Annotated in this window: 51 protein-coding genes and 16 tRNA genes (2 of these 67 running past the window's edge); 20 read left to right on the forward strand and 47 right to left on the reverse strand. The window is 48.8% G+C overall.

Going from position 1 to position 57,671, the window contains the following annotated elements; all coding sequences use genetic code 11:
• Positions 1-277, forward strand: partial view of a dihydrolipoyl dehydrogenase gene (lpdA, locus tag C9I89_RS12605; RefSeq protein WP_107283707.1) — the 3' end only. 1,166 nt of this gene lie to the left of the window's left edge; 277 of the gene's 1,443 nt are visible here — the last part of the coding sequence; the start codon falls outside the window, past its left edge; its stop codon occupies positions 275-277.
• A 96-nt stretch (positions 278-373) separates the two neighbouring features.
• On the opposite strand, the gene C9I89_RS12610 is transcribed toward lpdA, so the two are convergent.
• Entirely contained in the window at positions 374-2,290 is a 1,917-nt protein-coding gene (locus C9I89_RS12610; protein ID WP_107283708.1) for a methyl-accepting chemotaxis protein, read from the reverse strand.
• A 177-nt stretch (positions 2,291-2,467) separates the two neighbouring features.
• On the opposite strand from C9I89_RS12610, the gene C9I89_RS12615 reads away from it, so the two are divergent.
• Complete coding sequence (locus C9I89_RS12615) at positions 2,468-4,774, forward strand: patatin-like phospholipase family protein (protein ID WP_107283709.1); 2,307 nt, start codon at positions 2,468-2,470, stop codon at positions 4,772-4,774.
• A 237-nt stretch (positions 4,775-5,011) separates the two neighbouring features.
• A complete protein-coding gene (gene acnB, locus C9I89_RS12620) occupies positions 5,012-7,609 on the forward strand; it encodes a bifunctional aconitate hydratase 2/2-methylisocitrate dehydratase (protein ID WP_107283710.1) in 2,598 nt (865 codons plus the stop codon).
• Between the two features lie 186 nt (positions 7,610-7,795).
• Here the strand turns inward: acnB and C9I89_RS12625 are convergent, their stop codons facing one another.
• Positions 7,796-8,950: a glycerate kinase gene (locus C9I89_RS12625; RefSeq protein WP_107283711.1), complete on the reverse strand. Its 1,155-nt coding sequence runs from the start codon at positions 8,948-8,950 to the stop codon at positions 7,796-7,798.
• A 145-nt stretch (positions 8,951-9,095) separates the two neighbouring features.
• On the opposite strand from C9I89_RS12625, the gene C9I89_RS12630 reads away from it, so the two are divergent.
• The 6 genes from C9I89_RS12630 to C9I89_RS12655 all read left to right on the forward strand — a co-directional run bounded on the left by C9I89_RS12630 (position 9,096) and on the right by C9I89_RS12655 (position 15,376).
• Positions 9,096-9,464 carry a YacL family protein gene (locus C9I89_RS12630; RefSeq protein WP_107283712.1) on the forward strand — a complete coding sequence of 123 codons (369 nt, stop codon included), beginning with the start codon at positions 9,096-9,098 and terminating at the stop codon, positions 9,462-9,464.
• Positions 9,465-9,653: 189 nt separating this feature from the next.
• Complete coding sequence (locus tag C9I89_RS12635; RefSeq protein WP_107283713.1) at positions 9,654-9,992, forward strand: P-II family nitrogen regulator; 339 nt, start codon at positions 9,654-9,656, stop codon at positions 9,990-9,992.
• Positions 9,993-10,050: 58 nt separating this feature from the next.
• Complete coding sequence (locus tag C9I89_RS12640) at positions 10,051-11,280, forward strand: ammonium transporter (protein ID WP_107283714.1); 1,230 nt, start codon at positions 10,051-10,053, stop codon at positions 11,278-11,280.
• 199 nt (positions 11,281-11,479) lie between these two features.
• Positions 11,480-12,493, forward strand: coding sequence for a Fe(3+) ABC transporter substrate-binding protein (locus C9I89_RS12645; protein ID WP_107283715.1), 1,014 nt, complete (start codon positions 11,480-11,482; stop codon positions 12,491-12,493).
• A gap of 214 nt (positions 12,494-12,707) precedes the next feature.
• A complete protein-coding gene (locus tag C9I89_RS12650) occupies positions 12,708-14,336 on the forward strand; it encodes an ABC transporter permease (RefSeq protein ID WP_107283716.1) in 1,629 nt (542 codons plus the stop codon).
• Complete coding sequence (locus C9I89_RS12655) at positions 14,336-15,376, forward strand: ABC transporter ATP-binding protein (RefSeq protein WP_107283717.1); 1,041 nt, start codon at positions 14,336-14,338, stop codon at positions 15,374-15,376. The genes C9I89_RS12650 and C9I89_RS12655 overlap by 1 nt, the downstream gene beginning before the upstream one ends.
• Before the next feature lie 73 nt (positions 15,377-15,449).
• Here C9I89_RS12655 and C9I89_RS12660 read toward each other — a convergent pair whose 3' ends face one another.
• The gene (locus C9I89_RS12660; RefSeq protein WP_107283718.1) at positions 15,450-16,055 is read right to left on the reverse strand and encodes a TetR/AcrR family transcriptional regulator; all 606 of its coding nucleotides are present in this window, start codon (positions 16,053-16,055) and stop codon (positions 15,450-15,452) included.
• Between the two features lie 226 nt (positions 16,056-16,281).
• Here C9I89_RS12660 and hpt point away from each other — a divergent pair, with 226 nt between their 5' ends.
• Positions 16,282-16,815, forward strand: coding sequence for a hypoxanthine phosphoribosyltransferase (hpt, locus tag C9I89_RS12665; protein WP_107283719.1), 534 nt, complete (start codon positions 16,282-16,284; stop codon positions 16,813-16,815).
• 60 nt (positions 16,816-16,875) lie between these two features.
• On the opposite strand, the gene can is transcribed toward hpt, so the two are convergent.
• Entirely contained in the window at positions 16,876-17,532 is a 657-nt protein-coding gene (gene can, locus C9I89_RS12670) for a carbonate dehydratase (RefSeq protein ID WP_107283720.1), read from the reverse strand.
• Positions 17,533-17,629: 97 nt separating this feature from the next.
• Here can and C9I89_RS12675 point away from each other — a divergent pair, with 97 nt between their 5' ends.
• Both C9I89_RS12675 and C9I89_RS12680 read left to right on the forward strand, forming a co-directional pair.
• Positions 17,630-18,553 (forward strand): ABC transporter ATP-binding protein, encoded by a 924-nt coding sequence (locus C9I89_RS12675; RefSeq protein ID WP_107283814.1) that lies wholly within the window; start codon positions 17,630-17,632, stop codon positions 18,551-18,553.
• Positions 18,550-19,320, forward strand: coding sequence for an ABC transporter permease (locus C9I89_RS12680; RefSeq protein WP_107283721.1), 771 nt, complete (start codon positions 18,550-18,552; stop codon positions 19,318-19,320). The genes C9I89_RS12675 and C9I89_RS12680 overlap by 4 nt, the downstream gene beginning before the upstream one ends.
• 217 nt (positions 19,321-19,537) lie before the next feature.
• Here C9I89_RS12680 and panC read toward each other — a convergent pair whose 3' ends face one another.
• From panC to thpR, 8 genes are all read right to left on the reverse strand, one after another.
• Complete coding sequence (gene panC / locus C9I89_RS12685) at positions 19,538-20,413, reverse strand: pantoate--beta-alanine ligase (protein ID WP_107283722.1); 876 nt, start codon at positions 20,411-20,413, stop codon at positions 19,538-19,540.
• 10 nt (positions 20,414-20,423) lie between these two features.
• Complete coding sequence (gene panB, locus C9I89_RS12690) at positions 20,424-21,218, reverse strand: 3-methyl-2-oxobutanoate hydroxymethyltransferase (protein ID WP_107283723.1); 795 nt, start codon at positions 21,216-21,218, stop codon at positions 20,424-20,426.
• A gap of 27 nt (positions 21,219-21,245) precedes the next feature.
• Positions 21,246-21,731 (reverse strand): 2-amino-4-hydroxy-6-hydroxymethyldihydropteridine diphosphokinase, encoded by a 486-nt coding sequence (gene folK / locus C9I89_RS12695; protein ID WP_107283724.1) that lies wholly within the window; start codon positions 21,729-21,731, stop codon positions 21,246-21,248.
• Positions 21,728-23,140, reverse strand: coding sequence for a polynucleotide adenylyltransferase PcnB (pcnB, locus tag C9I89_RS12700; RefSeq protein WP_245905486.1), 1,413 nt, complete (start codon positions 23,138-23,140; stop codon positions 21,728-21,730). The genes folK and pcnB overlap by 4 nt, the downstream gene beginning before the upstream one ends.
• Before the next feature lie 103 nt (positions 23,141-23,243).
• A complete protein-coding gene (gluQRS, locus tag C9I89_RS12705) occupies positions 23,244-24,116 on the reverse strand; it encodes a tRNA glutamyl-Q(34) synthetase GluQRS (protein ID WP_170107697.1) in 873 nt (290 codons plus the stop codon).
• Positions 24,117-24,356: 240 nt separating this feature from the next.
• Positions 24,357-24,806: an RNA polymerase-binding protein DksA gene (dksA, locus tag C9I89_RS12710; protein ID WP_107283727.1), complete on the reverse strand. Its 450-nt coding sequence runs from the start codon at positions 24,804-24,806 to the stop codon at positions 24,357-24,359.
• A 129-nt stretch (positions 24,807-24,935) separates the two neighbouring features.
• A complete protein-coding gene (gene sfsA, locus C9I89_RS12715; RefSeq protein ID WP_107283728.1) occupies positions 24,936-25,646 on the reverse strand; it encodes a DNA/RNA nuclease SfsA in 711 nt (236 codons plus the stop codon).
• Positions 25,643-26,218, reverse strand: coding sequence for an RNA 2',3'-cyclic phosphodiesterase (gene thpR / locus C9I89_RS12720; protein ID WP_107283729.1), 576 nt, complete (start codon positions 26,216-26,218; stop codon positions 25,643-25,645). Before thpR ends, sfsA begins: the two co-directional genes overlap by 4 nt.
• Before the next feature lie 62 nt (positions 26,219-26,280).
• Between thpR and hrpB the strand changes: the two genes are divergently transcribed.
• Together hrpB and mrcB are read left to right on the forward strand one after the other, a co-directional pair.
• Positions 26,281-28,785 (forward strand): ATP-dependent helicase HrpB, encoded by a 2,505-nt coding sequence (gene hrpB, locus C9I89_RS12725; protein WP_107283730.1) that lies wholly within the window; start codon positions 26,281-26,283, stop codon positions 28,783-28,785.
• Between the two features lie 42 nt (positions 28,786-28,827).
• Positions 28,828-31,272: a penicillin-binding protein 1B gene (gene mrcB / locus C9I89_RS12730; RefSeq protein WP_107283731.1), complete on the forward strand. Its 2,445-nt coding sequence runs from the start codon at positions 28,828-28,830 to the stop codon at positions 31,270-31,272.
• Positions 31,273-31,319: 47 nt separating this feature from the next.
• Here mrcB and C9I89_RS12735 read toward each other — a convergent pair whose 3' ends face one another.
• The 21 genes from C9I89_RS12735 to mutY all read right to left on the reverse strand — a co-directional run bounded on the left by C9I89_RS12735 (position 31,320) and on the right by mutY (position 38,864).
• Positions 31,320-32,576 (reverse strand): cyclic di-GMP phosphodiesterase, encoded by a 1,257-nt coding sequence (locus C9I89_RS12735; protein ID WP_107283732.1) that lies wholly within the window; start codon positions 32,574-32,576, stop codon positions 31,320-31,322.
• Positions 32,577-32,958: 382 nt separating this feature from the next.
• Positions 32,959-33,034: transfer RNA gene (locus tag C9I89_RS12740), tRNA-Thr, on the reverse strand.
• Positions 33,035-33,076: 42 nt separating this feature from the next.
• Positions 33,077-33,152 (reverse strand) — tRNA-Asn (locus tag C9I89_RS12745).
• 72 nt (positions 33,153-33,224) lie between these two features.
• Positions 33,225-33,300 (reverse strand) — tRNA-Phe (locus C9I89_RS12750).
• 66 nt (positions 33,301-33,366) lie between these two features.
• Positions 33,367-33,442 (reverse strand) — tRNA-Thr (locus C9I89_RS12755).
• A gap of 41 nt (positions 33,443-33,483) precedes the next feature.
• Positions 33,484-33,559 (reverse strand) — tRNA-Asn (locus C9I89_RS12760).
• Positions 33,560-33,631: 72 nt separating this feature from the next.
• Positions 33,632-33,707 (reverse strand) — tRNA-Phe (locus C9I89_RS12765).
• 66 nt (positions 33,708-33,773) lie between these two features.
• Positions 33,774-33,849 (reverse strand) — tRNA-Thr (locus tag C9I89_RS12770).
• Between the two features lie 98 nt (positions 33,850-33,947).
• A tRNA-Phe gene (locus tag C9I89_RS12775) sits at positions 33,948-34,023 on the reverse strand.
• 148 nt (positions 34,024-34,171) lie between these two features.
• Positions 34,172-34,798, reverse strand: coding sequence for a glutathione S-transferase family protein (locus C9I89_RS12780; protein WP_107283733.1), 627 nt, complete (start codon positions 34,796-34,798; stop codon positions 34,172-34,174).
• A gap of 163 nt (positions 34,799-34,961) precedes the next feature.
• Positions 34,962-35,037, reverse strand: a tRNA-Asn gene (locus tag C9I89_RS12785).
• 79 nt (positions 35,038-35,116) lie between these two features.
• Positions 35,117-35,192 (reverse strand) — tRNA-Phe (locus tag C9I89_RS12790).
• 66 nt (positions 35,193-35,258) lie between these two features.
• Positions 35,259-35,334, reverse strand: a tRNA-Thr gene (locus C9I89_RS12795).
• A 42-nt stretch (positions 35,335-35,376) separates the two neighbouring features.
• A tRNA-Asn gene (locus C9I89_RS12800) sits at positions 35,377-35,452 on the reverse strand.
• A 6-nt stretch (positions 35,453-35,458) separates the two neighbouring features.
• Positions 35,459-35,534 (reverse strand) — tRNA-Phe (locus tag C9I89_RS12805).
• A gap of 66 nt (positions 35,535-35,600) precedes the next feature.
• Positions 35,601-35,676: transfer RNA gene (locus tag C9I89_RS12810), tRNA-Thr, on the reverse strand.
• Between the two features lie 46 nt (positions 35,677-35,722).
• Positions 35,723-35,798 (reverse strand) — tRNA-Asn (locus C9I89_RS12815).
• A 64-nt stretch (positions 35,799-35,862) separates the two neighbouring features.
• Positions 35,863-35,938 (reverse strand) — tRNA-Phe (locus C9I89_RS12820).
• 205 nt (positions 35,939-36,143) lie between these two features.
• Positions 36,144-37,280 carry a membrane-bound lytic murein transglycosylase MltC gene (mltC, locus tag C9I89_RS12825; protein WP_107283734.1) on the reverse strand — a complete coding sequence of 379 codons (1,137 nt, stop codon included), beginning with the start codon at positions 37,278-37,280 and terminating at the stop codon, positions 36,144-36,146.
• A 173-nt stretch (positions 37,281-37,453) separates the two neighbouring features.
• Positions 37,454-37,726 (reverse strand): oxidative damage protection protein, encoded by a 273-nt coding sequence (locus C9I89_RS12830; protein ID WP_107283735.1) that lies wholly within the window; start codon positions 37,724-37,726, stop codon positions 37,454-37,456.
• 67 nt (positions 37,727-37,793) lie between these two features.
• Positions 37,794-38,864 carry an A/G-specific adenine glycosylase gene (mutY, locus tag C9I89_RS12835; protein ID WP_107283736.1) on the reverse strand — a complete coding sequence of 357 codons (1,071 nt, stop codon included), beginning with the start codon at positions 38,862-38,864 and terminating at the stop codon, positions 37,794-37,796.
• Positions 38,865-39,105: 241 nt separating this feature from the next.
• Between mutY and trmB the strand changes: the two genes are divergently transcribed.
• Both trmB and glsB read left to right on the forward strand, forming a co-directional pair.
• Positions 39,106-39,843, forward strand: a complete 738-nt coding sequence (gene trmB / locus C9I89_RS12840) for a tRNA (guanosine(46)-N7)-methyltransferase TrmB (protein ID WP_107283737.1) — start codon at positions 39,106-39,108, stop codon at positions 39,841-39,843.
• 134 nt (positions 39,844-39,977) lie between these two features.
• Positions 39,978-40,898 carry a glutaminase B gene (gene glsB, locus C9I89_RS12845; RefSeq protein ID WP_107283738.1) on the forward strand — a complete coding sequence of 307 codons (921 nt, stop codon included), beginning with the start codon at positions 39,978-39,980 and terminating at the stop codon, positions 40,896-40,898.
• Positions 40,899-41,003: 105 nt separating this feature from the next.
• Here glsB and hemW read toward each other — a convergent pair whose 3' ends face one another.
• From hemW to C9I89_RS12880, 7 genes are all read right to left on the reverse strand, one after another.
• Positions 41,004-42,161, reverse strand: coding sequence for a radical SAM family heme chaperone HemW (gene hemW, locus C9I89_RS12850; RefSeq protein WP_107283739.1), 1,158 nt, complete (start codon positions 42,159-42,161; stop codon positions 41,004-41,006).
• Positions 42,161-42,754, reverse strand: a complete 594-nt coding sequence (locus tag C9I89_RS12855; protein WP_107283740.1) for an XTP/dITP diphosphatase — start codon at positions 42,752-42,754, stop codon at positions 42,161-42,163. The genes hemW and C9I89_RS12855 overlap by 1 nt, the downstream gene beginning before the upstream one ends.
• A 135-nt stretch (positions 42,755-42,889) precedes the next feature.
• Entirely contained in the window at positions 42,890-43,318 is a 429-nt protein-coding gene (locus tag C9I89_RS12860; RefSeq protein ID WP_107283741.1) for a DUF4426 domain-containing protein, read from the reverse strand.
• Positions 43,319-43,465: 147 nt separating this feature from the next.
• Positions 43,466-43,762 (reverse strand): DUF167 family protein YggU, encoded by a 297-nt coding sequence (yggU, locus tag C9I89_RS12865; protein WP_107283742.1) that lies wholly within the window; start codon positions 43,760-43,762, stop codon positions 43,466-43,468.
• Positions 43,759-44,313, reverse strand: coding sequence for a YggT family protein (locus C9I89_RS12870; protein ID WP_107283743.1), 555 nt, complete (start codon positions 44,311-44,313; stop codon positions 43,759-43,761). The genes yggU and C9I89_RS12870 overlap by 4 nt, the downstream gene beginning before the upstream one ends.
• A 9-nt stretch (positions 44,314-44,322) precedes the next feature.
• The gene (gene proC, locus C9I89_RS12875; protein ID WP_107283744.1) at positions 44,323-45,141 is read right to left on the reverse strand and encodes a pyrroline-5-carboxylate reductase; all 819 of its coding nucleotides are present in this window, start codon (positions 45,139-45,141) and stop codon (positions 44,323-44,325) included.
• Between the two features lie 68 nt (positions 45,142-45,209).
• A complete protein-coding gene (locus C9I89_RS12880) occupies positions 45,210-45,911 on the reverse strand; it encodes a YggS family pyridoxal phosphate-dependent enzyme (protein ID WP_107283745.1) in 702 nt (233 codons plus the stop codon).
• Positions 45,912-45,934: 23 nt separating this feature from the next.
• On the opposite strand from C9I89_RS12880, the gene C9I89_RS12885 reads away from it, so the two are divergent.
• Both C9I89_RS12885 and C9I89_RS12890 read left to right on the forward strand, forming a co-directional pair.
• On the forward strand, positions 45,935-46,972 hold the full coding sequence (locus C9I89_RS12885; RefSeq protein ID WP_107283746.1) for a type IV pilus twitching motility protein PilT: 1,038 nt from the start codon (positions 45,935-45,937) through the stop codon (positions 46,970-46,972).
• Between the two features lie 53 nt (positions 46,973-47,025).
• Positions 47,026-48,132, forward strand: coding sequence for a PilT/PilU family type 4a pilus ATPase (locus C9I89_RS12890; protein WP_107283747.1), 1,107 nt, complete (start codon positions 47,026-47,028; stop codon positions 48,130-48,132).
• Positions 48,133-48,455: 323 nt separating this feature from the next.
• Here the strand turns inward: C9I89_RS12890 and ruvX are convergent, their stop codons facing one another.
• The 7 genes from ruvX to metK all read right to left on the reverse strand — a co-directional run bounded on the left by ruvX (position 48,456) and on the right by metK (position 54,214).
• Entirely contained in the window at positions 48,456-48,884 is a 429-nt protein-coding gene (gene ruvX, locus C9I89_RS12895) for a Holliday junction resolvase RuvX (protein ID WP_107283748.1), read from the reverse strand.
• Positions 48,881-49,444, reverse strand: a complete 564-nt coding sequence (locus tag C9I89_RS12900) for a YqgE/AlgH family protein (protein ID WP_107283749.1) — start codon at positions 49,442-49,444, stop codon at positions 48,881-48,883. The genes ruvX and C9I89_RS12900 overlap by 4 nt, the downstream gene beginning before the upstream one ends.
• A 169-nt stretch (positions 49,445-49,613) precedes the next feature.
• Positions 49,614-50,567 (reverse strand): glutathione synthase, encoded by a 954-nt coding sequence (gshB, locus tag C9I89_RS12905; RefSeq protein ID WP_107283750.1) that lies wholly within the window; start codon positions 50,565-50,567, stop codon positions 49,614-49,616.
• A 28-nt stretch (positions 50,568-50,595) separates the two neighbouring features.
• Positions 50,596-51,327: a 16S rRNA (uracil(1498)-N(3))-methyltransferase gene (rsmE, locus tag C9I89_RS12910; protein WP_107283815.1), complete on the reverse strand. Its 732-nt coding sequence runs from the start codon at positions 51,325-51,327 to the stop codon at positions 50,596-50,598.
• 203 nt (positions 51,328-51,530) lie between these two features.
• The gene (gene endA, locus C9I89_RS12915) at positions 51,531-52,253 is read right to left on the reverse strand and encodes a deoxyribonuclease I (RefSeq protein WP_107283751.1); all 723 of its coding nucleotides are present in this window, start codon (positions 52,251-52,253) and stop codon (positions 51,531-51,533) included.
• 113 nt (positions 52,254-52,366) lie between these two features.
• A complete protein-coding gene (locus C9I89_RS12920; RefSeq protein WP_170107693.1) occupies positions 52,367-52,849 on the reverse strand; it encodes a SprT family zinc-dependent metalloprotease in 483 nt (160 codons plus the stop codon).
• 210 nt (positions 52,850-53,059) lie between these two features.
• Positions 53,060-54,214, reverse strand: coding sequence for a methionine adenosyltransferase (metK, locus tag C9I89_RS12925; protein WP_107283753.1), 1,155 nt, complete (start codon positions 54,212-54,214; stop codon positions 53,060-53,062).
• Positions 54,215-54,609: 395 nt separating this feature from the next.
• On the opposite strand from metK, the gene tkt reads away from it, so the two are divergent.
• Positions 54,610-56,622 carry a transketolase gene (gene tkt, locus C9I89_RS12930; RefSeq protein ID WP_107283754.1) on the forward strand — a complete coding sequence of 671 codons (2,013 nt, stop codon included), beginning with the start codon at positions 54,610-54,612 and terminating at the stop codon, positions 56,620-56,622.
• A gap of 231 nt (positions 56,623-56,853) precedes the next feature.
• Positions 56,854-57,671, forward strand: the 5' portion of a protein-coding gene (gene epd, locus C9I89_RS12935) for an erythrose-4-phosphate dehydrogenase (protein ID WP_107283755.1). It continues 253 nt past the right edge of the window; the window shows 818 of its 1,071 coding nt (coding positions 1-818); its start codon is at positions 56,854-56,856; the stop codon falls past the right edge of the window.

Here is a 57,671-nt window from a genome sequence, read left to right on the forward strand (position 1 = left end):
TCGTGCAATCGCATCTGACTGTGCTGACGGTATGACGAAGCTTATCTTCGACAAAGACACTAACCGCGTTATCGGTGGTGCTATTGTCGGTACCAATGCCGGTGAGCTGCTTGGTGAAATCGGCCTGGCGATCGAGATGGGTTGTGATGCAGAAGATATTGCTCTGACGGTTCACGCTCACCCAACGCTTCACGAGTCAATCGGTATGGCGGCGGAGATCTACGAAGGTAGCATCACTGACTTACCGAATGCGAAAGCGAAGAAAAAGAAGAAGTAATTTTCTCGTATTCTGAAAAAGGAGCCATAAGGCTCCTTTTTTTTGTCGGAAAAACAGAGACGAGGGACGAGTTTCTAGAAAACTCGCCCCTGCTTTTTAAAGCTTAAACGTCCCCACCATTTCATCCAGACGCTTAGACAGTTCGCGTAGAGACTGGCTTGAGTGAGCCAGTTCAGTCGCGGTATCTGCCGTGCGCTGGGTGGTTTCATTGATCTCTTCAATGTTGCGGTTAATATCGTTCACCACGGTCGATTGTTCTTCAGTTGCCGTTGCCACTTGGGTGTTCATATCTGAAATCAGCGTAATGCGATCGGCAATCGAGACCAGAGCCCCGGATGCCTCATCTGTCGCTGAAACCCCGTCAGAGGTCAGCTGGCGGCTCTGCTGCATCGCCGTTACCGCATTGCTCGCTTCTTCCTGAAGGCGGTTGATCATGGCTTGAATTTCATCGGTAGAATCTGCCGTGCGGCTGGCCAGGCTGCGAACTTCATCGGCAACCACGGCAAAACCACGTCCCTGCTCGCCGGCGCGTGCGGCTTCAATCGCAGCATTAAGCGCAAGCAGGTTGGTTTGATCTGAAATGCCACGGATCACATCTAAGATACTGCCGATAGCCTGGGTGTTGTTCGCCAGGGAGCCAATGACTTCGCTGACCTGCTCGACGTCGCCCGATAATTGATTAATGGTGTTTCGGGCCTGAGTCACGATGGCCTGGCCATTGTTGGTTTCTTCTTCAGCACCATGAGCGGCCTCGGCGGCTTGGGCCGCATTACCGGCTATTTCGTTAACGGTCGCCCCCATCTCATTAATGGCTGTAACAACCTGAATGGTGCGGTCGCGCTGGCTGTGGCTATTATCAAGCGTCATTTGTGATTGAGTCGCAACCGACTCGGCGGCATCCCGCAGGGCATTACCCGTTTCAGCGACTTCCTTGACCGAGTAATGGATTTTGCCAATGAAGCCGTTAAAGCCTTCTGCGAGCTGAGCAATTTCATCTTTACCATGAATCTCAATGCGGTGACGCAAATCACCTTCGCCTTCACCCAGATCTTTGAACACAGAGGCTAAGCGTTCGATTGGACGGGTAATATTACTGGCCAGCCAGATAGCGAGCAGAACAAAAATTACCGCGATAGCAGCCGTCCACATCATGATCTGGTTTCGGGCCTGGTTAAGGCCGGCAAAGGCTTCTTCTTTGGGCAGCTCAGCAACGACATACCAACCCATTGAGGGGATATAGCTGGTCGCCAGCAAGATCTCTCGTCCGCCAGCCTGAGATTCTGCAAAGTTAAAGCTGTCTTTGTTTAGCAGCTGGCGGGCAATATCCGAACCGTAGAGTTGGTTCAGGTTTGCCTTACCCATTTTTCCGCTGTCTTTATGCAGGCGGATCATGCCTTCGGCATCAGTCAGATAGACAAAACCGCTTTGTTCCAGTTGAAACTGATTAATGAACGTGACCATTTCATTTAATGATTTAGACAAGCCTGACATGCCTTGGCCATTAAGCTGCTGGAAGTTCACAAAGAGTTTTACGTCACCGTTGGCTTCACGAAAGACATTTAGCATCTTGGCATCACCACTGTTCTTGTAATCAAAGAACCAACCATCCTGTTGCTGATTCAGCTGGCGCAGAAATCCATCCTGGTTCCAGTAATGATTACTGCTCCGATCAGCAACAGAGGAGTCGACTAAGTTATATTGAATTCTGATATCATTCAGAATCTGAACTAGTTGCGCTTCTTGTTGAGGTGAACGGGCACCATTATAGAACTCGATAATAAAGCGGTTAGTGGCCAATTGCTCCGCAGCAGATTGTATAACCGCTATTTCTTTGTCGATAGTTTCTCTTATCTGGATCAAAGTGGCTGGAAGTTCCGATTCTAATAATCGTTCTTCGACCACATTACGGGCTTGGTTCTGGCTGATAAATCCTACCAGGGCCGTCGAAGCCAGCACGGCAAGAACTATCGCGAAGATCAGCTTTTGTTTTATGGTTAGTTGGTTGAACGTCATAATGATTAGTTACTTGTCTGTTGTAATATTAATAAGTAGCAATTCGCATCAGGGCGATTTGAACAGCGAAAGAAGTATTTGAAAATGTTCCAATCTTAATATTGTTATCATTAAGTAACCAATTGATATTACTTAATGTGATTGGTGTAAGTATTCAGCTCATGGATTTTAAAGAGAATGATATTTGTGAAGCCATCCCTGAAAAATCGGCGCTACGATGTATATCGGCCTAGTTGTTACATTACTTTAGTGGTTATTGTCACTTTTTGTGCATTGTTATCATTCCAGTCGTTAGCCGCAGATAGACCTAAAATAGGCGTGGCGCTTGGCGGTGGCGGCTCGAAAGGAGCTGCCCATATCGGGGTATTGAAAGCATTGGAAGAGATGCATATCCCGGTGGATTTTATTGCCGGAACCAGCATGGGCGCTTATGTCGGAGGTTTGTATGCCGCCGGGATGAGTGCTGATGAAATTGAGGCATTTATTGAAACCGTGGACTGGAGCTCTGGCTATCAGGATCGCGTGGTGCGCAGTGACCGGCGGGTAAGGGAAAAGCAGCAGGAAGATCGTTTTCAAATTAAGACGGATATCGGCTTTGAGTTTTGGGAACTGAAAGTGCCCAAAGGCTTTGTTCAAGGACAAAAAATGGGCGAGATTTTGCGCTCGACCTCTGGGGGACTACCCAAGTTTGAGAGCTTTGACCAGCTGGCGATCCCGTTCCGGGCGGTAGCCAGTGATATTGAGTCTTTGCAACCGGTGATACTGGCCAAGGGGGATTTAGCAGAGGCAATGCAAGCCAGCATGTCTATTCCCGGCGTTTTACCGCCGATGGAGTTAGACGACATGTTACTGGTCGATGGCGGTATTACCAATAACTTACCAATCTCGGTGGTAAAAGAAATGGGGGCTGACATTATTATTGCGGTTGATATTAGTAATGATTTTAAACGTCGTGATGAGTTGAATAATTACTTTGCCGTGATGGATCAGCTGACTGATTTTATGGTTCGCAATAATGCAATGCAACAAATCGCATTGCTGGGTGAGCGAGATGTCTTGATCCGACCTGATACCCAGGGTATTAAAACCATCGATTTTCAGCGTATGCCAGAAGCCTATGAGAGCGGCTATAAGACGACGATGGCAATGAAAGATCAGTTGGCTCATCTTGGTAGTTCGGTAACCTATCAAACCTACATCGAGAGCAAACAGCACCGCCGCCGCCAGTTGGAACATTTTGAGCAACTGCAGGTTGATGAAATTCGCCTTGCCAACCATAGCCAATATTCAGATGAGGCGCTGCTTAAGCGCCTGGAACTCGAATCAGGAGCAACTATCAGCTCGGAAGAGCTGGCTGGCAGCGTCCGTAATCTTTATGCGTTGGATCGTTTCGAGCGGATTGATTACAGCATTGAAAAAGAGCACGGTAAAAATGTCGTGGTACTTGATGTGCAGGAAAAAAGCTGGGGGCCTAACTTTGTTGATTTACGCTTTGCCCTCGAAGACGACTTTAAAAACACCACGGATTATTCCCTTGGTGTGGCGTTTAATGTCACTGGCTTAAGTGAGGCCGGGGCCGAGTGGCGAACCGAGCTGGAATTCGGAACGGATAAAAGGGTGGCAACGGAGATGTATCTGCCCTTTATCAGCGATCAGAAATGGTTTGGTTTGCTCGGTGCCGAGTATGAGATCAGCCATAAAAACCTGGCGTCAAATGAGGATGAGCCGTTGTTGCCTGATATTGATAATTTTATATCCGCGGAATATACCAATACAACGCTGGATGCGTCATTAGGCTGGCAGCCAGAATTGTGGCAGGAGGTACGCTTAGGCTACCGCTATATTGTAGGCGGTGTCGTTTTTCCGGGTTTTTTGGATGAGATACTGGGAACCCTGTCGCGTAACAGCCGGGTGGGGTACATCAACTATAATCTCGATACGCTGGATGACTATAGTCTGCCTAGTCATGGTAATTTACTGAAAGTAGAATTTGCCGTTTCAGATGATAAAATTGACTATTATGGCGAGTCAATCAGTGATATTGCCTTCCATGTCGATGTGGCATGGAAAGGGGCTTATACCTATCAGCGCCATACTATCATGGGAAAAGCGGAGTATGGTCGGGTCAAATCGGATGAAGATCTTCAGCTGGAACCGGCAGAGCTGGGGGGATTCTTGCACCTTTCTGGCATTCCGAAAAACAGTCTTTCTGGTAATAACAAAATATTTTCTGCCGCGATCTACCGCTATCGTCTGATGGATAATGACTTTGGCCTGTTTAAATCGCCGGTCTATATTGGCGGCTCGCTCGAATGGGGCGGGGTGTTCAATGATAATTCGTTGCCTTTTTATGAGGTGCCAAAATACTGGGCGGGTAGTATTTTTAGCGGCATTAAAACCCCTGCAGGGCCGTTAATTCTGGCCTATGGCCGAACCGAACAAAATTTCAGTTCTTTCTATCTGTTTTTTGGCGGAGCATTCTGAACATCGGAGTTGTGGCGGCTAATTAGCTGAAAATATGAATAATGTGAATGTTGTAAAAAGAGAGTGGATTTTAATTTTAAGTTAAAACTGGTAAGGTGGGCGAACGGTTTTGATTTCTTCTGCACGCATTTGGATCTGAGTTTGAGAAACAATACAGCGCGCATGATGAGAGGAGATCAATCACTTCCAAGGATGTTTGACCAATTAAGGTTAAACCGTAAATAAGAGGAATATGTCGTGCTTGAAGCCTACCGTAAACACGTCGAAGAGCGTGCAGCAGAAGGGATTGTCCCTCAGCCATTACATGCTGAGCAGGTTGCCGCTCTGGTCGAGTTGTTAAAAAATCCGCCAGCGGGTGAAGAATCTGCACTGCTTGATCTGCTGGAAAATCGTATTCCCCCGGGCGTAGATGAAGCTGCTTATGTTAAAGCGGGCTTCTTAGCCGCCATCACTCAAGGCGAAGCGGTCTCTCCTATTGTTAGCAAAGAAAAAGCCGCAGCGCTTCTTGGCACCATGCAGGGTGGTTATAACATTGAACCACTTATCTCTCTGCTTGATGATGCCGAGCTTGCTCCTATTGCTGTTAAGGCGCTTTCTCACACCCTGCTGATGTTTGATTCTTTCTATGATGTCGAAGAGAAAGCCAAAGCGGGTAATGACTTCGCTAAGCAAGTTATTCAGTCATGGGCTAATGCTGAGTGGTTCCTGTCTAAGCCGGAACTGGCAGAAAAAATCACGCTGACAGTCTTCAAAGTGACGGGCGAAACCAATACCGATGATCTCTCACCCGCACCGGATGCCTGGTCTCGTCCGGATATCCCACTTCATGCCTTAGCCATGCTAAAAAATGCCCGTGAAGGAATTGAACCGGATCAACACGGCTCAATTGGGCCAATTAAACAAATTGAAGCTTTGCAGGAAAAAGGCCACCAGTTAGTTTACGTGGGTGACGTTGTGGGTACCGGCTCATCGCGTAAATCGGCGACTAACTCCGTGCTTTGGTTTATGGGCGATGACATTCCATATGTACCGAACAAGCGCGCCGGTGGTTATGTGCTGGGCGGCAAGATTGCCCCCATCTTCTTTAATACCATGGAAGATGCGGGCGCATTGCCTATCGAAGTCGATGTCACCGCACTGAATATGGGTGACGTGATTGATGTTTATCCATTTAAAGGTGAAGTTCGCCATCACGGCAGCGATGAAGTGGTTTCGACGTTTGGGCTGAAAACCGATGTACTGATTGATGAAGTCCGTGCTGGTGGCCGTATTCCGCTGATCATCGGGCGTGGGTTGACAGATCGTGCACGCCAGTCACTTTCTCTTCCTGCTTCTGATGTGTTCCGCCGTCCTGGCGAGGTAGCAGATACCGGCAAAGGTTATAGTTTAGCGCAGAAAATGGTGGGTAAAGCCTGCGGTGTTGAAGGCGTTCGTCCGGGCACCTACTGTGAGCCTAAGATGACAACGGTTGGTTCGCAAGATACCACCGGGCCAATGACCCGCGATGAACTGAAAGACTTGGCGTGTCTCGGTTTCTCTGCCGAACTAACCATGCAGTCATTCTGCCATACCTCGGCTTATCCCAAACCCATTGATGTAAAGACCCACCATACGTTACCTGATTTCATCATGAACCGTGGCGGCGTATCACTTCGTCCGGGGGACGGTGTTATCCACTCCTGGCTAAACCGTATGCTACTGCCTGATACCGTCGGTACCGGTGGTGACTCGCATACCCGTTTCCCGTTAGGTATTTCATTCCCTGCCGGTTCTGGTCTGGTGGCATTTGCTGCAGCAACCGGTGTGATGCCGCTTGATATGCCTGAATCGATCTTGGTTCGCTTTAAAGGTGAAATGCAAGAAGGTATTACCCTGCGTGATTTAGTGCATTCCATTCCTTATTACGCGATTCAGCAAGGGCTGTTGACCGTAGAGAAAGCGGGTAAGATCAATGAATTTTCTGGTCGGGTACTGGAAATTGAAGGTGTCGAACACCTGACGGTTGAACAGGCCTTTGAGCTGTCTGATGCATCCGCTGAGCGTAGTGCGGCAGGTTGTACCGTGAAGCTCTCCGAAGAATCTATTACGGAATACCTAAACTCTAACATCGTGATGTTGAAGTGGATGATCGCTGAAGGTTACGGCGATCGTCGTACCATCGAGCGTCGCGTTACGGCGATGGAAGAGTGGTTGGCTAATCCTGAGCTAATGGAAGCTGACAAAGACGCGGAATATGCACACGTTATCGACATTGATTTGGCTGAGATCAAAGAGCCGATTCTTTGTGCGCCAAACGATCCGGATGATGCGCGTCTGCTGTCTGATGTTCAGGGAACACAGATTGATGAAGTGTTCATCGGCTCCTGCATGACCAACATCGGCCACTTCCGTGCCGCAGGTAAACTGCTTGAGAAATTCGGCGGCCAGTTAGAAACCCGCCTATGGGTGGCTCCGCCAACCAAGATGGATAGAGATCAGCTCACCGAAGAAGGTTACTACGGTATCTTTGGCCGCGCCGGGGTGCGCATTGAAACCCCGGGTTGTTCGTTATGCATGGGTAATCAGGCGCGTGTTGCCGATAACGCGACCGTGATGTCGACATCAACGCGCAACTTCCCGAACCGGTTGGGTACGGGGGCCAATGTGTATCTTTCTTCTGCTGAACTGGCAGCTGTGGGGGCGATCCTTGGCCGTATTCCAACGATGGAAGAGTACCTGGAGTATGCGAAGCAGATTGATGCAACAGCCGCTGATACCTACCGTTACTTGAATTTCCATCGTATGGAAAGCTACACCAAGAAAGCGGATGATGTGATTATCCAGACGGCAGTGTAGAGGTAACAGAGGCGAGGGACGAGTTGCTAGATCCGAGACATTACTTGTTTCGTAATCATATTGGTCCGTTCCGAGGCCATTTAATAAGAAAGAGCAAGCGATGAGCTTGCTCTTTTTCTTGATGTGGTGGCTTACCCTTTTTTCTCGAATCTCGAATCTCGAATCTCGAATCTCGAAACCGAATGGTTACTTTTTTCCTATCACAAACATGGCTGCGACATTACGCGCTGTCATCTGGACATTGAAAGCGGCCTCGTTCAGAGCATCACTCAGTGCCATGGCACGAGGAGCGACACTGAAGACGGCATCAATACCGTGGTCATACACCACATTACAGTCATGCGATAAACAGCCTGCAATAGCGATCACCGGAAGGTGAAATCTTTTCGCGGTACGAGCAACACCGATCGGCGTCTTACCGTGAATGGTCTGGCTGTCAATGCGGCCTTCACCAGTGATCACCAGATCGGCATCAGAGACAATTTCACTTAAATTCACGGCATCCATCACGATATCGATACCGGGGCGCAGACTGGCATTCAGCAGGCCAAGCAGTGCGGCACCTAAGCCTCCGGCGGCTCCTGCCCCTGCCATCTCTTTCACATCTCGCCCGAGTCGCGTTTTGATGATCTGTGCGTAGCGAGCCAGATTGGCGTCAAGTTGCTCTACCATTTCAGGTGTCGCACCTTTTTGCGGGCCAAAGACATGTGAGGCACCTTTGGGACCACAAAGCGGGTTATCGACATCGCAAGCCACTTCGAGTTTTACGTCTGCCAGACGAGGATCTAAGCCGGACATGTCAAGGGTTGCCAGGCGAGCCAGTGCGCCACCACCGTAGCCAATTTCCTTGCCGTCAGCATCGAGCATTTTGATCCCGAGAGCCTGCGCCATACCGATACCACCGTCATTCGTCGCACTGCCACCGATCCCGACAATAATATGCTCGACCCTTTTATCCAGTGCCGCTTTGATCAGTTCGCCAGTACCAAAGGTGGTGGTTTGTAAAGGGTTTCGCTGTTCCGTTGGCACAAGATGCAGGCCGGATGCGGCAGCCATCTCGATGATTGCGGTTTTGCCGTCACCCATCAGGCCGTAGAAACCTTGCACCTGCTCGCCGAGCGGCCCCGTGACGGGGTGCTCAACAATCGAACCATTGGTAGCATCAACCAGAGACTGAACCGTGCCTTCGCCGCCGTCGGCCATCGGTAATTTATGGTATTCGGCATCGGGCAGTACTTGACGGAAGCCCGCTTCAATCGCCGTCGCGACTTCCATCGCCGTCGCGACTTCCATCGCCGTAAGGCTTTCTTTATACGAATCAGGTGCAATAACAATTTTCATCGTGATAAGTCACTTGGGTATATGATCTGCATGGCATGCTCAACAAATTATCGTGCAATGGCCGCATTCAGTTGCAATCTGGGCTCAGATCCTGAAAATGTGCGAACTTCAACACACCTTACATTACCAGATTTTGAGGATAGCTATGGACTACGAATTTAAGAAAAATACCCTGGACGGTAGCTATCATGTGATTTTTTCGATGGGCCATGAAGCGCTGGGGCGCTGGTTACTGGAAGAAGTCGGTAAAGACTTTAATAAGATGGATATGATTGAGGCCCAGATTGGTGCGCTAAAAAACAGCACCAAAGAATGGCGTATGCTGGGTGAAGACCTCTCACTGGTACTGCAGGATAACGAGGCTTTAGTACAGGCTAACTGCATGTTTTCAGAAGATGATGATGAGTTTGAAGAAGACATGCATTTTTATGACGAAGAGAGTATGTCGTTGTGTGGTTTTGAAGATCTTGAGCAGGTTTTGCATGCCTGGCGTGCATTCGTGACTCGCTTTTAAGAGGTTTCGTTAATTCTCTTCTTTTTTGCATCCTTTCAGTGAAAAGGCCGCACCATATCGGTGCGGCCTTTTTCGTTTATTCTTCTGTGTTTTTTTAAGTTGTTGAATTTAATTGTTTTTAAAACTTGGCATAAAGCTTGTTAATTAACTTATGTAAATCAGAAGGAATTTGAATTTAAGGAGCAGGCGATGAAATTGATTAGCGCAATTATTAAACCCTTCAAACTGGATGATGTTCGTGAAGCACTATCGGATGTTGGTGTTGAGGGGATGACAGTCTCTGAGGTTAAAGGATTTGGCCGTCAGAAAGGGCATACCGAACTATATCGCGGCGCCGAATATCAGGTCGATTTTTTGCCGAAGGTAAAGCTGGAGATTGCGACTCAGAGCGAGAACCTTGATGCCATTGTTGAGGCAATCACTAAAGCGGCGCAAACAGGGAAGATTGGTGACGGCAAAATTTTTGTTTATGACCTGGACCATGCTGTGCGCATCCGTACCGGTGAGACAGATCTCGAAGCGCTTTAAGCATTGTTCTTAAGTAATGGAATAAATACCAATCTAGTGGTTATAGAGGAAGACGACAATGGAACTAACAACGACGGTAACAGAGCTGCGTTATGCGCTCGATACATTCTTTTTCTTGATGTCAGGGGCGCTGGTTATGTGGATGGCGGCCGGATTTGCCATGCTCGAAGCGGGTTTGGTGCGATCTAAGAATACGACTGAAATTCTGACTAAAAACTTTTGCCTGTATGCGATCGCCTGCACCATGTACTTGATTGTCGGCTATAACATCATGTACCTCGAGAACGGGGAAGGCGGCTGGTTACCCTCCATTGGAGCCTTAATTGGTAGCCAGGCGGAAGGCGCAGATCACTCGCTGGAATCTGATTTCTTCTTCCAGGTGGTCTTTGTTGCAACTGCGATGTCCGTGGTATCCGGTGCCGTTGCTGAACGAATGAAATTATGGTCGTTCCTTCTTTTCGCTGTCATTTTTACGGCTTTTATCTACCCAATGGAAGGTTACTGGACCTGGGGCGGCGGCTTTCTGTCTGAAGCGGGTTTCAGCGACTTTGCCGGCTCAGGTATCGTCCACATGGCAGGTGCCGCAGCCGCTTTAGCGGGGGTACTGCTGCTGGGTGCTCGTAAAGGTAAATATGGCAAGAACGGTGCAGTTCACCCGATCCCTGGTTCAAATATGCCACTGGCAACGCTGGGTACGTTTATCCTGTGGTTTGGCTGGTTTGGTTTTAACGGCGGTTCGCAGTTGATGCTATCTGACTTTGAAAATGCAACAGCGGTTGGTCAGATTTTCTTAAACACTAACGCCGCGGCGGCTGCTGGTGCGATAGCCGCGATAGCGGTATGTAAAACAACCTGGGGTAAAGCGGATTTAACCATGGTGCTGAACGGCGCGTTGGCGGGGCTGGTTGCGATTACCGCCGATCCATTGTCACCATCCCCGATGGCTGCCGTGAGCATTGGTGTCGTTGCTGGCGTGTTGGTTGTATTCAGTATCATCGCCTTTGATAAAGTAAAAATTGATGATCCAGTCGGTGCAATTTCAGTGCACGGTGTGTGTGGTTTCTTCGGCCTGATGGTGGTGCCATTTAGCAATGCGGACGCAACATTTGGTGCTCAGCTACTCGGTGCGGTGGTTATCTTTGGCTGGGTATTTGCGGCAAGCTTGGCGCTATGGGGTGTGCTGAAAGTGACCATGGGTATCCGGGTCACGGAAGAAGAAGAGCTGGCAGGTATGGATTTACATGACTGCGGAATTGATGCCTATCCAGAGTTCGTTACCGTGAAATAAATTCACCTTAACCTACGAAGAGTGGAGAATAAGAAACGAGTAACATATATCTCATTCACAACTTTAATAAACGCTGCCAACTGGCAGCGTTTTTTTTGTTGAAATCTGTCTTGATGGATTGTGTTGTTGAAGTGCTTTAGTATAATTGAGTGATACTGATAACTATTATCATTACATTTTGTATTAGAGGGTTTGTTCGATGAAAAAGTTGTTGGCTTCGGCAATTTTGTTTGGTTTGGCTGTGCCTCAGGTAGCGATTGCTGCCGAAGAAGTGAATGTTTACTCTTACCGTCAGCCTTTCTTGGTTGAGCCTATGTTCAAAGAGTTCACTCAAGAAACCGGTATTAAAGTAAATGTGAAGTTTGCAAAAACAGGCCTGACGGAAAAGCTCCAGCAAGAAGGCGAATACAGCCCGGCAGATGTTGTTCTGACAACCGATATCAGCCGCTTGGTTGAACTGTCTGATAAGCACCTGGTTCAGTCGGTTGATAGCAAAGCTATTGAAGCGAACGTTCCTGCACAATACCGCGACTCTGAAGACGAGTGGTTTGCCCTGACGCTGCGTACACGTAATGTTTACGCATCCCGTGATCGTGTCGGTCACCTGCCTGCCGATTTTGATTATGCCGATTTAGCGAACCCTGAGTGGAAAGGTAAGATCTGTACCCGTTCTGGTAAGCACCCGTACAATGTGTCACTGGTTTCTTCGATGGTTGCCCACTACGGTGAAGCGGAAGCAAAAGAGTGGCTGGAAGGCGTTAAAGCCAACCTGGCACGTAAGCCGCAAGGTAACGATCGCGCTCAGGTGAAAGCGGTTAAAGAAGGGCTGTGTGATCTGGCTATTGGTAACAGCTATTACCTTGGCAAGATGATCAACGACGAGAAGCAAAAGCCGTGGGCTGAGTCTGTTTACATTGAATTCCCGGGGCAGAAAGCGAACGGTACTCACGTTAACGTCAGTGGTATGGCGATGGCAAAATACGCGCCAAACAAAGAAAATGCCCAGAAGCTAATGGAGTTTCTGACGGACGATAAAGCACAGCAAATGTATGCGGAAGTTAACTATGAGTACCCGGTAAAAGCCGGCGTTAAACGTTCTGAGCTGGTAGCGTCCTGGGGTGACTTCAATGCAGACGAGCTGTCGCTGGAAAAAGTGGCTGAGTACCACAGTGCCGCCATCAAGCTTCTGGATGAAGTGAAGTTTGATCTGTAAGTTGTAAAGGGTACTAATACTTTTTCAAATAAATTATGAATAGTTGAAGCTCCTAAACATGTCATCCCGGAATCGAGGAACGAGATATCCGGGATCCAGCTCTAACCGTGTGCGCTATAGATTCCGTATAAGTTCGTACCTCACTTTACGGAATGACAACGCTTGGTGGCTGAACTCGTCAAAACTTCTTTGATGAAGTATTAAGTAGTAGACAATGAAACAAAAATATATGTTTTGGCAAACCAGTGGCTGGGTATTATCCCTGCTGCTGGTTTTTCCCATTTTAGCCATCTTCTATACCGCGATGGGAGAATCCGATGAGGTGTTCTCTCATTTAATGAGCACGGTAATGGGCACCTATACTGCCAATACCTTCTGGCTGGTAACTGGTACCGTCGTGCTGGCCTTGGCTTTTGGTTTGCCGGCGGCCTGGATCATGGCAATGTGCCGAATTCCTGGCGAAAAAATTCTTCAGTGGGCCTTAGTGCTGCCTCTGGCAATGCCAGGATATATCATCGGTTACATCTATACCGACTGGTTTGATTACGCCGGGCCGATACAAATTTTTCTGCGTGACTTTTTTGGCTGGCAAAGCACGCATGACTACTGGTTCCCAGATATTCGTTCGTTAGGCGGTGCTTGTCTGATACTGGCATTGGTTCTTTATCCTTATATTTACCTGTTAGCCCGGACGGCATTTATGGAGCAGAGCGTCACCTTGCTGCAATCGGCAAGACTGTTGCGTTGCTCGCCGTGGGAAAGTTTCCGTCGTATTTCACTGCCTTTAGCACGTCCGTCAATTGCGGTTGCGATATCGCTGGTTGCTATGGAAACGCTGGGTGATTTCGGAACCGTCAGCTATTTTGCGCTGAATACATTGACGACGGCGGTATATGACACCTGGCTGGGTTATTCCAATTTAAATGCGGCCGCTAAAATATCAGCCATTATGTTGCTGGTGATTTTTCTGCTGATCAGTGCCGAGCGTTTTAGTCGTCGCAAACAGAAACTATTCCAGCAGCAATCTGAGCACGGTGACGATGTGCGCTATCAGCTATCGGGCAGGAAAAAATGGCTGGCAATAGTGTGGTGTTGGGGCTTGGTGGGGTTTGCTTTTGCTTTTCCTCTAACGCAGCTGACTTATTATGCCTGGCACTATTTTTCACAGAGCTGGACGGCAGAATTCCAGCAGTACAGTTTAAACAGTTTATTTGTTTCGCTTGTCGCAGCTTTGTTTGCTGTTGTTCTGGCTTTGATTGTTAACTTCTACCGCCGACTGGATGGCCATAAATATTCTGTCGTGCCGACGCGGATGGCATCACTGGGTTATGCGGTGCCGGGGACGGTGTTAGCAATTGGCGTGATGATCCCGCTGACATCGGCTGATCATCTGTTAAATGATGTGGCGCGTTTTCTTGATTTAGGCCGCCCGGGATTGGTGTTTTCCGGAACGATGTTTGCCATTATTTTTGCCTTTGTTGTCCGTTTCGCCGCTGTCGCTATTGGTAGCATTGAAAGCAGTTTAGCTAAGATCCCGCCGTCATTAGACATGGCTTCGAAAACCATGGGCTATGCCTCAACGGCAATGTTGCGCCGTGTGCATTTACCGCTGATCCGTCGCGGTTGCCTGATTGCGGGTTTGCTGGTGTTTATTGAATCAATGAAAGAGCTCAATGCCGCCTTGCTGTTACGGCCGTTTAACTTTGAGACATTAGCAACCTATGTCTTTAACTTCGCCTCAGATGAGCAGTTAGAGCTTGCGGCTCTGCCTGCGATTTTATTGGTCTTTGTTGGCTTGATCCCACTGGTGATGGTTAACCGTTCTCTGGAGCAGAAACACTGATGAGTAGTGCATTATCCGTTCATAATTTAACGTGCCGCTATAACGGCCAGGCGGTATTACAGAACCTCTCGCTGCCTGTCGAAGATAATGAGATCGTCTGCCTGCTGGGGGCGAGTGGTTGCGGTAAAACAACCTTGCTCAAGGCGATAGCCGGCTTGTTGCCATTGGACAGTGGTGAGATACATATCAATGGCAGAACCATAGTTGATGCAACAACTTGCTTACCGCCAGAAAAGCGTAATATTGGAATGATTTTCCAGGATTATGCGTTATTTCCCCATCTGACTGTGGCTGAGAATATTGCATTTGGTCTGCGAGACTGGAAGCCATCACGGATTAAGGCCAAAACTGAGGAAATGCTGGAGCTGGTTCATCTAACCGGTCTCGATGACCGCTATCCGCATCAGCTGTCGGGAGGGCAGCAACAGCGGGTCGCGATTGCCCGTGCATTAGCGTGCGAGCCTGATCTGATTTTACTGGATGAGCCGTTTTCGAATATTGATACTCAGGTGCGCCATGGCTTGATCCGCGATATTCGCCGGATCTTCAAAGCACAAGGCGTAACCGCGATTTTCGTGACCCACAGCCGCGAAGAAGCGTTTGCTTTTGCCGATCGTTTAGCGGTAATGAATAATGGTGTGATTGAACAATTTGGTTGCGCGACTGACCTGTATTACCGCCCAAGCAGCCGTTTTGTTGCAGAGTTCTTAGGTACGGGCTCTTACCTGCCTGCGACGGTGAAAAATGACAGTCATTTATTCACGCCATTCGGTGATATTGAATTCAAAGCTGACCATTATTATTGCCCGGAGACGAATGTTGAATGGTTATTGCGCCCACAGAATTTAAAAGTGCAGCGCGAGAATAATGGCGAAGGGGTGATCACCGAACAACAGTTCATGGGGGATAACTGCCGTTATACGGTGGATTTCCAGGGCCATAGTTTAGTGGTCAATTCACACTTGATCCTCCAGGTTGGCGATAAAGTTTCTGTCAACATTGAACCGCATGATCCGGTGGTATTTGCGACCGCCTGCTAGCGCTGGTAAAGTTTTGATTAAAAAGTAAAAAGGCCAACATGATGTTGGCCTTTTTTATCGAGTATTAAATCTGTCACGTCGGATAGACGGTGTCGAGATAGCTTTGTGCCTGTTCACGCATTTTGTCTTGATCCGGATGGCGGTTGGCCTGAAGGTAAAGAATATAACAAATGCCGTGCAGCAGATGGGCAAGATCATCAGGCGTTTTATCAGCCGCTAGTTCACCTTTTTCAATCCCCTGAGCAAAGATGTCAGTGACACGTTTCAGGCTGCTTTTGTTGCCACTTATATACTGCGGCCAGATTTCTTCGCGTACCGAGGTACTCCACTCAAACCATACCTTCAGCCAGTCTTGCTGCTCGATAACGGCATCAATGAGATTATGGGTAATGCCGGTTAAACGGGCATGAAGGCTCGTATCTTGGTCTTCCAGGCATTGTGTCAGCAGTTGGCTGAAACGGTTTTCTACCTGAACAAGCACTTGTTCGACTAATGCTTCTCGGGTCGGAAAGTAGTTAAACACAGTGGCAACCGAAACGTTTGCCATTTCAGCGATATCGGCATGCCCAGCTCTGCCAATACCACGTCGTGCGAAGACGTCTAAGGCAAAATCGAGAAGTTGTTGTTTCCTTTTTTCCGGAGATAAACGAGTGCGAGTTTTCTTTACTATCGTATCCATAGTTGCTTGTTCCCTAGCCGTAAGTATTTATAAGTTTTATGTATTTCTTTTTTTGTATAACTTTACAGCAGCAATGGATATGCATCAAATCTTACTTGGAAGAAGTGTGTCGTATAATTGACACTATCTATAAAATAACTATTACGTTGAATGAGTGTTAGAATATGGCTTCTTTGTGATGTGTAGCCTACAGGCGGCTGGCGTGGTCGTACTGATGGAGAAAAAGATGAAACATACCGTTGAAGTAATGATTTCTGAGCAGGATGTTCAGGCACGAGTAAAAGAGTTAGGAAAGCAAATTACCGAGTGTTACAAGGATTCTGAAAACCTTGTGATGGTCGGTTTGTTACGTGGTTCTTTTGTTTTTATGGCCGATCTGGCGCGTGCCATTGAACTACCTCATGAAGTAGACTTCATGACTGCATCAAGTTACGGCAATACCATGGAAAGTAACCGTGATGTCCGTATCCTGAAAGATCTGGATGATGACATCAAGGGTAAAGATGTTCTGCTGGTTGAAGATATTATCGATACCGGTAATACCTTACATAAAGTTTGTGAAATTCTTGCCCTGCGTGAGCCAAACTCTATTCGTATCTGTACTCTGCTTGATAAGCCCGAGCGCCGTGAAGTGGACGTGAAGGTTGACTGGTTTGGTTTTGTGATCCCGGATGAGTTTGTTGTCGGTGTGGGTATCGACTACGCACAGAAATACCGCCATTTGCCTTACATTGGTAAAGTTGTACCGTTGGAAGATTAATACTAATGACCGCGTAAAGCGTTATTCTAAAAAAGCGACCAAAGGTCGCTTTTTATTGGCTTATGATTCTTTCGGTGCGAGCAGTGCTGACATGGCGGCTTGGTAGGTGTCTTCCAGTGATTCCCGACTGTTTGCGTTGACGGCGAGATCGCGGAGAACGCCATCGTTGATCCCGTAGATCCAGCCATGAATTTTGATCTCCTGGCCACGTTCCCAGGCCTGTTGCAGGATGGTGGAATTGCCCAGGTTATAGACCTGCGTGGCAACATTGATTTCGCACAGTTTGTTATCCCATTCTTCAGCGGATAATCCGCTTAAGTCGTTGCGATGCTTTAAATACAAATCACGAATATGCAACAGCCAGTTGTTGATCAGCCCTAAGGGAGGATTCTCAATGGCGGCTGTTACCCCACCGCAACCATAATGACCGCAGACAATAATATGTTTGACCTTCAGGACGTCAACGGCATATTGCACTACAGAGAGGCAATTCAAATCGGTGTGGACGACCTGGTTGGCCACATTACGGTGAACAAACAATTCTCCTGAATCCAGCCCGGTCAGTTGCTCTGCCGGAACCCGGCTATCAGAACAACCAATCCAAAGATATTCCGGGGATTGTGCTTCTGCCAGATGAGAAAAGAATTCTGGCGTTTCTTCCTTAATGCTCTCTGACCAAGAGAGATTATTTGCAAATAACTGCTTAATTTCTGCCATGATGATGCCTTAATCTGATAGATTCTTTACTATACACAAACTGGGCTAATAGCAAATCGGATTAGTTGTAATTTTTCTAACATCTATGTTGCATTTTATGAACGCATTAGAAATTTCAAGTTTAAGTAAAACCTATAAAGGTGGCGTTAATGCGCTGAAAAATATGAGTTTATCTGTCAAGCAGGGTGACTTTTTTGCACTGCTAGGCCCTAATGGTGCCGGTAAGTCGACCACCATTGGAATAATAAGTTCGTTAGTTAACAAGACATCAGGCAGTGTGAAGGTCTTTGGCTATGATCTGGATACCCAGCTGGTTGAAGCCAAAAATCAACTGGGTCTGGTGCCGCAGGAATTTAACTTCAACCAGTTTGAAACGGTGGAGCAGATTGTGGTTAACCAGGCCGGTTATTACGGTGTGGAAAAATCATTAGCCAGAGAGCGGGCTAAAAAGTATCTTTCACTACTTGATCTCTGGGGCAAGCGTCATGAACGGGCTGGTAGCCTGTCAGGGGGGATGAAGCGCCGGTTAATGATTGCCCGTGCATTAATGCATGAGCCTAAGTTATTGATCCTGGATGAGCCAACCGCCGGGGTTGATATTGAATTACGTCGTTCAATGTGGACATTCCTGCGAGAGATCAACCGTCAGGGGGTGACTATTATTCTGACCACTCACTATCTTGAAGAAGCGGAAATGTTATGCCGCAATATTGGCATCATTAATCATGGTGAGCTGATTGAACATACCACCATGAAAGATCTGCTCGGCAAACTGGAAGTTGAAACCTTCATTCTGGATATTCAGCTCAATGGCCATAAACCCCAGCTTGATGGCGTGAACTGGAAAATGCCGGATAACCACACCCTGGAGATCGATATTCATAAAGGGGCCGGTCTGAACCAGCTGTTTGGCCAGCTAACGGCGCAAGGCATTGACGTGCTTTCAATGCGTAACAAGGCCAACCGGCTGGAAGAGTTATTTGTTACCCTGGTGGCACACAGTAAAGGAGAGCGATCATGAGGCAGCAGTACTGGATTGCTTTCCAAAGCCTGATCACCAAAGAAGTACACCGTTTTACCCGCATCTGGGTGCAGACACTGGTACCGCCTGCGATCACGATGACGCTGTATTTCATTATCTTTGGCAACTTGATCGGGAGCCGTATCGGTGAGATGAACGGCTTCAGCTATATGGAATACATTGTACCGGGCCTGATCATGATGTCGGTGATCACTAACTCGTATTCGAATGTCGCCTCGTCATTCTTCAGTGCCAAGTTTCAGCATAATATTGAAGAGCTGTTAGTCGCCCCGGTGCCGAATTACGTCATTATTGCCGGTTACATTGGCGGTGGAGTTCTGCGTGGCTTGATCGTCGGCTTTATCGTGACGGTCGTTTCACTGCTGTTTGTCGATCTGAATATTGCTCACTTTGGGGTGATTGTCGCGACAGTGCTGATGACGTCGATTGTGTTTGCGTTGGGTGGGCTAATTAATGCGATATATGCTCAAACCTTTGATGATATAAGCATTATTCCTACCTTTGTGCTAACGCCACTGACGTATCTCGGTGGGGTGTTTTATTCGATCAGCCTGTTGCCGGAATTCTGGCAAGGGGTATCGAAGCTGAACCCGATTGTTTATATGGTCAATGCGTTTCGCTACGGCTTCTTAGGGGTCTCTGATGTCGGGATCGGTACATCATTCGGCGTATTAACCGTCTTCATCACATTCTTGTATGGGGTTGCTCATTACCTGATATCGCGCGGTATCGGCCTCCGCTCGTAGTAACTATTCATCTCATTGCTATTTCGCCCAATACCGGCATCGAAAGTGCTCATTTATACTAACAAACTCCGCGCTTTCTCTTTGTTCTTGAACGAAATAGCTTAAAGCTGAACAGCTACGGAATTGTGTGGGGGGGAGGAAAAGTCTATTCGGTGCGATCAAAAAAGGCCCTGCTTATCGAGCAGGGCCTTTTTGCTAATCAGAATCAGCTAGCGGGTTATTCTGCAGCTGTCGGTTGTGGCGGCGTCAGATCGACAACCAGGTTATCAATCAGACGTGCTTTACCTAATTGAGCCGACATCAGGATCACCGCCTGTTGAGTTTCCTCGGTGATAGCTTGCAGGTTTACGGCATCACGGATGTAGCTCTCATCAGGTAGCAAGCCTGCTGCACGCAGCTGATCATTGGCATCAACGATAAGCTCTGCATAATCGGTACGGCCACCGCGCATCTGACTGCTGATCCAGCGCATGGTGCGAGCGAGTACCGGCGCGCGTTGACGTTCGTCAACGGTCAGGTAGCCATTGCGAGAACTCATTGCCAGGCCATCCATTTCGCGCACTGTCGGCACACCGATAACCTCAACGTCCATCGCCATATCTGTCACCATCTGGCGGATAAGGGCCAGTTGTTGAAAGTCTTTTTCGCCAAAACAGGCGACGTCTGGCTGGACGATGTTAAACAGCTTGGTCACGACAGTGGCAACACCGCGGAAATGACCAGGACGCAATGCGCCTTCAAGTATTTGCGATAAGCCGGGTACATCAACGAAGGTCTGGCTATCTAACCCTTGCGGATACATGATTTCTGGCGTTGGGGTAAATACCAGCTCAACACCTTCACCGTTCAGTTTCGCCAGATCATCTTCCAGGGTGCGGGGGTAGTTATTGAGATCATCCGCTTTGTCAAACTGCATCGGGTTAACAAAAATACTGACAACAACGACATCCGCGTGCTCACGGGCTTTACGAACCAGAGTCAGGTGACCGTCATGAAGATTGCCCATGGTTGGAACGAAAGCGATACGACGGCCTTCACGACGCCATAAGCGGATCTGCTCTCTGAGCGGGGCGATCTCGGCGAATGTTTGCATCTTTTATTCCTTACTCAAAGGTATGTTCTTGGCCAGGGAAAACCCCTGCTTCAACGTCTTCTCGGTATTTAGTCACAGCGGTACGCATATCACCGGTTTCGGCCAGGTAGTTCTTCGAAAAACGTGGCATGTAATTAGCTGAAATACCGAACATATCGTGCATAACCAGGATTTGGCCATCAGTAGCATTACCTGCACCGATACCAATTACCGGTACTTCTACCGCCTTGGTGATGCGTTCTGCCAGGCTTGCAGGAACACATTCCAGCAAAATGATTTGCGCCCCGGCATTTTTCAAAAGGATAGCATCTTTTACCATCTGCTCAGCGTGGTCGGAGTCACGACCTTGGACTTTATAACCGCCGAAAATATTGACTGATTGCGGAGTCAGGCCCAAGTGGGCACAAACCGGTACGGCACGTTCAGTTAATTTGGTAATGGTTTCGGCCAGCCAGGATCCGCCTTCCAGCTTGACCATGTTGGCACCCGAACGCATCAGCTCAGCGGCGCTTTCACAAGCTTGCTCAGGGGTGCTATAGCTCATAAATGGCATATCAGCCATCAGTAATGAGTTCGGGCTACCAGCACGTACACAGCGGGTGTGGTAGGCGATATCTTCTACACTTACAGGCAAAGTATCAGGTTTACCTTGCAGTACCATTCCTAAAGAATCACCAACCAGTAAAACTGGAACTTCCTGCTGCTCAAATAACTGAGCAAAACTTGCGTCATAGGCTGTTACCGACGCGAATTTACGACCTTCTTGCTTCCATTTCATCAGGTCGTTGATTGTTATCTTTTTCATAGCTTCTCCCTCACCCTGATCAATGGACTACGATTGCCAAATGGCTAAGCCATTGCGGTCTACCTGAGCTAACAGCTGTTGCAATGCTGTGTTGTCAGGCAGAATCAAATCAGGGGTAATTTCGGCAAGAGGATAAAGTACGAATTCACGTACTTTCATTCCATAGTGTGGAACGGTCAGACGTTCACAGTGATGCACTAGATCGTCATATAAAATAATATCGAGATCCAGCGTTCTTGGCCCCCAGCGTTCATCTTTGCGGACACGGCCATGCTCAAGTTCGATGGCCTGCGTTTTATCCAGCAAGTTCAGCGGGGATAATGACGTGTCAATGGCGACCACGGCATTGATGTAATCCGGTTGATTCTGCGGTCCCATTGGGGTGCTGCTGTAGAGTGAAGAGACAGCAACAACCTCAATGTCCGGAATCTGTTTCAGTGCCGTGATAGCGCTGTTGGCCTGGGCAACAGGGTCACCCAGGTTACTGCCTATGGCAATATAAGCTCGAATCATGATGGTGACTTAGCTTGTGGTTTCTTGCGGTGCTGCGGACGGCGGCGGCGAGGACGACGACTGCCGCTACCATCATTTATTTGCAGCACCATCTTGTTGCGCTGTGCGCGGTCAGCATTCTGAAATTCATTCCACCAGCTGGCCAGCGCCGCAATATCATCGCCTTCAAACTGCCCGCGCATTTCCAGGAAATCATAGGACGCACGGAATTTAGGGTGCTCTAATGTTTTGAAAGCACGCTTGCCGGTACGGCGGTTGAAGCGAAGTTGCTGCTGCCAGATATCACGGATAGTGGTGGTGTGGCGGCGTGGGATCGCAATGGTCCGGACCTGTTCATCCAAAATATCGTTCGCAGCGACCATAAAGGCATCGTAGAAGGCTAGGCCACTAGCAAATGAAATCTCTTCAGCTCGGGTCGTTAGCGGATACCACAGCATGGCGGCATACATAAACGCAGGATTAACCCGCTGATCATTGGCAATACGCGCATCCGTTGCGGCCAGAATGTGTTCAATCATCTGCTCTGTCTGGCTGCTGTGATCTTCTGTGAAGTGATCAGAGAGGATCGGGAACAGCTGCTGGAACAGGTTGTGCTGGCGCAGTAACTTATATGTTTCCAGCCCCTGGCCGGCTTGCAATAGTTTAAGGCTTTCCTCAAACAAGCGAGCAGAAGGGATATCACGTAACAAGGGTGCTAGCTGCTCAATCGGCGCCGCGGTTGTGGCGTCAATGTCCATATCCAGTTTCGCGGCAAAGCGAACGGCACGCAGCATACGGACGGGATCTTCACGGTAACGGGTTTCAGGATCACCCATCAGGCGAATGATGCGATTGTTCAGATCATGGATCCCGTTGGCGTAGTCTCGTACGGTGAAATCTTTGATGCTGTAATACAGGGCATTGATGGTGAAGTCGCGACGTTCGGCATCTTCATCTATGGTGCCGTAGACATTATCACGCAGCAGCATGCCTTCCTGACTTTGTGAGGAAATCTGCTGTTTGTTTTTTGCATCTTGCTTATCTTTGACGTCTGGTTTAGCTTTGACGTCAGGTTTTCTTTGGGGATCGGAGTGGTGTCCACGGAAGGTGGCAACTTCAATCACATCACGGCCAAACAGAATATGCGCCAGACGGAAGCGACGACCAATCAAACGGCAGTTACGAAACAGATGCTTAATCTCTTCCGGCGTGGCGTTGGTCGCGATATCAAAATCTTTCGGCTGTTTGTTTAGTAAAATATCACGTACGCCTCCCCCGACAAGGTAGGCGTCAAACCCCGCTTTATTCAGGCGATAAAGTACCTTCAGCGCATTTTCGCTGATAGCGTTACGGGAAATGCCGTGCTCTTGGCGTTGAAAAATTTGCAAGGTTGGTTCCTCGTTGACGCGCGTACTACTGTCGCGATTCAATACTTTACGGCAAAAGCTGGCTACTCGATTAAAGATAATACACCTCATTTTCGTGCATCTGGTTCAACAAACAGCCGCATATGATATATCACGGCGAGCCATTTTAGAATGCTAGAGTGATCGCAGTGGTTTGAGGCAGGTTATCAATATCCCAGTTATCAACGCCCCACTGCAAAATTTCAGTCATGCTGGCATTGATTAAATCAGCCGGTGGAGCCATACCCAAAAAGGTCATGGCATTTATTAAAGCCGGTTTGGGGTGGTCTTTATCAATGGCCGGTGCATGGTTCTGTTTGGATAACTTATTCCCATTGTCTGTCACTGCAAGGGGTAAATGCAGGTAACTGACTTCAGGTTGCTTTAAGTAGCGATACAGGCTGATTTGACGTCCCGTCGGTTCAATTAAATCAGCCCCCCGAACCACCTCGGTCACACCTTGTTCAATATCGTCAAGTACGACGGCTAAGTTGTACGCATAGAGGCCGTCACGACGGCGGATAATGAAATCTTCCTGCGCCAGTGCGGCCGGGATCTCGATGCGGCCATGTAATTTATCAACAAAGTGAGTGATAGGTGTGTCAACTTTAAGTCGAACCGAGCAATGGGTTGCGAGGTAGTTGAGTTCGCGACAAGTTCCTGGATATAAGCCACCGGCAAGTTTAATTTGTTTACGGGTACATTGACAGTAGTAAGCGGTGTGATCACTTAACCAGGCATCAATTTGTGCCTGATAAGCGTCGTGACGCTGGCTTTGATACATTACTTCGCCATCCCAGGTTAAGCCATAAGCTTCTAACGTACGCAGGATGTCGTCTGCTGCGCCGGGTATTTCCCGGGGCGGGTCAAGATCTTCTATGCGTACCAGCCATTGCCCTTGTTGTGATCGGGCTTGTAAATAGCTGCCTAAAGCGGCAATCAGGGAGCCGAAATGCAGCGGTCCTGACGGAGAAGGAGCAAACCGCCCAACGTAGTGAATGTCAGTGTTCATAAATAAATAAAAATTGTCACTCTTCACGCATGATGATTTCGCTCAAGGTAAAAGGCGAAACCGAAATGGACGCAACAGCAATAACATTAACCGAGGTAATTAATCATATAACTTTCAGTGGATTAATTCGATTGATGTATGTTCTATAAAACCAACTTGCCGCGGGTATAATGAAAGAAGGAGCTTTCGCTCCTTCTTAAAGTCAGTCGCCGAATAATACCTGAGGTATTAGCCTGCCATCTGCTTTTCTTTGATTTCCGCAAGTGTTTTACAGTCGATACAAAGATCGGCGGTTGGTCGCGCTTCAAGGCGACGAATACCGATCTCAACACCGCATGAATCACAGAAACCAAAGTCATCGTCTTCAATACGCTGCAGCGTTTTTTCAATCTTCTTGATCAGCTTACGCTCACGGTCACGGTTGCGTAGCTCTAAGCTAAATTCTTCTTCCTGTGCGGCGCGGTCTACTGGATCCGGGAAGTTTGCGGCTTCATCCTTCATATGGTTAACCGTGCGATCAACTTCTTCACGAAGCTGGTTACGCCAGGCATCAAGAATTTTATGGAAGTGCTCTAGCTGAGCTTCACCCATATATTCTTCGCCGGCTTTTTCCTGATACGGCTGAACTCCGGCAATAGCCAGGATGCCTAGCGATTTTTTAACGTTGCTCTCTGGCATATAGCATCTCCTAATATACCTAATAACCGTCACTGGTTAATTTGGGGCGGTATCTATAGCAGAAAGGGTTATGCGTGGCAATTGCTGCATATATTCAATTTTACACCAATGTGAAGAATGCATCATTTTTCAGCGTTGTCGGTGAAAATCTATACAGTCAGTTAATATGAGCTCATCCTGGCTTGGTGTAGCTTTGTAACAGATGATCTCAACGCCGGCCTGTTCTGCCTGTTTGATTAAATGATAATAGTCCGGGTCTATATGGTGCGCCGCCGTGATATTTTCAATCCCTGAATGCAAAATAGCGAAAAAAAGCACTGCGCGCTGACCATTTAGGGCTACTTCGGCCAATTCTCTCAGATGCTTCTGACCCCGGGTGGTCACAGCGTCGGGGAAATACCCCCGGCCGTTGTCTAATAAAGTGACACTTTTTACTTCAATGTAGCAAAGGGGTTTATCTTCAGCTTCTAATAGAATATCTATCCTACTGTTTTCGCTACCATACTTTACTTCTGTTCTGAGTGATGAATATCCTTGTAATTCTGTGATGATATTCCTGTTTATCGCCTCTTCCACCAGACGGTTGGCTCGGGCAGTATTCACACATATCCAATGACCGGCTTTTGTCTCGGTTAATTCCCAGCTATGTGGGTACTTTCGTTTAGGGTTATCGGATGTTGAGTACCACACCGTGCTGCCTGGCTCGGCACAACCTGTCATGGCACCGGTATTAGCACAATGGATAGTACAGATTTCTCCGCTAGGCAATTCTATATCGGCCAAAAAGCGTTTATAGCGCTTGATAAGCGTAGCGGATTGTAACGGAGGAGCAAACTTCATTTGGATTCCTTGTCAGGTTGCGATAGCGGCCATTGTTGAAGGCAGCGGTAACGTACCCCCGAGCCATGGGGTGTCTGTATCGCTTCAGAGATATACAGGCCAAAGTGTCGAAAATCAAAGTGTAAATCCGGGGAGGCGGGCAATGACTGCGGTGGGCGGCGGACCTGTTTTTTCAGCGTGATATGGGGACGATATGGCCTGTCCTCCTGTTGCAGGCCTGCTTTTATAGCCGCTTGCTTCAGCTCTGAAGCCAATGTTAACAAGGGGAAGGGCGGATTATCACTGTCCAGCCAGATAATTTTATTGCGTTTTCGGTAATTAAGCTGCGAGTAGCTGACAGAAAATGCCGGGATCGTCGTGAGTTTACCGGTGTAATTGATCAAGGCTTGTTTCTGCTTTGCCGTGACGGATCCGAGAAAGGCCAGCGTGATGTGAAGATTGCGTTCCGGAACGTCTCGTCCATCACACAGAAGATCTTGCTTTAACTGGCACAGTTGGCGAAAACTGGATTGATTGGTGCCGTTATGGTGTAAATCTAAAGCGAAAAATAGCCGTTCAGTTATGTCACTCATTTGGCCTCGATATCTTGTACAATGGCTTCAGTCTCATTTGATCATGACACAAGGTTTTAACATTGTCACAGCTGCCTATTGATGCCGTACTCTCATCACTGCTCAATGAACTTGAGACCCGCTCTCAATTGATCCTTAAAGCACCGCCAGGTGCGGGTAAATCAACCCGTTTGCCACTGGCTATACTGCAAAACCGATGTTTCAACGGCCGTATTGTGATGCTTGAGCCGCGTCGTCTGGCCGCCAGAAATATTGCCGGTTATCTGGCCTCTTTGCTGGGGGAACGGGTAGGCCAGACGGTGGGCTTACGTGTTCGTGGCGAAACCAAAATCAGTAAAGAAACCCGGCTGGAGATAGTGACCGAAGGGGTGATGACCCGAATGTTGCAGCAAGATCCTGAGCTGGAAGGCATTGATCTGCTGATCTTTGATGAGTTTCATGAGCGCAGCGTCCATGCTGATACTGCCCTGGCTTTAGCTCTGGAAGTACAAGAAGCGTTGCGTGATGATTTGAAGCTGCTGGTGATGTCGGCAACCTTAGATGCCGATGCGCTGATCGGGCTACTGCCAGATGCCGGCTATATCGAATCGGAAGGGCGGTGCTTTCCGGTCGAGTATCGTTATAAGACGCTCAATGACAGCTATCAGCAGTCTGATGGCTTTGCTTTTGTAAATAGCTGCGCGCGTGAAATCCTTAAGCTGCTTGATAGCGAATCAGGCTCGATGCTGGTGTTTTTACCCGGAGCCGGTGAGATTAAGCGGTTAGCTGAGCTGCTGGCTGACAAGGTTGGCGCGAATATTATGGTCAGTCCGCTGTACGGCCAGCTTAATATCAGCCAGCAGCAGCAAGCGATAGCCCCGGCGCCTTCAGGCCTGCGAAAAGTCGTCCTGGCAACCAATATTGCTGAAACCAGCTTAACCATTGAAGGTATTCGGCTGGTGGTGGATTGCGGTTTAGAGCGTATTGCCCAATGGGACCCTAAAACCGGGATCAGCCGGCTTGAGCAGGTGCGTATAGCCCAGTCTTCCGCTGAGCAGCGTGCCGGGCGTGCGGGGCGTCTTGAGCCCGGTATTTGCCTGCGGCTGTACAGCGAAGAGATGTTATCCCGCCAGCCCGCCACTCCACAGCCTGAAATCCTACGGGCTGACTTGACATCGTTAGCCATGGAGTTGGCACAGTGGGGATGTCAGGATGCCGGTGACTTATGCTGGTTAGATCTACCGCCAGCCCAGGCTCTGGCTCAAGCTTGCCGTTTACTGCAGCAGCTTGGTGCCATGGATGAACGCTTCCAGCTGACGGAAACAGGCCAGCAGATCCAATCGTTGGGGGCCGATCCGCGCCATGCTGCGATGTTGTTGATGGCGAAGGCGCAGGGCAGTGCTGCAACGTCTACGGCAGCGATGCTGGTGGCATTGCTGGAAGATCCGCCACGTGGCATGGCCAGTCCGGATTTGCATTTTCAGTTAAATTTACTCGAAAGCGGTAAATTGCCACGATCCGGGCACTATCAACAACGGGCTCGGCAACATTTGACCAAACTTATCAAATCAGACCCATTAACCCGTCGGCTATCTTCTTCGCTGGTTGTTGATGCCAGCTGGATCGCGCCATTGATGACGGCAGGGTATCCGGATCGTATCGCGCGATCCCGCGGTCGTGACGGACGTTATCAGCTGGCGAATGGACAGGGGGCAATGTTGCCTGCCGATGAGCCAATGGCCGCAGAAATGATGTTGGTGGTGGCGGACGTGGTGAAAACCCGCCAGGGCGACAGCCGGATTTTTTCGGCGGTAGCCGCTGATAGTGACCGTTTACAAGCGATATTGCCGCATTTGTTTACCGAGCGGGAGTGGCTGGACTGGGATGATAAGAAAGGCCGTTTAACGGCGGAAAAGCATCTGTGCTGTGGCAAACTCATTCTCCAGCGGACGTTGCTGGCAGAGCCGGATCCGGCTAAAGCCAGCGAAGCCTTACTCAATGCGATTGTGCGCAAAGGGCTGGCTGCATTGCCATGGAATAGCAAGGCAGAGAGTCTTCTGGTTCGTGCCCGCTGTGCGACGCAGTGGCTTCCTGAGCTGGTTTTACCTGCGATGGATGAGGTAACGTTGTTAGCAGAAGCAGAGCAGTGGCTGCTGCCATTTATGACGGGCATGACAACCCTCAAGGCGGTCGCCAGGCTGGATCTGTGTGCGGCGTTAGAAGCACGTTTAGGCTGGCAGCAAGTTAAAGCCTTAGAAGCGGCATTGCCGACCCATTATCAGGTCCCCACCGGTTCTCGCTATCCGATCCGTTACCTCGTCGGACAACCACCGGTACTGGCGGTACGAATGCAGGAGATGTTCGGAGAAAAGACCTCGCCTCAGATTGCCAATGGACGTATCGCTTTGGTGCTTGAACTGCTGTCACCCGCGCAACGGCCGTTACAGATCACTCAGGATTTGGCCGCTTTCTGGTCAGGATCGTACCGCGATGTGCAAAAAGAAATGAAAGGGCGTTACCCTAAGCATGTCTGGCCGGATGATCCGGCACACCATGAGCCGACGCGAAAAACGAAAAAATATTTATAACGTTAAATGCTTATTTTTGGGATTCACCATAGTTGACTAATTATGATTAAGTTGCCTCTACACCTTGCCGTGTCTGGATCGAAACAAGCAGGGCCAAAAACGCCGGTGCCGAAGAAACCCGTCACAACGCGGCGTAAATCACCGGCTAAAGCGCCAGCCAAGAAAGGGGCGGCGAAAACATCGCGTTCGAAGAAAAAAACGACGGCTAAGAAGCGCCCGCAAAAGCCAGGCTGGCTGAAGTGGCTGGCCGGATTTTGTCTGAAAGTGACGGTTGCGGTTATCGCCGTGCTGGTGGTGATTGGTATCTACCTTGATATGATCGTTCGCGATAAGTTTGACGGTCAGCTATGGAATTTACCCGCAGTGGTCTATGGCCGGGTACTGACGCTGCAACCGGGGCAGGCCATTACGTTAGAAGAGGTCAGGCGCGAGCTGGATCTGCTGCAATATCATAAAGTCAGAAACCCGCAACGGATTGGGGAATACTCTTCATCTTCCACCCGGATTGAATTAATCCGGCGCCCTTTTGAATTTGATGATGGTCATGAAGGCCAGCGCCATGTGATGCTGACATTTGATCAGGGCGGATTGAATAGTATTCATCAGGCCGGCAGTCAGAAGCAGCTCGGTTATGTCCGTATTGAGCCGAAAATGCTCGGTATGCTGGCCTCTTCCAGTGATGAACAGCGGCTCTTTTTACCCCGCGAGCAATTTCCTGAAATACTGGTCGATGCATTATTAGTGACCGAAGATCGGGATTTCTATCATCATGAAGGGGTCTCTCCGCTGGCGATCGGACGGGCTTTATTCGCTAACCTGAAGGCTGGGCGTACCGTACAGGGAGGAAGTACCCTGACTCAGCAGCTCGCTAAAAACCTGTTTCTGACCCGGGAAAGAAGCTTATGGCGCAAGCTGCGCGAAGCAGGTATCGCGCTGATCATTGACTATCGCTACAGTAAAGATCGGGTGTTGGAAGCTTACCTGAATGAAATTTATCTCGGTCAGGATGGGGCGAAAGAAGTCCATGGTTTTGCGCTGGGGGCACGGCTGTACTTTGGCCGTCCCATACAGGAATTACGGATTGACCAGCAAGCCTTGCTGGTGGGGCTGATCAAAGGGCCGTCATACTATAATCCATGGCGTAACCCGGAGCGTGCTCGTCAGCGCCGTGATCTGGTACTGCGTCTGATGATGGATAACGGGACTTTAAACGGAACCCAATATGAGCAAGCCGCTTCTCGTCCGTTAGATCTGCAGGCGAAGCCGATGATTGCGACGCGTCAGCCGGCCTATTTCCAGCAGTTACAGCGTGAACTGAAACAGAAAGTGGGCGATAAATTTACCCCTGGGGTTGGTTTGCGTATTTTCAGTACCTTAGATCCGCTGTCGCAGCAAGAAGCGGAAAAAACGGTGGCCGAAATGATACCGCAGCTGAATAAAAAGGCCGGGACCAAGGTGGAAACAGCACTGGTGGCGGTGGATCGTTTGTCTGGTGAGGTACGTGCAATGATCGGTGGCAGCCAGCCGGGTTATGCGGGTTTTAACCGTGCGCTTGATGCCAGCCGCCAGATCGGTTCATTGGTGAAGCCTGCGGTCTATTTAGCGGCCTTACGCCAGCCGGAGCGTTTCTCGCTGGCAAGTACCATCGATGATAAGCCGATCATGTTACAAGGCAGCAAGGGCACGCAATGGAAACCACGAAACTATGATCGCAAGTTCCGGGGTGAGGTGCCGCTGTATTATGCATTGGCCAAATCACTCAACGTCCCGACCGTGAATATCGGCCTGCAGGTGGGGTTAGGCCCGGTGATTGAAACCATGGCTCAGCTAGGCGTCGATCGTAATGAGATCCCGAGACTGCCATCGATATTGTTAGGGGCATTTACCTTAACCCCTTTTGAAGTTACCCAGATGTTTCAGACGATAACCAGCGGCGGTCGAAAAGCGCAGCTGACAGCCTTACGTGCCGTGGTCGATCAACAGGGTAATATACTATATCAGGGCTACCCTAAAGCTGCCCAGGCGGTACCAGAGCAAGCCGCATGGCTGACAACCTATGGCATGAAAAATGTCGTCAGCCAGGGAACAGCACGCTTCCTGCAGCCTCAATTTGGCTGGGCCGCACTGGCAGGAAAAACGGGGACGACCGATAAAGCCCGGGATAGTTGGTATGCGGGGGCTGATGGGCGTGAAGTGGTGACGGTCTGGGTTGGCCGAGATGATAACAAACCGGTCAATCTAACGGGGTCGGCAGGGGCATTACGTTTGTATAGCCACTATTTGCAGCGCCGCAGCCCCGAAGTACTACGACTGGCCTGGCCGAAGAAGATGACGACGGTGAAATATAACAGGCAGCCAAATGGGACGTTAGAGATGGACTGCGCAGGTCAGCAATCGCTGCCGGTGTGGGATCAGCAAGCAAAGCTGAAAGAGCGGTGCCGAGGCGATAAGCCCGCCGCCTGGATAAAAGAGATGTTCAGCTGGTAAGTCATAAAAAAGCCCCGCAAGGGGCTTTTTTATGTCATTCGTCAGCCTTAATCGTCCGGATCGAAATAGTAGGAAATACGCACTCGTGGATTTAAGTACACATAGACGTTTTCCGGCAGCTTGTTCGGTGCAATAGCCCGCTCTATTTTCAAATTACTCTCTTCCAAATCCAGAATCGGTGCTTCATTTGAAGGGACCGAAGGATCGTAGATCAGGACATTGGGGTACAGCAGGCGATCAGAGTTAACCGAGATCACCAGCCCCAATTGCTGATTTGATAATTGCACCACACTGCCTGGCGGGTAGACCCCCATCAAGCGAACCAGGAGTGCCAGATAATCACTGTTGTACTGCGCCTTTTTATTTTTGAATAAGTATGACAGGGCATTATTTGGAATCCGTGTTGTACTCGGATCCTGCGGGTGGCAGAGATTATCATAGGCATTGACCACCCCGATTAACTGGGCGGTTAAATCTATCTCGTTGCCCTTTAGCTGCTGCGGGTAGCCGCTGCCGTCCAACAATTCGTGGTGCTGGGCTAAAATATTCTTCGCCCCTTGCGGGAAATTCTTCGCAAGATTGGCCAGATCCAAGCTGTATTTGGTATGAAGCTTCAGGTAGTTTTCTTCGGGTGCCGTCAGTGGCGTTGTCTTACGGACAATGGCGGTTGGGACTTTTAATTTGCCCATATCATGAAACAGGGCACCCAAGGCTATCGTCTTGATCTCGTCGGCGGGCATGCCGCTCGATTTCGCCAACATCATCGACATGGTTGCGACATTAAGAGAGTGAAAGTAAATATCTTCACACTCTTTGTTGTCGTTCATCAGGTGCAGGGCGACGTTGTCAGATTCCATCAGGGCGTCGACCATACCTTCAACCAGGAATTCGGCTTCCTGAATGGCGGTCAATGGACGACTCTGGATTTTGCTGACGATAGCGCGCAATTGTGACATTGAGCGATCAAAATTCTTTTCACAGCGATGGATCTTGCGTTTGTAGTTTTTAAGGCGCTCAATCCGGCTTTGTTTTTCTTGCCATAATTTTTCCGCTTGCTTGTCTAAAAACTGGCTTTCCTGCTCAGACATTGATTCGACAGGAGCATTAGGTTCAAGCGGAGTGGTATCACTTTTTTCCGGGAGTAGGTAAACATACTGAACGCCCAGATTTTTAATTAAGCGGATCTGCTGCTGATCTTTTATTTTGAAATGGTTCAGTAAAAAAGGGTGATCTGTCCATTGCAGTGGAAGCTTGACGTATAAACCTTCGGTTAGTCGTTCCACGGAGAGTTTGATGCTTGCCATTATTATTTCCAGCAACTTGTTCTTGTTATGTGTGGTGATCCAAAGGGAGCCAGTCAGTGCAACGTGATTGTGTTATAAGCTTATCTACATAGAAAACCACGGGTAAAGTATTTTCGGCTTGTCCTGCACGGTTGAGAGGCTCTGAATTGTCCAGATAGTTATGTGATCAGGCAGTATATCGCGATGACTAATCTATTTTCTTTATTTTGATGGCATTATCAATACTTAGTACAGAATAATCATGACCGGAAGGACTGAATAGTAAGCCATGGATGACGCCTGGTTTATGGTAACGTACTAAAAAACAATAATATAAGTGATCACGGGGGTAGTATTGTACCGGTAAAAAAAAACCCCATCGAATGATGAGGTTTTTTATAACTGGTGCCGACTACCGGAGTCGAACTGGTGACCTACTGATTACAAGTCAGTTGCTCTACCTACTGAGCTAAGTCGGCACACTAATTTTTTTGTCTTCAGGCTTACGCTTAAAGACGAATTGGCTCCCTTTGCTGGACTTGAACCAGCGACATACGGATTAACAGTCCGCCGTTCTACCAACTGAACTAAAAGGGAATTATTCCTGAGAGACGAGTAGAGAGTTCCTGGAACTCGATTCTCGAACCTGTAATCTCGGCTCTTTCAATATGGTGCCTCGAGGCGGAATCGAACCACCGACACGAGGATTTTCAATCCTCTGCTCTACCGACTGAGCTATCGAGGCAAAAGTAAAAAGGTGTTAAGGCTTTCTACTCTTGCAATGCTGCTATTGGCAACAATTGCTAAAAAATGGTGCCGACTACCGGAGTCGAACTGGTGACCTACTGATTACAAGTCAGTTGCTCTACCTACTGAGCTAAGTCGGCACACTAATTTTTTATCTTCAGGCTTACGCTTAAAGACGAATTGGCTCCCTTTGCTGGACTTGAACCAGCGACATACGGATTAACAGTCCGCCGTTCTACCAACTGAACTAAAAGGGAATTATTCTTAAGAGACGAGTAGAGAGTGTCGAGTTTCTGGAACTCGAACCTGTAATCTCGGCTCTTTTAATATGGTGCCTCGAGGCGGAATCGAACCACCGACACGAGGATTTTCAATCCTCTGCTCTACCGACTGAGCTATCGAGGCAAAAGTAAAAAGGTGTTAAGGCTTTTTACTCTTGCAATGCTGCTATTGGCAACAATCGCAAAAAAATGGTGCCGACTACCGGAGTCGAACTGGTGACCTACTGATTACAAGTCAGTTGCTCTACCTACTGAGCTAAGTCGGCACACTTTAATTTGTTGCCTGAGGGGGGTATTAACCTTGCCCTGCTAGCGACTGATGAATAACTGACAAGCAGTAATAAAATCAATCACTTTAAAATCATGGTGCCTCGAGGCGGAATCGAACCACCGACACGAGGATTTTCAATCCTCTGCTCTACCGACTGAGCTATCGAGGCAACGGGGCGCATTTAAAAGGTTTTCAGCTGTTTCGTCAACGGTTTTTTGTGAAATGAAGCGTGACCTTTGCTTTTTTGTGCGGATCGGTTGTATTTTGAACCCTTCCGCACTAATTGATGGATTCGGTATAAGGCACTGTAACGTTTCTCAATTCTCTGTTAAAGCAAATAGCTCCTGATTTAAAGCGCGCATTAAAGCGGGGCGTTTACTGAGGTTCTGGCGATATTTTTCTAACCCGGGCGGGAGTTTTTGTTCAAATTTTACGGCCCAGTTTAAGGTGTGAGCCAAGAGAATATCAGCGACGGATGGCGATTTTCCTAACAGGTAGTCAGAGGAGGGCAGCCAGCACTCGGCGGTTTGTGCGGCTTTTTTAAATTCCCAGTTTGCGACGGCGAGCATTTCCGGCAGGCGGATTTGTTCAGGCAGAGCAAATTTATGTTTTCCCATACTCCACAAAGGTTGTTCCAATTCGGTGGTAACAAAGCTCACCCATTGGTGGTGCAGGGCGGCTTCGGCACTGCCGGGTTCCGGCAACCAGTGACGGTTATATTTTTCGGCAAGATAGAGGCAAATGGCGGAAGACTCGCAGATGATGATCCCGTCATCTTTTAATGTCGGTACTTTGCCTTGCGGGCATATGGAGAGGTAGTCCGAAGATTTATGTTCACCTTTGGCCAGATCAACTAAGTGGTAGTGCCATTCCACCCCTAATTCTTCTAACAGCCAGGAGACACGTAATGAACGGGAGCGAGGGTAGCCAAACAACGTGATCATCTATTCTTCCTTGAGTCTGATCTTCCTAATGATAGGTACTCTCTAAATTTAGTCGAAAAAACGTAAAAAAGAACAAAATCAAGCGAAGGTGGAATTGAGGTAATGATGTGAGGGAGTATCAGATACAAAAAAAGCCTCATCCGAAGATGAGGCTTTCAATGTTTGGCTCCCTTTGCTGGACTTGAACCAGCGACATACGGATTAACAGTCCGCCGTTCTACCAACTGAACTAAAAGGGAATTATGCCTGAGAGACGAGTAAAGAGTGTCGAGTTTCTGGAACTTGATTCTCGAACCTTTAATCTCGGCTCTTTCAATATGGTGCCTCGAGGCGGAATCGAACCACCGACACGAGGATTTTCAATCCTCTGCTCTACCGACTGAGCTATCGAGGCAAGAGTAAAAAGATGTTAAGGCTTTCTACTCTTGCAATGCTGCTATAGACAACAATTGCTAAAAAATGGTGCCGACTACCGGAGTCGAACTGGTGACCTACTGATTACAAGTCAGTTGCTCTACCTACTGAGCTAAGTCGGCACACTAATTTTTTTGCCTTCAGGCTTACGCTTAAAGACGAATTGGCTCCCTTTGCTGGACTTGAACCAGCGACATACGGATTAACAGTCCGCCGTTCTACCAACTGAACTAAAAGGGAATTATATGGTGCCTCGAGGCGGAATCGAACCACCGACACGAGGATTTTCAATCCTCTGCTCTACCGACTGAGCTATCGAGGCAAAAGTAAAAAGATGTTAAGGCTTTCTACTCTTGCAATGTTGCTATTGGCAACAATCGCTAAGAAATGGTGCCGACTACCGGAGTCGAACTGGTGACCTACTGATTACAAGTCAGTTGCTCTACCTACTGAGCTAAGTCGGCACACTAAATCTTTTTTAGTTCCAAGCCATTGGCTCAAAACGAAATTTGGCTCCCCCTGCAAGACTTGAACTTGCGACATACGGATTAACAGTCCGCCGTTCTACCAACTGAACTAAGGGGGAATTGTCATTTCGTTGCTTGCACCATGTTCTAAAAGTGTTCTTACGAACGGCCTAAAAGAAGTAATGGTGCCTCGAGGCGGAATCGAACCACCGACACGAGGATTTTCAATCCTCTGCTCTACCGACTGAGCTATCGAGGCAACGGAGCGCTATTAAACGGGTTTTCACTTGCTTCGTCAACTTATTTTTCGAGAAAAAGTGCGGAAATGGTTTGCTTGCTCGCTTTTTGTTCACTCTGCGCCCGTTCATCACTTTTCTGATGAATTTTCGCTGTATAAGATCGCCACATCAGAGGGGTTTTGGCTGGTGAGTGGCGATAAAATCACCACTCGCCGGTCCTACTGGCTAGATGTTTCCCTGATTAAATTCTTTTTGGAAGTCGGTGACTTTTTGCAGATAGCGCCTCGCCTCGGCTTTTGGGTGTTTATTGGTTAATGCCCAGTAAACTTGATTGGGTTGCAAGTTATTTAAGTCCCGCATTGCCCGTTTTCTATCGCGATCGAAAGTACTCAGTACCCCACCGGTACCACCGTTGTAGGCCGAGATCATACTGTAGTGCAGCGACAACGGATTTTGTACATCCTTCAGGTAGCGGTTACGCAAAATGTAAAAATAGGCCGTGCCAGTATCAATATTATTGGCCGGATCAAACAGATACTCAGGCGATGGTGTGCCTGATTTATTTTTTACCAACTTGAAAACATCGGCCCCGGCGGTTTTCGGAACCACCTGCATCAGGCCATAGGCATTGGCCCGGCTGACGGCATAGGGGTTAAAACTGCTTTCTGTTTTTATGATGGCGTAAATAAGATCTTCTTTAATGCCATAGCGCCGCGAGGCATCTCGCACAATGCTGGCATATTTATAACTGCGTTTATTGACGTGATCGGCCACCATCGGGATCTCAACATAGTAAGCCTGCTGGTAACGGATCATCTTCTTTTTCAGCTGGCTGCCGACCAGATACTCGGCAAACTGATTCGCCCGCCATGACCACTCAACCGGTTTGCCTTCCTGATCTAAAACCTGGCCGTAAAGGAAAGGTTTCCCCTTCAGTTCAATGGCCAAATCTGAGTAGAGATCGACGCCAGCAGGGTTGTCAGGGGTGAGTAACGTGGTGGCGATGGCTTCGCTTAAATGTTTCTCCGGCTCGGTTTTGGCAACAGTTTCAACGATAACCACTCCGCGTTCAAAGTCGACATGGGTACGGCTTTGATAACCATCGGTGTATTTTACATACTGGCGCTTGCTGGCCATCAGGGCATCATTGTCTCCCCAATACCTTTTCACTTTACCGTTAAAGGAGCTGAGCAAGCGGTCAAGCGCAGCGGCATCTTTGGTAAATTGCCCCGGCAGCGGCGCAAGGTTTTTGGCAAAGCGGTTGGTCGTACCGTAGTCGACGTCATACATTTTTTCGACTAATTCACGGCTACATCCGTTTAGCAGAAATAAAGACAACAAGATAAAAAAGCGTTTTTTCATAAATTAGGCAGGTAAAAAAAAGACATCATTGATTGGCTATCAATGATGTCATTTTCTGTCACTCCCGGTAAGCTTTTTAACGGCTAAATATCGATAAACCGTGATGTTAGTTGCCTTTATTGGTATGAAAGCAACTCTGGTTTCGGTCAATTAGCCCGCTATCCGTGAGGGGATTATTCGCTTGGCGGGGTATAACCGTCGATCACGACGTCCTGGCCTTCAAACAGGTAGTTAACCATTTCAGTCTCAAGTAGCTGGCGATGTTCTGGATTCATCATGTTCAGCTTTTTCTCATTGATCAGCATGGTTTGCTTGCTTTGCCACTCAGCCCAGGCCTCTTTCGAAATGTTGTCAAAAATGCGCTTTCCCAGCTCGCCGGGATAAAGTTGGAAATCTAAACCTTCCGCATCTTTTTTCAGACGGGTACAAAAAACAGTACGGCTCATTGAGCGGCTCCTTAATCATGACCTTAATCAGTATGCAGCTAGTTATACCAGAGTGTCGCCGTCGCTTCTAGGATAAGGCCGCGTTCAGCTCATAACGCAGACTTTCTAAGATCTGTTGTACCGGAGCGGCCAAACCGACTTTGGGCGGCTCATTTAAGTTGTACCATTGCCCGTTTCCCCCTTCCTGAACAACATTAACGCGGGCTGCCAACTGCATCCGGATCGGGACGATATCCAGATGGTAGTGGCTGAATGTATGGCGGAAGGCGTGTAACTGTTCGGTTCCGGTGATATTAACCGGGGCTGAGCCAAAGCGCTGTTCCAGTAACGCGGCCAGATCCGCGGTGTCGTTTTGCGGGAAACACCACAATCCTCCCCAGATCCCCGCCGGCGGACGCTGCTCAAGCCAGACCTCGTCATCATGTTGTAAAATCGCGAACCAGGCTTGCTTCTCGGGCATGGTTTTCTTCGGTTTCTTACCCGGGAAATCGCTCTGGCGATCTTGTGCTTTCGCTTCGCATTGTTTGGCTACCGGGCACAGTTCACATTTAGGTTTACTACGGGTACAGATCATTGCCCCCATATCCATCATGGCCTGATTGTAGCGCTCGACACCGGTTGCCGGCGTGTTGGCTTCGGCAATCTTCCACAAGGTGTTTTCAACCGGTTTCTTGCCCGGCCAGCCTTCTATGGCATAGCAACGGGCCAGTGTCCGCTTCACGTTACCATCTAAAATTGCGTGATGCTGCTTGAGAGACAGTGATAATACGGCGCCTGCCGTTGAGCGGCCAATACCGGGCAAGGCCTGAACCTCAACAATGTCGGCAGGAAATTCGCCATGATGGTTTGACACAATCAGTTGAGCGGCTTTGTGTAAATTGCGGGCACGGGCGTAATAACCCAGCCCGGTCCAGAGGTGAAGCACCTCGTCCTGCTCCGCGGCTGCCAGCTCTTCAACGGTAGGGAAGCGGGCGATAAAACGTTCAAAATAGGGAATAACCGTAGCCACTTGGGTCTGCTGGAGCATGATTTCGGATAGCCATACTTTATAGGGGGTTTTATTTTGCTGCCAGGGCAGGGTCTTACGACCAAATTTGTCATACCACGCTAAAATGGCATCGGAAAAAGCAGTACTCACAGAATTAACTCACTCGGCTGATTTTAGTGGCGGTGGGCCGCACGATTATAATTATACAGATTGGTATTATTGGCGTGATTGCATCATAAATCCCCGCTGGCCGCAATCCAGCCCCAAACCATTTCAAGATGCAGAACGTTACATCTTGAAGTAGTTTGGGTATATAAGCTTGCACTTAAGCCATAACTTTGGATAATGCCAGCGCTTAGTTTTTATTCATTTTCAGTTTTAGGTATTAATCATGAGCGAAGTTTCAAAGACCTCAGGCGACGTAACAGTGTCTGAATTTACCGAAGACGGCAAACTGGTACGTAAGATCCGTAGCTTTGTACGTCGTGAAGGCCGTTTAACCAAGGGTCAGGAGATGGCCATGGAAAATAATTGGCCGACGATGGGTATCGATTTCGCTCAGCAAATGCTGGACTGGAAAGAGGTCTATCACCGTGAGGCACCAGTGGTGCTGGAAATCGGTTTTGGCATGGGCGCCTCGTTTGTAGAGATGGCCAAAAATGCCCCGGAGAAGGACTTTATCGGCATCGAAGTACATAGCCCGGGTGTGGGTGCATGTCTGATGGCTGCCGGAGACGCTGAGCTGACAAACTTACGCGTCATGTGTCACGATGCCGTGGAAGTGTTCGATTACATGATCCCGGATGGCAGCCTGGATACGGTACAGTTATTTTTCCCTGACCCATGGCATAAAGCACGTCACCACAAGCGTCGTATCGTACAGCCTGAATTTGCTGAAATGTTACGTAAAAAGCTGAAAATCGGTGGTATCTTCCACATGGCGACTGACTGGGAAAACTACGCAGAGCACATGGTTGAAGTGATGAATGCCGCACCGGGTTACCGTAATACGGCAACTGACGGTGACTATATTGCGCGCCCGGAAGACCGTCCGCTAACTAAATTTGAAGCGCGTGGCCACCGTTTAGGCCATGGTGTATGGGATATGAAATACGCTCGAACTGAATAGTTTCTATCTCTTCGTTATTATCTTAGAGATAACTAACGATTAAACAGTGAAAATTATCACCTTAAAGGTGATGATTGGATCATGCCTTTAAAGCCAACCTTAGTGTTGGCTTTTTTGCCCCCCGGAGAAGAAGAATGAAGCCAACTGAACAGCTGCTCACTGACATTCTTGATGAAGTCAGACCGTTAATCGGTCAGGGTAAAGTCGCTGATTATATTCCCGCACTGGCCGACGTGCCTGCGCATAAGCTGGGTATTGCGGTTTGTTATAACGACGGTGAAATTATTCAGGCGGGTGACAGTCAGGAAGGCTTTTCGATTCAGTCTATCTCTAAGGTATTGGCGCTGACGCTGGCGATGACCTTGTACGAACCTGATGAAATTTGGCGGCGTGTGGGAAAAGAGCCGTCAGGCCATGCGTTTAACTCGATGATCCAGCTCGAGCTGGAAAACGGTATTCCGCGTAATCCATTCATTAACGCCGGTGCTTTAGTGGTCTCTGATCTGCTGCATAGCCGTTTATCAGCGCCGCAATACCGGATGCTGGAACTGGTACGTGAACTGGCCTGTAACCCGCATATCGTCTACGACAAAGCGGTTGCCGCATCGGAGATGCAGCACAGTGATCGCAATGCCTCGATCGCTTATTTGATGCGTTCATTCGGCAACTTCGACAATGAAGTGATGCCGGTGCTGACCAATTACTTCAGTTATTGTGCCCTCAAAATGAGCTGTGTCGATTTGGCGCGTACATTTAGTTACTTAGCGAATAAAGGACTTCCTTTAGGCGCAAAAGAAACAATTATCAGCCGAACTCAGAGTAAGCAAATGAATGCATTGCTCGCGACTTGCGGCTTGTACGATGGCGCGGGTGAGTTTGCTTACCGAGTGGGCATGCCCGGCAAATCAGGAGTGGGTGGCGGCATTGTCGCGATCGTGCCGGGAGAAATGACCATTACGGTATGGTCTCCGGAGCTGGATCCTTCCGGTAATTCACTGGCAGGAACCGCTGCATTAGAGCTGCTTGCCGAGCGAATTGGACGCTCGATCTTTTAGGGGATCGCCTTTCACGTATGCGCGTGAAAAAAATAAATAGAAAATAAAGTTTCGAGATACGAGTATCGAGAGGATTCTACTCGCTACTCGAATCTCTCAACTTGCCTACTCTTCCTCGACAAAAGCCGCTAACAGATCATTGAGGAACAGCTTACCGTGCTCGGTGATCTGCCACTCTTGGCCGTTATCGGTCAGATAATTCTTATCTAAAGCCCATTGAATACCGGTTTCAATGGATTCTAATGGTAAGCCTGTCCGCTCGACATAATCTTGCTTGGGGCACGCTTCTAACAGACGGAAACGGTTCATAAAAAACTCAAATGGCCGCTCCTGGAACTCGACCTGGATTTCTTTGTCCAGGTAAGGCTTATCCGGATTGAGGTAGCCACGCGGGTGCTTCGTTTTCACGGTGCGGATAATGTTGCCGTCGGCAAAGCTGATCTTGCCATGGGCACCACAGCCGATACCGAGGTAATCACCAAAACGCCAGTAGTTGAGGTTGTGGCGGCACTGCAAGCCGGGTTTGCTGTAGCCGGAGATTTCATATTGGACATATCCGGCCTCTGTCAGGATCTGATGGCCATGCTCAAAGATATCCCATAAGTTGTCGTCATCCGGCAATGTCGGCGGCTTGGAATAGAACAGCGTATTGGGCTCTATCGTCAGCTGGTACCAGGATAAATGCGGTGGGTTGAGCGCAATCGCCTGCTTAAGATCATACAGGGCATCGTCAATCGATTGATCCGGTAAGCCGTGCATCAGATCGATATTAAAACTGTTTAAGTCCGCCTCCGTTGCCAGTTTTGCGGCTTTACGCGCTTCATCGCTGCCATGAATACGGCCAAGGCGAGTCAGTTTCTCATCCTGAAAGCTCTGCACGCCGATTGAAATGCGATTAACCCCGACTTGTTGATAAGCCTGAAAACGGCCTGCTTCAACCGTGCCCGGGTTCGCTTCCATGGTGATTTCAATGTCACCGCTAAACGGGATCCTCGCTTCAACTTCTTTTAGCAAACGTCCGATTTCGGCAGGGGAGATCAGGCTTGGCGTACCACCACCAATAAAGATTGAGTGCAGTGGGCGACTGCCACCTTCCAGCTGATATTTCGCCAGGTCGGTCTCCAGATCTTCGATCAGGGCATCGATATAGTCGAGCTCCGGAATGCCAGCTTTAAGTGCATGCGAGTTAAAGTCGCAATACGGACATTTCTGCACACACCACGGGATGTGAACATACAGGCTTAGCGGTGGTGGTACTAGCATTAGGCGTCCTTCAGGGCTGCAAAGAGCTTTTGCAGCGCTTTGCCGCGGTGTGAGAGTTGTTTCTTACGTACCGGTTCCAGCTCTGCAGAAGCGCACTGATCTTCCGGGACCCAGAATACCGGATCATAACCAAAGCCATTTTCACCGTGAGCCTCAGTCAGAATGCTACCTTCCCAGCTGCCGTGGCAAACCAGCGGGGTCGGATCGTTCTCGTGGCGCATCATGACCAGCACGCAGTGAAAACGCGCCGTACGTTGTTCGGCCGGTACACCTTCCATATCAGCCAGCAGCTTTTCCAGATTCTGCTGATCTGTCGCATTTTCGCCCGCATAGCGAGCAGAGTAAATCCCCGGTGCCCCTTTTAAGTAATCTACTTCCAGGCCGGAATCGTCAGCAATGGCGGGCAGGCCCGTTTCCTTGGCGGCATGGCGTGCTTTGATGATGGCGTTTTCAATAAACGTGGTGCCGGTTTCAGCGACGGAAGAAACCTGATAGTCACTTTGCGCGACAACATCAAAACCAAAGTCAGCAAGCAGGCTGGCCATTTCTTTGACTTTGCCCTGGTTGCCCGTTGCTAGCACTAGTTTATTCATTACTGTTCCTCGGAGAATGATATCTGGCAGAGGCGCTATGATAACGGCAGGTGCTATTGAGTAAAAGAAAAATGAAAGAGGAGCTGATGCTCCCCTGTTGTTTGTTCTTATTTCGGCTGTGGGTATAAAAGCGATTTAATCGACAAAGAAGGTTTGATCGAAATTGATTTGGCCCTTAGTCCCATTCTGGGTCACATCAATGATGAACTTGAAGCGTTCTTCGTTGGAGTGGCTTAGCTCTGCGATGTAGTAAATGGCATCCCCCTCGCGGATCTCCCGGAAAGAAAGTTTCTTTTCGGTACCGAGAAGGTTGCGGGCTGTTCCTGACACTGCCGCTCGAACCGCTGGCTTCCCTTCCTGTGACTTATCCAGTACGGCGACATTCACAACGGCAGAATAGCGACTGCGCTTAATCCGATAGGTATTGGCAACGTCCGGCGTCAGAAAGGTGGAAGGAAAGCTGGAGTAATGGATTTCCAGATCACCGACATTGATTAATTGTTCTGCCTGGGCCGGCAATGCCGTAAAGAGTATTGCCGATAACAAACATAGAATCCGAATCATGACTTTTTCCTTATTTATACTCACCGGATCATGAGGTAACTCTGTCCCGGCAGGTATTTCAGCGGCTCTTATTAGTATAGGGGCGAATCCATCGTTATGAATTCGCCCCTTAATTTTCGCTGATTAATGGTTCGTTAGAGCCGGTTGCTACAGTAGCTCTGCGATCACCGGCGGAATTTCTCGTGGCGTTTCGATACGAACCTGTTTGTGACGCCCCAGCTCGCCTTTTTCCACGATGACTTGCCCTTTGGCAACCCGAAACTGTTTTGCTAAGTACTTAACTAAATGCGCATTCGCCTTGCCATCTACCGGCGGAGCGGTGATGGCAATTTTCAGCTCATCACCATGCAGGCCGACGATCTGATCGCGGCTGGCTTTCGGTTGAATATACAGGCGGATCACCAGATCATCGCCTGCCGGGCTTACTGCGACAGTTTGGCTCATAGTTGGAACCAGATTGGACCGATAAGATCACCCATTAAGAAATTGGCGAATTGCAGGCCAATGAACAGCACTAAGACACTCAGGTCAAGCCCGCCCATTGCAGGGATAATACGGCGAATGGGTGCAGTCATAGGTTCAGTTAACTGGTGCATCACAAACTCGATAGGGCTGCGTCCCTGGCTTACCCAGCTCAGAATGGCACGGATCAGCAGTACCCAGAACAGTAGGCCGCCAGCGGCTTTCAGCAGTGACAGAGCACCAATCCAGAGGAATTCCGGGCTAAATAAGATCGTACCATTTAAGACTAATTGCAGGATTAAGAACTTACCCATACTTAACAGATAAGCGAAAATTAACGTCGCTAAATCTAAGCCACCAATCGGTGGGATCATACGGCGTAGTGGTCCAACAACCGGTTGGGTCGCTTTTACTACAAATTGAGAAAACGGATTGTAGAAATCAGCACGGGCCCACTGGAGCCAAATTCTTAGCAATACGATCATGATATAGAGATCGAATGCAGTACTTACTAAAAAACCAATAGAATTCATATATTAACCTTAAAACAGTTTTTCCATTTCTTCAGCGCGAGATACAGCAGCACGCATTGCTTTTGCTACGATATCACTAAGTTGGTGTTCGTTAAATGTGCGTAGTGCCTCAGCGGTGGTTCCGCCTTTTGATGTTACCTGCTCACGCAGGGTTGCCAGCTCGATATCCGGGTTCGCCACCACCAGTTCAGCCGCACCCAATGCCGACTGTTGTATCAACTGACGGGCGGTATCTGGGGAAAAGCCTTGCTTAATCGCTTCTGCCTGCATGGCTTCCATGAACAGAAAGAAGTACGCAGGGGCACTACCTGCCGCGGCAATGATACCGTTAATTTCAGATTCCTGCTCAACCCAGCATACTTTACCAACGGCTTGCATCAGATTTTCGGCGAAGGTTCTATCTTCAGCCTGCACTGCCGGTGGCGCAAAGAGGCCACTCATGCCTTTACCGATTAATGATGGCGTGTTGGGCATTACCCGAACCAGGTTCAGTTCGGTATTCAGCATCTCATTGATACGGGTAGCTGAGATCCCGGCGGCAATTGAAATCACCAGCTTGCCCGCAAAGTTAATGCCCTGCAGTTCATTACATACGCTTTCCATTAACTGCGGCTTAACGGCAAGTACAATGACGTCGGCTTGCCCGGCGGCGCGGCGGTTATCGGAGTCGGTATGAATACCGTAATCCCGGGCCAGCGGTTCCCGTCGCGCAGCACTGGGCGCGGTGGCGGTGATTTTGTCGGCGGCATAACCGCTGGCAACCAAACCGGCGATGATGGAGCGCGCCATGTTGCCCGCACCAATGAAAGTGATAGAACGTTGTTCCATGTAAAATCCTTATTAGTAAGTAGAGAGGAGCGAGTCTCTAGTCTCTAGTTCCTAGTTCCTAGTTACTTCTACGTGTAATCCCGGGCACCAAAAATCGCCGTACCAATGCGGACAATCGTGCTGCCTGCTGCAATAGCGGCTTCCATGTCGCCACTCATTCCCATCGACAGGGTATCGAGTTGCGGATGTTTGGCTCGCAGTTGCTGCTGAGCATCGGCCAGTGACTTAAAGGCGGCATACTGGCTGTCATAACTGTCGGCTTGTTGTGGAATTGACATCAGGCCACGCAGAACCAGATTAGGCATACTGGCAATGTCGTCAGCCAATGCCGGTAATTCGGCAAAGCTAACCCCTGATTTACTCTCCTCGTTGCTGGTATTGACCTGCAACAGTACATTCAATGGCGGCAGTTCGGTTGGGCGCTGCTCACTCAGGCGACGGGCTATTTTAGCCCGATCAATAGAGTGCACCCAGTCAAAATGCTCGGCGATTAAACGGGTTTTATTGGACTGAATAGGACCAATAAAATGCCAGACGAGCTGGTCTGCGTAGGGGCTATTAGCAAAATGCTGCACCTTTTCGACCCCTTCCTGCACGTAGTTTTCACCAAATGCGCGGTGGCCGGCAGTGATCGCTTCGTCGATTGCTGCTATCGGTTTGGTTTTACTTACCGCCAATAATTGCACGGAATCTGTCGCTCGACCGCATTTTTCGGCCGCAGAGGTTATCTGAGTGATGACCTGTTCAATATTTTGTTTGATACTACTCATAATTGATTCTGTGGGGAAAATTAATGGATATCACCGAACTGCTGGACTTTAGTGTAAAACATAATGCTTCTGATCTGCACCTTTCTGCAGGTGTACCGCCAATGATCAGAGTGGACGGTGATGTAAGAAAACTCAGTTTGCCATCTTTAGAGCATTCTGATGTACATCGTTTAGTGTTTGACATTATGAACGATGCACAGCGCCGTGAATACGAAGAAAAGCTGGAAGTCGATTTTTCGTTTGAATTACCGAATGTTGGCCGCTTCCGGGTCAATGCCTTCCATCAATCCCGAGGCAGTGCTGCAGTGTTCCGTACGATCCCTGTCGAGATTCCCACCCTAGAGTCGCTCAATGTGCCTGAGGTGTTCTATAAAATTGCCCAGTGTCAGCGTGGTTTAGTGCTGGTAACGGGAGCCACTGGCTCGGGTAAATCGACCACGATCGCATCGTTGGTTGATTATATTAATGAAAACTACAACCGTCATATTCTGACGATTGAAGATCCGGTGGAATTTGTTCACCGCAGCAAACGCAGTTTGATTAACCAGCGTGAAGTGCACCGTGATACCCATAGCTTCCACAATGCGCTGCGTTCATCACTGCGTGAAGATCCGGATGTTATCGTTGTCGGGGAATTACGCGACAAAGAAACGATTAGTCTGGCCCTGACGGCGGCGGAAACCGGCCACTTAGTGTTAGGCACTTTGCACACCAGTTCGGCAGCGAAAACCGTCGACCGGATCATTGATGTGTTCCCGGGCAATGATAAAGCGATGGTGCGCTCTATGCTGTCAGAATCGTTACGTACAGTGGTGTCACAACACCTGCTTAAGTGTGTCAGTGGCGGTCGGGTAGCGGCCCATGAAATTATGATGGCGACACCGGCGATCCGAAATCTGATCCGCGAGGATAAAGTGGCGCAGATGTATTCGATGATCCAGACCGGCTCTGCGATGGGAATGCAAACCATGGAGCAGAGTATTAAGATGCTGGTGGCACAAGGGATGGTAGAAGCAGAAGAAGGCCGCAGGATTGTCGATGGCTCAACCTCCATTCTGTAATACCCCAGCCGCTATTTTATCCTGAAAACGAAATAAATGACGAAGGAACGAGAATGAAGCTGCAAGAGATCCTCAACGAAGTCGTGAGCCGTAAAGCATCGGATCTGTATATTACGGTTGATTCGCCTTGCCTGTTGCGTATTGATGGCAACTTGCATGCACTGGGTGAGGTACTGACACGGAACAGGGTCGATGCACTATTTGATGAAGCAATGGATAGCGAGCTATCCGAAGAGTTCGTTGCTAGTCGAGAAGCCAATTATGCGTTAGTCAGAGGGGATCTGCGTTTTCGTGTCAGTGCCTTCTGGCAGCGAGAGTTACCGGGCATGGTTGTCCGCCGGATCGAAACCGAGATCCCGGATCTGTCTGAGCTAAACCTGCCCGTCGATATGCAGGAAATGGCGCTGGCGAAGCGTGGCCTGGTGCTGGTGGTCGGTGCGACCGGATCGGGTAAATCCACCTCGATGGCGGCGATGACCGGCTTTCGCAATAAGAACTCCAGCGGCCATATTCTGACCGTTGAAGATCCGATTGAATTTGTGCATAAGCATAACCGCTGTATTGTTACCCAGCGTGAAGTGGGGCTGGATACCGAAAGCTATGAAGTGGCGCTGAAAAATTCACTACGTCAGGCACCAGATATGATCCTGATTGGCGAGGTTCGTACTCCGGAAACGATGGGATACGCGATGAACTTTGCCGAAACCGGTCACCTTTGTATGGCAACCCTGCACGCTAATAATGCTAACCAGGCACTTGAGCGAATTTTGCACCTGGTCCCGAAAGAGCGGCGTGAACAATTTCTGTTTGATCTGTCATTGAACCTGAAATGTATTCTGGCTCAGCAGTTGGTCCCTGATGCGCAGGGAGAGGGGAGACATGCAGCCTTTGAGTTGTTGATCAATACCCCGCGGGTTGCCGATTTGATCCGCCGCGGTGAGTTACATGAGATTAAAGGTGTTATGACCAAGTCGGGCGAGTCCGGCATGGTGACGTTTGATCAATCGCTGTATCAGTTGTTCAGTTGCGGCAAGATCAGCGAGCAGGATGCCCTGCACCATGCGGATTCGGCCAATGATCTGCGTTTGATGATCAAGGTGGGCAACCAAGAACAGATGGGTGGCAGCGCCTTAGACGGGGTGACGGTTGATATGGGCTGAACAGCTTTATACTTCCAATAATCCTAAAGCTGTAAGTGCTGCACATAAAAGATAACGTATTGATATTTATTGCCAATAAATAATCCCAAGATCTTACTGTACAGCAAATACAGCTTTTGGGTTATAGTAGTCAAAAAGCTGTACAAGCTGATCAGACCCGATAAACAGGGGATCCTTGAGTTAAGATCTTAAGGTGTATTTAGAGAGGGTAGCTTGGCGCTGGATCTTAGGTGGAAAGCTGTACAGGAGGGAGCGATGGTTTTTTTGACCGAGTATCGAAGCATTGAGAGCTCAATACTCGATACTCGATACTCGATACTCGATTAACCGTACTGGCGCTCGAACCAGCTTTCCAGGATCACGACAGCCGATTGTGAATCGATATTCCCTTTGCTCAACGAACGGTAACCGCCACGATCAAACAGATCCGATTTAGCTTCAACAGTGCTCAGGCGTTCGTCATGCAGTTCAACCACACAACCAAAGCGGCCATGCAGCCGGTTGGCAAACTTCTTTGCGCGTGGGGTAATGGTTTCCAGCTCTCCCCCTCTTAAATCCAGCGGCAGGCCGACGACCACTAAATCTGGTTGCCATTCTTTCAGCAGTTTTTCTATTGCTTCCCAGCTGGGAATACCCTCTTTGGCTTTTAAGGCGGGTAAAGGGCTTGCTGTGCCAGTTAATTCCTGGCCAATGGCGACACCAATACTTTTGGTGCCGTAATCAAATGCTAATACACTGCGTGAGGCGCTCATGCGTGTCCTTTTTCTATCGAAAGGTTGGCTGAATTAATCCCTAACTTGGCGACGGCTTTATCCCAGCGCTTATTGATTGGGGTTTCAAAAATAATGTCACTGTCTGCTTCCATGGTCAGCCAGCTATTATCAACAAGTTCCTGCTCTAGCTGACCTGCTGACCATCCGGCATAGCCGAGAGCGACCAGAAATTTTTCAGGGGCTTCACTGGTTCCCAGCAGTGGCAGAATATCTTGTGAAGTCGTTATGGATATCTCTTCGTTGATATCGATACTGGAATCGAAGTGGCCTTTACGCTTATGCAGCACAAATCCACGATCTTCCGCGACCGGACCACCGTTAAGTACCTGTTGCTCCAAGCTCTCGGGATTATTGACGGGAAGCTGGCGTTCTACTTCAATTTGATCAAGCATGCTGCCGACAGAAATTTCGATAGGCAGGTTGATGACGAGGCCCATAGCGCCTTCTTCATTATGCTCACAAACATATATGACGCCACGTTTGAAGTGCGGGTCTTGCATGCCAGGCATGGCGACCAGAAAATGATTGGTTAAATTCATAGCTAACACCGACAACATGTTCTCATAACTACAGTATGCAGAGTATTTGGGGGAATTGGTATAACGTAGCCACTTTGGTGATCATTAAATAAAAAGCGCCGTCTTCTGGTGAAGTCAGCGCTTTCTGATAGTGATTCACTATCGGGTGCGTTAGCTTACCCGCGAGTGATTAAGCTCGCGCAGCGACGCGACGCTCAATGGCATCCATTAGCTTACCGGTAATTGAGATATCGAAAGCCGCTTCGATTTCACGGATACAGGTTGGGCTGGTGACGTTGATTTCAGTCAGCTTATCGCCAATCACATCCAGACCGACAAAAATCAGCCCTTTTTCTTTCAGTACCGGGGCAACCGTTTCTGCTATCTTACGGTCGGTTTCGCTGATCGGACGCGCTTCACCGCGGCCTCCTGCCGCCAGGTTACCCCGGGTTTCGCCTTTCGCCGGAATACGGGCCAGGCAATATGGCATCGGCTCGCCGTCAACAACCAGAATACGCTTATCGCCATTGCTGATATCCGGCACAAAGGTTTGTGCCATGCAATAGTTTTGGCCATGCTTGGTCAGCGTTTCAATGATCACCGAGACATTTGGATCGCCATGCATTATACGGAAAATTGACGAGCCGCCCATGCCGTCGAGTGGTTTTAAAATGATATCGCCATGCTCTTGATGGAAGGCTTTAATTTTGTCAGTACGGCGGGTCACGAGAGTGGTCGGGGTGAGATCCGGGAACCAGGCCGTGAACAGTTTTTCGTTGCAGTCACGCAGGCTGCGAGGTTCATTGACGATCAGCGCCCCTTCGTTTTCAGCACGCTCAAGGATGTAGGTCGCATAGATATATTCGGTATCAAACGGCGGATCTTTACGCATCAGTACTGCGTCGAGATCAGACAGGGAGATTTCCTGCTCGCTGGTAAATTCAAACCAGCCGTTCGGATCTTCTTTCAGGCTAACGACACGGGTACGAGCGACAGCTTTGCCCTGCTCTAAAGACAGGTCGTTCATTTCCATGTAGTGGATTTCCCAACCGCGACGCTGAGCTTCCATCATCATGGCAAAGCTGGAATCTTTTTTGATATTGATAGACTCGATCGGGTCCATCACGATACCCAGTTTGATCATTTCTCTCTCCTAGTATTAGAGCTGCTCGTTAACCCAAATCGCCAAAACGGACTTGCAGGGCTGTGATAGCGGTCATCGCTGTAGTTTCGGTACGCAATACGCGTGGACCAAGCAGGATTTCATCAAATTTATATTGCTCTGTCATACCGATTTCTTCGGCTGACAGGCCGCCTTCAGGGCCAATCAGCAGGCGAACCTTAGTGACCGGAGCGGGTAAGGTATTGATAGAGTAGTTGGCGCGAGGGTGCAGGTTCAGTTTCAGACCGTCGTATTCTTCCGCGCACCACTCTTCCAGCTTCATGACCGGACGGATCACCGGTACGGTATTACGCCCGCACTGTTCACAGGCACTGATTGCAATTCTTTGCCACTGCGCCAGTTTTTTCTCGAAACGTTCAGTATTCAGTTTGACGCCACAGCGCTCAGAAATTAGCGGTGTAATGGTGTTTACACCCAGCTCAACCGATTTCTGGATAGTGAATTCCATTTTTTCACCACGAGAGATCACCTGTCCGAGGTGAATATCGAGTGGTGATTCCACACTGTTTTCGCGTCGGCACTGGATCTCAACTTCAACGCTTTTCTTGCTGGCATGGGTGATAACCGCCGGAAACTCAGCATCACTGCCGTCGAACATTTCTATTTCCTGGCCGGCTTGCATACGCATGACCCGGCCAACATGGTTGGCAGCATCATCACTAAGCATAACTTTGCCCTGATCCGGTAGCGACTCAGGGTGGTAAATACGTGGGATTCTCATGGTGAGATCGATAACCTGTCTACTGTCTAAATTATTCGCTTGTTGCATCTTAACATGGATACCGTTGAGGCAAATTACAAGGTGGCGGAAAATATAAAAGAGGACTGAACAGGGAGTAATGCTGATGAAAAGTCGCGAAACGTAGGTGGCGAGTCGCGAGAATACCTTCAAGCAATCTCGTTACTCGCCCTGCGCCTCTAAAATCAGTATCCCGTTTTCTCACATGCGGCAAAAACAAACGGGTTATGGCTGTCCTGAACTTTTGCAATACGGCGATCCCGCTCGCATTCCCAGGCACTTACCGGATACTGACGGTTCCAGGCTTCCATTAATTGGCGTTGCTGTCTGGAGAGGGAAAATTGGTATTCCTGGTTCATGTACAGATAGGTTCGGGCTATCGCACCACGGGAGTGTTCCGGTGGATCAGCACGACGATTTTTGAAATCAATCTTCATCTCGCACTGGCCGTAAAAAGCGCCGTTATTACCATTCCATGGCAGAAACTGATAATTAGACCGATCGCCGTTGATCTCACCAATCGCGGGGGTCAGGTTATGAAGATCTGCTTCCATTCTGTTGAATTGTTTGTTTTTTTTACAGTTCTTACGGCCCCCGTCTTGCCAGCACTGGAGCTGGTGGCCAAACTGCCAGGCCGGAACGACATGTTCCCACTCGATACGGCTGGCACGTCTTTTCTGTTTGCGTACCTGATAACCGCAACCCGCTAAATCCGGTACGCCTTTTTTCCCTTGCCATTGTATATCGCAACCACAGTAAAAGCTGGTGGGATGATCCTGATAGATCTTAACGGCGATTTTTTTTGCTTTACTGAATGATGCTGGCGGTGCTGCTATCGAACTTGTCGATATTGCAGTAGCGGCAAGCAGTAATATGAGTGCCAGCCACTTATTAAACGAGGTTTTCATTGATTATCCTGCGCTGAAGATCCGTTTGGCAAGCTTATCAATATTTCTCTAATTTAGAAGCACTTCACACTTATATTGTTGTCAGTTACATTTCACGCAGAAAGATTCAGTCTTTATTGTTGAGGCGTCAGCGGCTGGCGGCATTTTGTGCAGTGATAGACGGCTTGCTGGCGAAGCACTTTATTATGGCGCCGGATGGTAAGCTGATGCTCACAACAGGCACAGGAGTAGGGGAAGGTCTGCCCCCGGACCGATTGAATATCGAAGCTATGTGTTGTGCGGGCTGGAATACCAAAAACTTGCGTCATCATGGTCTGCCATTCAGCGCCATGAGGGCGGACCCGGCCAAATAACCTGAAAGCCAGCAGATGAGCGACTTCATGGGGCACCACTTCGGTGAGAAAGGCCTCTGGATTTTCTGCCAGCAGTACCGGATTGAAGCGGACTTCCCACCCCTGCAGCCGGGCACTGCCGGCAATTTTACCGCGTTGGTTGAATTTGATAGTGGGTAACGGGAAGCTCTTTCCCAGTTTCACTTCGGCTAGTGCGATGCATTTTTGCGTTTTTTCAATGACTTGGGTGTGAATAGGTAGCATGGTTTTCCAAAGTTCATTGCAGGAGAGCTTGGAGTATATCGTGAACGAGGAGAGGGGGAGAAGAGTAATTATGGCTCTGTGGCCCTTAGGTTCTATGGGAAGAGCGGAAAAGTTTGACGTTTTTATTGTGAACTGAAATCTTGACCTCAGGACCCTAGATATTAAAAAAGGAAGCCGAAGCTTCCTTTTTTATAATCAGTGCGTTGTCGCTTACTTGATGTTAGCGAAGTCGCGTAGCATTTCTGCTTTGTCAGTCGCTTCCCAAGGGAATTCTTCACGACCGAAGTGACCGTAAGCGGCTGTTTTCTGGTACATAGGCTTCAGTAGGTCAAGCATTTCGATCAGGCCGTATGGGCGCAGGTCGAAATTTTGACGAATTGCTTCAACGATAACGTCATGAGGTACATTCTCGGTACCGAACGTTTCTACCATGATAGACGTTGGATCTGCGACGCCGATAGCGTATGAAAGCTGGATTTCACAACGGCCAGCCAGACCAGCGGCTACGATGTTTTTCGCAACATAACGTGCAGCGTAAGCAGCAGAACGGTCAACTTTTGATGGATCTTTACCTGAGAAGGCACCGCCACCGTGACGAGCCGCACCGCCGTAGGTATCAACAATGATTTTACGGCCAGTCAGGCCACAGTCACCCATTGGGCCACCGATTACGAAACGGCCGGTCGGGTTGATGAAGTATTTGGTGTCTTTGTTCAGCCACTCTGCAGGCAGTACCGGCTTGATGATTTCTTCCATCACCGCTTCCTGCAGTACCGGCAGCTCGATGCTGTCACAGTGCTGAGTCGAAAGAACGACGGCATCGATACCGATGATTTTGCCTTGATCGTAAGCGAACGTTACCTGGCTTTTCGCATCAGGGCGTAGCCAAGGTAGGGTGCCGTTCTTACGAATTTTTGCCTGACGCTCAACCAGGCGGTGAGCATAAGTGATCGGTGCCGGCATTAGGATTTCGGTTTCGTTTGTTGCATAACCAAACATGATGCCCTGATCACCGGCACCTAGTTCGCGCGGGTCTTCACGGTCAACACCCTGGTTGATGTCTGGAGACTGCTTACCAATTGCGCTTAGAACGGCACAAGAGTTGGCGTCAAAGCCCATATCGGAATGCACATAACCGATTTCACGTACAGTCTTACGGGTAATTTCTTCAATATCAACCCAAGCAGAGGTGGTGATTTCACCACCGACCATAACCATACCGGTTTTTACATAAGTTTCACACGCAACACGTGCTTTTGGATCCTGTTCCAGAATCGCATCCAGGACAGCATCAGAAATCTGATCGGCAATTTTATCTGGATGGCCTTCTGATACTGACTCAGAAGTAAACAGGTGCTTCGACATGCGTACTCTCGCTTTTATATGATTATGGTTTGGTAATGGGGAGCCCTGAATCAAGGGAATACATAACCTTGATGCATATGGATATACGTTTGAATGTATGGAGCTACCTCCGTCTAGACGTCTATAATACCCGCAACGGGAATAAAATCAACATTGTGAATTGTAGGGAAATGACCGAACTGTATAGCAAACGTTTACTTATGGTTGCTTTGATTACAGATAGTTAAGCCTGTTGTTTTGCCAGCTTATTGAAATTGGTCTTATTTTCTTAAGGAAATCGTTTGCAGTCGGGGGGCAGACTTTGCGACAATACCCGCCCGCCGAATCATGGTTAATTTGTTACGTCGATGCGAACAGATAGCCACCATAACAGTCTACGAATTTCTGGAGCAGACATGTCTTCACGTAACGCTAATTCTCGTAAAGAGCTGGCAAATGCAATCCGTGCCCTAAGCATGGACGGTGTTCAACAAGCTAACTCTGGCCACCCTGGTGCACCTATGGGTATGGCAGATATCGCTGAAGTACTGTGGCGCAGCCACATGAACCACAACCCACAAAATCCGCAGTGGGCTGATCGCGACCGTTTTATTTTGTCAAACGGCCACGGTTCAATGCTTATTTATTCTCTGCTTCACCTTACCGGTTATGACCTGTCTATCGATGATCTGAAGAACTTCCGTCAGCTGCACTCGAAAACACCGGGTCACCCTGAATACGGTTACGCGCCAGGTATCGAAACAACAACTGGTCCACTAGGCCAGGGTATTACCAACGGTGTTGGTATGGCGATGGCGGAAAAAGCCCTTGCTGCACAGTTCAACCGTGACGGTCATGACATCGTTGACCACAACACTTACGTGTTCATGGGCGACGGCTGTCTGATGGAAGGTATCTCTCACGAAGCCTGTTCACTGGCGGGTACTTTAGGTCTGGGCAAGCTAGTTGCTTTCTGGGATGACAACGGTATTTCTATCGACGGTGAAGTTGCAGGCTGGTTCTCTGACGATACGCCGAAGCGTTTCGAAGCTTACGGCTGGCATGTTATTCCTGCTGTTGATGGTCACGATGCTGAAGCAATCAACGCTGCAATTGAAGCGGCGAAGGCAGAAACCGGCAAGCCAACGCTGATCTGTACTAAGACTATCATCGGTTTTGGTTCACCGAACAAAGCGGGTTCTCACGACTGCCACGGTGCGCCACTAGGCGCCGAAGAAATCACAGCAGCACGTGAATTCCTGGGCTGGAACCACGGTCCTTTCGAAATCCCTGCAGATATCGCAGCTGAGTGGGATGCGAAAGAAGCGGGTGCCGCGAAGGAATCGGCATGGGACGAGAAGTTTGCCGCATACGCCGCTGCTTACCCTGAGCTTGCCGCTGAGTACAAGCGCCGCGTAAACGGTGATCTGCCTGCAGAGTGGGAAGAAAAAGCCAATGCAATCATTGCTGATCTTCAGGCTAATCCGGCAAACATCGCATCACGTAAAGCATCGCAAAATGCGCTAGAAGCGTTTGGTGCAATGCTCCCTGAGTTCATGGGCGGCTCTGCTGACCTTGCTCCGTCTAACCTGACCATGTGGTCTGGTTCTAAGTCACTAACGGCTGAAGACTTTTCGGGTAACTATATTCACTACGGTGTCCGTGAATTCGGTATGACGGCAATCATGAACGGTATCGCACTACACGGCGGTTTCGTACCTTACGGCGCGACATTCCTGATGTTCATGGAATACGCACGTAACGCAATGCGTATGGCTGCTTTGATGAAAGTGCAGAACATTCAGGTTTACACCCATGACTCAATCGGTCTGGGTGAAGATGGTCCTACCCACCAGCCGGTAGAGCAAATTGCTTCACTGCGCCTGACACCAAACATGAGCACATGGCGTCCATGTGATCAGGTTGAATCTGCAGTTGCTTGGAAACTGGCAATCGAGCGTAAAGACGGCCCGACATCGCTGATCTTCTCGCGCCAGAACCTGGCACAGCAAGAGCGTACAGCAGCACAGGTTGCCGACATCGCGAAGGGTGGTTACATCCTGAAAGATTGCGAAGGCAAGCCAGAACTTATTCTGATTGCTACGGGTTCTGAGGTTGAGCTGGTAACTGAAGCTTACGCACAGCTAACAGCAGAAGGCCGTAAGGTTCGCGTTGTTTCTATGCCGGCAACAGATGCATTCGATAAGCAAGATGCAGCTTACCGTGAGTCGGTACTGCCTTCTGATGTGACTGCACGTATTGCTGTCGAAGCCGGTATTGCCGACTTCTGGTACAAGTACGTTGGTTTCGACGGCCGTATCATCGGGATGACCACATTCGGTGAGTCAGCGCCTGCTGGCGAGCTGTTTAAGATGTTTGGCTTCACGGTTGAAAACGTCATCGACACCGCGAAAGAGTTGCTCGCGTAAGCAATTTATTTTGATGATTGAAAAAAGGCTTCCTATGGAAGCCTTTTTTATTTCCAGTCGGATAAGAATTATTGTTCCGTCTTTTTTTATCGTTTTTTATGGGGTTATTTATCTTTAATCGCTTGGGATTATTGGTTTTAAATGTCGAGCCGTGATAGCTGTCACAATTAGGGTGATTCTGGACTGAGCTTGTTATACACTATCGCCGCTTAGTATTTTGGTAGCATGGATATGACACTGAAAGTCGCAATTAATGGATTCGGTCGCATTGGTCGCAGTGTGCTTCGCGCACTGTACGAGAGCGATAAACATACTCAGATAAAAGTCGTGGCGGTTAACGAGCTGGCCGAGCCTGAAGCGATGGCTCACTTGTTGCAGTATGACAGCAGCCATGGCCGATTCTTTAAGACCGTCTCTCATGATCAGGAGCATCTCTTTATTGCTCATGATAATGGCGAGCAAGACCGCGTTCGCATTTTGCACCAAAATGATATTACCCTTTTGCCCTGGCATGATTTAGATGTCGATATCGTTCTCGACTGTACCGGGGTGTATGGATCTCGCGATGATGGCCTTGCCCACATTAAGGCGGGGGCGAAGAAAGTGTTATTTTCTCATCCCGCAGCCACTGATATCGACAATACGATTATCTATGGTGTGAACCATGAGACGCTCAAGCCTGAGCACCGCATTGTTTCTAATGGTTCCTGTACCACCAACTGTATTGTCCCGGTGATCAAAGTACTTGATGAAACCTTTGGTATCGAATCCGGCACAATCACCACCATCCACTCTGCGATGAATGACCAACAGGTTATCGACGCTTACCATTCTGATTTGCGTCGTACCCGGGCTGCCAGTCAGTCAATTATTCCTGTTGATACTAAACTGCATCTTGGGATTGGTCGTATATTCCCGAAACTTTCTGACAAATTTGAAGCAATTTCCGTGCGTGTACCTACAATTAACGTCACAGCAATGGATTTAAGTGTCACAGTTAAAACAAATGTGAAAGTTAATGACGTAAATCAATCACTGTCTGAGGCATC

The sequence above is a fragment of the Photobacterium lipolyticum genome (genome assembly GCF_003026475.1).
Classification (GTDB): domain Bacteria; phylum Pseudomonadota; class Gammaproteobacteria; order Enterobacterales; family Vibrionaceae; genus Photobacterium; species Photobacterium lipolyticum.

Bases quoted from the DNA above. Each gene is read 5' to 3' on its own strand.
- C9I89_RS12610 (WP_107283708.1), bottom strand. From the start codon at position 2,290: ATGACGTTCAACCAACTAACCATAAAACAAAAGCTGATCTTCGCGATA.
- C9I89_RS12615 (WP_107283709.1), top strand. From the start codon at position 2,468: ATGATATTTGTGAAGCCATCCCTGAAAAATCGGCGCTACGATGTATAT.
- C9I89_RS12625 (WP_107283711.1), bottom strand. From the start codon at position 8,950: ATGAAAATTGTTATTGCACCTGATTCGTATAAAGAAAGCCTTACGGCG.
- C9I89_RS12630 (WP_107283712.1), top strand. From the start codon at position 9,096: ATGGACTACGAATTTAAGAAAAATACCCTGGACGGTAGCTATCATGTG.
- C9I89_RS12635 (WP_107283713.1), top strand. From the start codon at position 9,654: ATGAAATTGATTAGCGCAATTATTAAACCCTTCAAACTGGATGATGTT.
- C9I89_RS12640 (WP_107283714.1), top strand. From the start codon at position 10,051: ATGGAACTAACAACGACGGTAACAGAGCTGCGTTATGCGCTCGATACA.
- C9I89_RS12645 (WP_107283715.1), top strand. From the start codon at position 11,480: ATGAAAAAGTTGTTGGCTTCGGCAATTTTGTTTGGTTTGGCTGTGCCT.
- C9I89_RS12650 (WP_107283716.1), top strand. From the start codon at position 12,708: ATGAAACAAAAATATATGTTTTGGCAAACCAGTGGCTGGGTATTATCC.
- C9I89_RS12655 (WP_107283717.1), top strand. From the start codon at position 14,336: ATGAGTAGTGCATTATCCGTTCATAATTTAACGTGCCGCTATAACGGC.
- C9I89_RS12660 (WP_107283718.1), bottom strand. From the start codon at position 16,055: ATGGATACGATAGTAAAGAAAACTCGCACTCGTTTATCTCCGGAAAAA.
- hpt (WP_107283719.1), top strand. From the start codon at position 16,282: ATGAAACATACCGTTGAAGTAATGATTTCTGAGCAGGATGTTCAGGCA.
- can (WP_107283720.1), bottom strand. From the start codon at position 17,532: ATGGCAGAAATTAAGCAGTTATTTGCAAATAATCTCTCTTGGTCAGAG.
- C9I89_RS12675 (WP_107283814.1), top strand. From the start codon at position 17,630: ATGAACGCATTAGAAATTTCAAGTTTAAGTAAAACCTATAAAGGTGGC.
- C9I89_RS12680 (WP_107283721.1), top strand. From the start codon at position 18,550: ATGAGGCAGCAGTACTGGATTGCTTTCCAAAGCCTGATCACCAAAGAA.
- panC (WP_107283722.1), bottom strand. From the start codon at position 20,413: ATGCAAACATTCGCCGAGATCGCCCCGCTCAGAGAGCAGATCCGCTTA.
- panB (WP_107283723.1), bottom strand. From the start codon at position 21,218: ATGAAAAAGATAACAATCAACGACCTGATGAAATGGAAGCAAGAAGGT.
- folK (WP_107283724.1), bottom strand. From the start codon at position 21,731: ATGATTCGAGCTTATATTGCCATAGGCAGTAACCTGGGTGACCCTGTT.
- dksA (WP_107283727.1), bottom strand. From the start codon at position 24,806: ATGCCAGAGAGCAACGTTAAAAAATCGCTAGGCATCCTGGCTATTGCC.
- sfsA (WP_107283728.1), bottom strand. From the start codon at position 25,646: ATGAAGTTTGCTCCTCCGTTACAATCCGCTACGCTTATCAAGCGCTAT.
- thpR (WP_107283729.1), bottom strand. From the start codon at position 26,218: ATGAGTGACATAACTGAACGGCTATTTTTCGCTTTAGATTTACACCAT.
- mrcB (WP_107283731.1), top strand. From the start codon at position 28,828: ATGATTAAGTTGCCTCTACACCTTGCCGTGTCTGGATCGAAACAAGCA.
- C9I89_RS12735 (WP_107283732.1), bottom strand. From the start codon at position 32,576: ATGGCAAGCATCAAACTCTCCGTGGAACGACTAACCGAAGGTTTATAC.
- C9I89_RS12780 (WP_107283733.1), bottom strand. From the start codon at position 34,798: ATGATCACGTTGTTTGGCTACCCTCGCTCCCGTTCATTACGTGTCTCC.
- mltC (WP_107283734.1), bottom strand. From the start codon at position 37,280: ATGAAAAAACGCTTTTTTATCTTGTTGTCTTTATTTCTGCTAAACGGA.
- C9I89_RS12830 (WP_107283735.1), bottom strand. From the start codon at position 37,726: ATGAGCCGTACTGTTTTTTGTACCCGTCTGAAAAAAGATGCGGAAGGT.
- trmB (WP_107283737.1), top strand. From the start codon at position 39,106: ATGAGCGAAGTTTCAAAGACCTCAGGCGACGTAACAGTGTCTGAATTT.
- glsB (WP_107283738.1), top strand. From the start codon at position 39,978: ATGAAGCCAACTGAACAGCTGCTCACTGACATTCTTGATGAAGTCAGA.
- hemW (WP_107283739.1), bottom strand. From the start codon at position 42,161: ATGCTAGTACCACCACCGCTAAGCCTGTATGTTCACATCCCGTGGTGT.
- C9I89_RS12855 (WP_107283740.1), bottom strand. From the start codon at position 42,754: ATGAATAAACTAGTGCTAGCAACGGGCAACCAGGGCAAAGTCAAAGAA.
- C9I89_RS12860 (WP_107283741.1), bottom strand. From the start codon at position 43,318: ATGATTCGGATTCTATGTTTGTTATCGGCAATACTCTTTACGGCATTG.
- yggU (WP_107283742.1), bottom strand. From the start codon at position 43,762: ATGAGCCAAACTGTCGCAGTAAGCCCGGCAGGCGATGATCTGGTGATC.
- C9I89_RS12870 (WP_107283743.1), bottom strand. From the start codon at position 44,313: ATGAATTCTATTGGTTTTTTAGTAAGTACTGCATTCGATCTCTATATC.
- proC (WP_107283744.1), bottom strand. From the start codon at position 45,141: ATGGAACAACGTTCTATCACTTTCATTGGTGCGGGCAACATGGCGCGC.
- C9I89_RS12880 (WP_107283745.1), bottom strand. From the start codon at position 45,911: ATGAGTAGTATCAAACAAAATATTGAACAGGTCATCACTCAGATAACC.
- C9I89_RS12885 (WP_107283746.1), top strand. From the start codon at position 45,935: ATGGATATCACCGAACTGCTGGACTTTAGTGTAAAACATAATGCTTCT.
- C9I89_RS12890 (WP_107283747.1), top strand. From the start codon at position 47,026: ATGAAGCTGCAAGAGATCCTCAACGAAGTCGTGAGCCGTAAAGCATCG.
- ruvX (WP_107283748.1), bottom strand. From the start codon at position 48,884: ATGAGCGCCTCACGCAGTGTATTAGCATTTGATTACGGCACCAAAAGT.
- C9I89_RS12900 (WP_107283749.1), bottom strand. From the start codon at position 49,444: ATGAATTTAACCAATCATTTTCTGGTCGCCATGCCTGGCATGCAAGAC.
- gshB (WP_107283750.1), bottom strand. From the start codon at position 50,567: ATGATCAAACTGGGTATCGTGATGGACCCGATCGAGTCTATCAATATC.
- rsmE (WP_107283815.1), bottom strand. From the start codon at position 51,327: ATGAGAATCCCACGTATTTACCACCCTGAGTCGCTACCGGATCAGGGC.
- endA (WP_107283751.1), bottom strand. From the start codon at position 52,253: ATGAAAACCTCGTTTAATAAGTGGCTGGCACTCATATTACTGCTTGCC.
- C9I89_RS12920 (WP_170107693.1), bottom strand. From the start codon at position 52,849: ATGCTACCTATTCACACCCAAGTCATTGAAAAAACGCAAAAATGCATC.
- metK (WP_107283753.1), bottom strand. From the start codon at position 54,214: ATGTCGAAGCACCTGTTTACTTCTGAGTCAGTATCAGAAGGCCATCCA.
- tkt (WP_107283754.1), top strand. From the start codon at position 54,610: ATGTCTTCACGTAACGCTAATTCTCGTAAAGAGCTGGCAAATGCAATC.